This is a genomic window from Cypionkella sp., assembly GCF_034376685.1.
GTDB lineage: Bacteria > Pseudomonadota > Alphaproteobacteria > Rhodobacterales > Rhodobacteraceae > Cypionkella.
Window position 1 is genome coordinate 1 of the sequence record NZ_JAXMJJ010000106.1, and the last position, 41283, is coordinate 41283.

35 protein-coding genes and 1 pseudogene are annotated in these 41283 nt (G+C 61.0%); 12 read left to right on the forward strand and 24 right to left on the reverse strand.

All coding sequences use genetic code 11. From position 1 onward, the window contains the following. From U1A24_RS19845 to U1A24_RS19855, 3 genes are all read right to left on the reverse strand, one after another. Positions 1-1882 (reverse strand): PAS domain S-box protein (locus U1A24_RS19845; RefSeq protein WP_322323717.1); only part of this gene is annotated, 1882 nt, incomplete at its 3' end. A gap of 295 nt (positions 1883-2177) precedes the next feature. Then, positions 2178-2501 (reverse strand): DUF1330 domain-containing protein, encoded by a 324-nt coding sequence (locus U1A24_RS19850; protein WP_322323718.1) that lies wholly within the window; start codon positions 2499-2501, stop codon positions 2178-2180. Between the two features lie 5 nt (positions 2502-2506). Next, positions 2507-2917: a hypothetical protein gene (locus tag U1A24_RS19855; protein WP_322323719.1), complete on the reverse strand. Its 411-nt coding sequence runs from the start codon at positions 2915-2917 to the stop codon at positions 2507-2509. A gap of 127 nt (positions 2918-3044) precedes the next feature. On the opposite strand from U1A24_RS19855, the gene U1A24_RS19860 reads away from it, so the two are divergent. The 9 genes from U1A24_RS19860 (at position 3045) to U1A24_RS19900 (ending at position 12517) form a co-directional block, all read left to right on the forward strand. After that, a complete protein-coding gene (locus tag U1A24_RS19860; protein WP_322323720.1) occupies positions 3045-3851 on the forward strand; it encodes a helix-turn-helix transcriptional regulator in 807 nt (268 codons plus the stop codon). Between the two features lie 308 nt (positions 3852-4159). After that, complete coding sequence (locus U1A24_RS19865; protein WP_322323721.1) at positions 4160-4657, forward strand: Lrp/AsnC family transcriptional regulator; 498 nt, start codon at positions 4160-4162, stop codon at positions 4655-4657. Beyond that, positions 4657-6207: a hydantoinase/oxoprolinase family protein gene (locus tag U1A24_RS19870; RefSeq protein WP_322323722.1), complete on the forward strand. Its 1551-nt coding sequence runs from the start codon at positions 4657-4659 to the stop codon at positions 6205-6207. Before U1A24_RS19865 ends, U1A24_RS19870 begins: the two co-directional genes overlap by 1 nt. Then, positions 6204-7364 (forward strand): DUF917 domain-containing protein, encoded by a 1161-nt coding sequence (locus tag U1A24_RS19875; RefSeq protein WP_322323723.1) that lies wholly within the window; start codon positions 6204-6206, stop codon positions 7362-7364. Before U1A24_RS19870 ends, U1A24_RS19875 begins: the two co-directional genes overlap by 4 nt. Beyond that, the gene (locus tag U1A24_RS19880) at positions 7351-8919 is read left to right on the forward strand and encodes an ABC transporter substrate-binding protein (protein ID WP_322323724.1); all 1569 of its coding nucleotides are present in this window, start codon (positions 7351-7353) and stop codon (positions 8917-8919) included. The genes U1A24_RS19875 and U1A24_RS19880 overlap by 14 nt, the downstream gene beginning before the upstream one ends. A gap of 15 nt (positions 8920-8934) precedes the next feature. Beyond that, positions 8935-9957 carry an ABC transporter permease gene (locus U1A24_RS19885; RefSeq protein ID WP_322323725.1) on the forward strand — a complete coding sequence of 341 codons (1023 nt, stop codon included), beginning with the start codon at positions 8935-8937 and terminating at the stop codon, positions 9955-9957. Then, entirely contained in the window at positions 9954-10793 is an 840-nt protein-coding gene (locus U1A24_RS19890; protein ID WP_322323726.1) for an ABC transporter permease, read from the forward strand. Before U1A24_RS19885 ends, U1A24_RS19890 begins: the two co-directional genes overlap by 4 nt. Continuing rightward, positions 10780-11742, forward strand: a complete 963-nt coding sequence (locus tag U1A24_RS19895) for an ABC transporter ATP-binding protein (protein ID WP_322323727.1) — start codon at positions 10780-10782, stop codon at positions 11740-11742. Before U1A24_RS19890 ends, U1A24_RS19895 begins: the two co-directional genes overlap by 14 nt. Then, positions 11729-12517, forward strand: coding sequence for a dipeptide/oligopeptide/nickel ABC transporter ATP-binding protein (locus U1A24_RS19900; RefSeq protein ID WP_322323728.1), 789 nt, complete (start codon positions 11729-11731; stop codon positions 12515-12517). Before U1A24_RS19895 ends, U1A24_RS19900 begins: the two co-directional genes overlap by 14 nt. A 142-nt stretch (positions 12518-12659) precedes the next feature. Here U1A24_RS19900 and U1A24_RS19905 read toward each other — a convergent pair. The 12 genes and pseudogenes from U1A24_RS19905 to pip all read right to left on the reverse strand — a co-directional run. Next, positions 12660-12791: pseudogene (locus U1A24_RS19905) on the reverse strand (IS3 family transposase); the annotation flags it as partial. Positions 12792-12856: 65 nt separating this feature from the next. After that, positions 12857-14458 (reverse strand): GMC family oxidoreductase, encoded by a 1602-nt coding sequence (locus U1A24_RS19910; RefSeq protein ID WP_322323729.1) that lies wholly within the window; start codon positions 14456-14458, stop codon positions 12857-12859. Beyond that, positions 14455-15975 carry an FGGY-family carbohydrate kinase gene (locus U1A24_RS19915; protein WP_322323730.1) on the reverse strand — a complete coding sequence of 507 codons (1521 nt, stop codon included), beginning with the start codon at positions 15973-15975 and terminating at the stop codon, positions 14455-14457. Before U1A24_RS19915 ends, U1A24_RS19910 begins: the two co-directional genes overlap by 4 nt. Continuing rightward, complete coding sequence (locus tag U1A24_RS19920) at positions 15968-16813, reverse strand: aldolase (RefSeq protein ID WP_322323731.1); 846 nt, start codon at positions 16811-16813, stop codon at positions 15968-15970. The genes U1A24_RS19915 and U1A24_RS19920 overlap by 8 nt, the downstream gene beginning before the upstream one ends. After that, on the reverse strand, positions 16810-18498 hold the full coding sequence (locus U1A24_RS19925; RefSeq protein ID WP_322323732.1) for a glycerol-3-phosphate dehydrogenase/oxidase: 1689 nt from the start codon (positions 18496-18498) through the stop codon (positions 16810-16812). Before U1A24_RS19925 ends, U1A24_RS19920 begins: the two co-directional genes overlap by 4 nt. A gap of 59 nt (positions 18499-18557) precedes the next feature. After that, complete coding sequence (locus U1A24_RS19930) at positions 18558-19550, reverse strand: aldo/keto reductase (protein ID WP_322323733.1); 993 nt, start codon at positions 19548-19550, stop codon at positions 18558-18560. After that, on the reverse strand, positions 19547-20518 hold the full coding sequence (locus U1A24_RS19935) for a sugar-binding transcriptional regulator (RefSeq protein WP_322323734.1): 972 nt from the start codon (positions 20516-20518) through the stop codon (positions 19547-19549). The genes U1A24_RS19930 and U1A24_RS19935 overlap by 4 nt, the downstream gene beginning before the upstream one ends. Further along, positions 20515-21501: an ABC transporter permease gene (locus U1A24_RS19940; protein ID WP_322323735.1), complete on the reverse strand. Its 987-nt coding sequence runs from the start codon at positions 21499-21501 to the stop codon at positions 20515-20517. Before U1A24_RS19940 ends, U1A24_RS19935 begins: the two co-directional genes overlap by 4 nt. Then, positions 21498-23015: a sugar ABC transporter ATP-binding protein gene (locus U1A24_RS19945; RefSeq protein WP_322323736.1), complete on the reverse strand. Its 1518-nt coding sequence runs from the start codon at positions 23013-23015 to the stop codon at positions 21498-21500. Before U1A24_RS19945 ends, U1A24_RS19940 begins: the two co-directional genes overlap by 4 nt. Positions 23016-23077: 62 nt before the next feature. Continuing rightward, positions 23078-24091: a substrate-binding domain-containing protein gene (locus tag U1A24_RS19950; RefSeq protein ID WP_322323737.1), complete on the reverse strand. Its 1014-nt coding sequence runs from the start codon at positions 24089-24091 to the stop codon at positions 23078-23080. A 472-nt stretch (positions 24092-24563) separates the two neighbouring features. After that, entirely contained in the window at positions 24564-24917 is a 354-nt protein-coding gene (locus U1A24_RS19955; protein ID WP_322323738.1) for a cupin domain-containing protein, read from the reverse strand. 72 nt (positions 24918-24989) lie between these two features. Next, the gene (pip, locus tag U1A24_RS19960; protein ID WP_322323739.1) at positions 24990-25982 is read right to left on the reverse strand and encodes a prolyl aminopeptidase; all 993 of its coding nucleotides are present in this window, start codon (positions 25980-25982) and stop codon (positions 24990-24992) included. Positions 25983-26042: 60 nt separating this feature from the next. On the opposite strand from pip, the gene ubiG reads away from it, so the two are divergent. Continuing rightward, complete coding sequence (ubiG, locus tag U1A24_RS19965) at positions 26043-26786, forward strand: bifunctional 2-polyprenyl-6-hydroxyphenol methylase/3-demethylubiquinol 3-O-methyltransferase UbiG (RefSeq protein ID WP_322323740.1); 744 nt, start codon at positions 26043-26045, stop codon at positions 26784-26786. A gap of 29 nt (positions 26787-26815) precedes the next feature. On the opposite strand, the gene U1A24_RS19970 is transcribed toward ubiG, so the two are convergent. The 7 genes from U1A24_RS19970 to U1A24_RS20000 form a co-directional block, all read right to left on the reverse strand. Next, positions 26816-27418, reverse strand: coding sequence for a TetR family transcriptional regulator C-terminal domain-containing protein (locus U1A24_RS19970; protein WP_322323741.1), 603 nt, complete (start codon positions 27416-27418; stop codon positions 26816-26818). Between the two features lie 76 nt (positions 27419-27494). Beyond that, entirely contained in the window at positions 27495-29048 is a 1554-nt protein-coding gene (locus U1A24_RS19975; RefSeq protein WP_322323742.1) for an ABC transporter substrate-binding protein, read from the reverse strand. Beyond that, on the reverse strand, positions 29045-30025 hold the full coding sequence (locus U1A24_RS19980; RefSeq protein ID WP_322323743.1) for an ABC transporter ATP-binding protein: 981 nt from the start codon (positions 30023-30025) through the stop codon (positions 29045-29047). The genes U1A24_RS19975 and U1A24_RS19980 overlap by 4 nt, the downstream gene beginning before the upstream one ends. Continuing rightward, positions 30022-31002 (reverse strand): ABC transporter ATP-binding protein, encoded by a 981-nt coding sequence (locus tag U1A24_RS19985; RefSeq protein ID WP_322323744.1) that lies wholly within the window; start codon positions 31000-31002, stop codon positions 30022-30024. Before U1A24_RS19985 ends, U1A24_RS19980 begins: the two co-directional genes overlap by 4 nt. Further along, positions 30999-31856, reverse strand: coding sequence for an ABC transporter permease (locus U1A24_RS19990; protein ID WP_322323745.1), 858 nt, complete (start codon positions 31854-31856; stop codon positions 30999-31001). Before U1A24_RS19990 ends, U1A24_RS19985 begins: the two co-directional genes overlap by 4 nt. Further along, a complete protein-coding gene (locus U1A24_RS19995) occupies positions 31840-32790 on the reverse strand; it encodes an ABC transporter permease (protein WP_322323746.1) in 951 nt (316 codons plus the stop codon). Before U1A24_RS19995 ends, U1A24_RS19990 begins: the two co-directional genes overlap by 17 nt. A 3-nt stretch (positions 32791-32793) precedes the next feature. Next, the gene (locus U1A24_RS20000; RefSeq protein ID WP_322323747.1) at positions 32794-34818 is read right to left on the reverse strand and encodes a CocE/NonD family hydrolase; all 2025 of its coding nucleotides are present in this window, start codon (positions 34816-34818) and stop codon (positions 32794-32796) included. A gap of 120 nt (positions 34819-34938) precedes the next feature. Here U1A24_RS20000 and U1A24_RS20005 point away from each other — a divergent pair, with 120 nt between their 5' ends. Continuing rightward, positions 34939-36963, forward strand: a complete 2025-nt coding sequence (locus tag U1A24_RS20005) for an FAD-dependent oxidoreductase (RefSeq protein WP_322323748.1) — start codon at positions 34939-34941, stop codon at positions 36961-36963. After that, complete coding sequence (locus tag U1A24_RS20010; RefSeq protein WP_322323749.1) at positions 36960-38492, forward strand: trimethylamine methyltransferase family protein; 1533 nt, start codon at positions 36960-36962, stop codon at positions 38490-38492. Before U1A24_RS20005 ends, U1A24_RS20010 begins: the two co-directional genes overlap by 4 nt. A gap of 23 nt (positions 38493-38515) precedes the next feature. Here U1A24_RS20010 and dnaJ read toward each other — a convergent pair whose 3' ends face one another. Together dnaJ and dnaK are read right to left on the reverse strand one after the other, a co-directional pair. After that, on the reverse strand, positions 38516-39667 hold the full coding sequence (gene dnaJ / locus U1A24_RS20015) for a molecular chaperone DnaJ (protein WP_322323750.1): 1152 nt from the start codon (positions 39665-39667) through the stop codon (positions 38516-38518). A gap of 71 nt (positions 39668-39738) precedes the next feature. Continuing rightward, positions 39739-41283, reverse strand: a 1545-nt coding sequence (gene dnaK, locus U1A24_RS20020; protein ID WP_322323751.1) for a molecular chaperone DnaK, incomplete at its 5' end; no start/stop codon positions are given.

Consider the following 41283-nt stretch of genomic DNA (forward strand, 5'->3'; position numbering starts at 1 on the left):
ATTTCGCCCGGCTCATCTCTTCTGCGCGCATCAGCGCTTCTTTCAGTCGCTGGGTTGCGGTTAGATTTTCCGTCACATCCGAGAACGAGACGACTCCAAACTGCTGATCCCCCATATCCAGCAGGGCTGCGTTAAACGACAAAATCCTGCGCCCGCCATCGGGGTGCCGAAACGCGCATTGGATATTGCGAACCGGCTGAGACGCCCGCAGAGCAAGCTGGAACGGCGATTCATCGTCCGCAAGTGGTTCGCCATCAAGCCGTTCCAGCATCAGTGCGGAAATATCGAAACCCTGTCCCGGTTCAATCTCGCGGATCAGGCCCAGAGTGCGTTCAGCCTCTTGATTCACGTAGGAAATCCTTTGGGCGCCATCCAGAACAATGATCGCCGAGCTGCTGGCATCCATCACATCCAAAAGAAAGGAGCGGCTGGCAAAGACATCGTGTTCAAGTTGTTTTTGTTCGCTGATGTCGAGATGCACCCCAGATATCCGCAGCGGCGTCCCATCGGACGCACGCTCGGACACCCGGCTGCGGGACAGAATCCAGACCCAATGCCCGTCACGGTGGCGCATTCGGAACTCGGTGCCGAAAATCTGTGCGCCCGTGCCATCTGAGAAATCATCTGCATATAAAAGATTCGACGTATCGTCTGGATGTAGCATGGCGACAAAATCAGACACCGTGAGAGCACCCAGTTTCGATGTTTCAAGGCCCAGGATTTCCCCCCAACGCCCCCCGACATGAAGCTTATGGGTGGCAAGCTCCAACTCCCAGGTGCCAACGGCGGCCCCCTCGATGATGCTGCCAAGGCGCAGCTCGGCCCGATCCCGGTCGACAAGGACCTGGGTCAGATTCCGGTTGGCAGCATCCAGTGCCGCGATCTGGTTGCGCTTGGCGGTGATGTCGAAGCCCATCGCAATGACGCCGCCATCTGAGGTGCGGGTGCTGACGCGGTGCATCCAGCGGCCGTCTGGCAGCTGCACTTCATCGTCCCAATGCGGTTTGCGATATTGCAGCAGGCGCGTCTGTAGCCAGACCTCGCGCGCCTCGTCGGTTGCATCGCCCATGAAGGCGCCCTTCTCCAGGCCAATGCGCAGCAAATCGGCCAGCTTCACACCAACGACCGCATATGCAGCAAGGTCTGGAAAGGCTCGATGATAGGCTGCGTTGACGGCAACAAGCCGATCTTCAGCGTCGAAGATCACCACGCCATCTGGCAGCGCCTGAATGGCGTTTGTCAGCGTCAGGTGTGCGGCCTTGGCCACCGACGCCAGCGCGGTCATTGCGGTTTCCTGATCTTTCAGCTTGGAGACCACGGCTTCAATCGAGCTATAGCCTTGCAAGGCAGTCAAATGATCCAGCGGGGTTGCAAGAACGGATGCATGATTTCCATCGGCCTTGAGTGCCTTAGTCGCCCTGCCATCATGTGCCAAGGCACTCTGCAAGACACCCGTTAGTTCGCGCAACATCTCCACCACGGTTTCATTGCCTGACTGCCCTTTGCCCAAACCAGCGTAGCCGGTCACGCCGACGAACCTCTCGCCGCAAGCCATTGGAAACAATATGATACGCTCGGAATTACGCTGATCACCCTCGGGGTCATGGCCGTCGATATTCACCAAGAAATCAGCACCAGAAATCTGTATCGATCTGCGATCCGCTCCAGCTTTGCGCCAAGCCGTGATCATCTGGTTCGGTAGGGTTTTCGGCAAGCTGTCGATGCGTTCAGGCGCTGTTGCCGATGAACGGTAGGTCAGCTTGCAGGCCCCATCGTCAGTGCAGAGATATACAAAGGCTCTGCGAACTTTGATCGCCAGACAGAGCTGATCCAGTCCGGCCTCGATTTCAGCTACGGCCCCGCATTTGGACGCTTCTAGCATACCGCTCAGAATTGCAAGCAAGCGAACAATTTTGTGCAACGAAACTTCTCCGATAGGTTGCACCCTTGCTAGCTGTTTCTCGTCAATGATGACAGGTCGAACCGCAGTTTGCGCTCCATTTTCATGTGGCAATTATATAGGATTAAGCAATCCAGGGTTCAGGTGAATGGACCCCAGACCGCAAACCTGACACCGAAACGAGAGTATGCTGCCCACCAAGTGACCTTTGCGGCTGGTATAGGATGAGAAGGCCCCGGTTCGTCGCCTGTGGATTGGGTGCTCGGGCCTAGTCCGGTTAGCCTGCGAGGATATCTGTCGCGCGGTGGTTGGCATCCACCCCCTCGATTAGAAAAACCTCCCCTTCCGAGCCTTGCTGGCGCAGCGGAATCAGCGCTTTGTAAGCGGCTGAAGCATACCATTTCCGTGCGGCGGTAATCGTCGGAAAAGCGATGACGATCAGATCGCCGCCGGACTGGCCCTCAAGCTGTTCCCTGGGGCCGCCGTGGATGATGAAATGCCCCTCGAACGGCGCAAGCGTAGCGTCAATTCCGTGCAGGTAATCCAGTATCCCTTGGTTAACGGTTACATTGTGTAGATGTGCCACGGCATAAGCGGTCATCAGAGTTACTCCTGTTTCAATTCTGTTAGACGCCTGCGGCACGGGGGGGCTGCGCCGCGCTCAAGCAGGGTAAGGGCCACCACCGCGGCAGCCTGACCAAGCACGAACAGCCAGCCCAACGGGTTCGGCGATATCGCGCCTGAGAATAAAAGGACGATGCTTGTCAACGCCCAAAGGGTGTTGCCTAGGATGATGAGGTTGATCGCACCGCTATGGGCAGGAGCCCTCCACGCGACGATCGCGATAAAGCCCGCAATCGGCAGCAGCGCCATGCCTGCCCAATAAAGCAGCGGCGGTGGCATTTCGGTCAGCGCACCTGCCAGATCCGCGGCAGCAACAAGTGCCGCACCCATCGCGGCACAAGTCACGGCATCAATGGCCAGAACTCGGGGTAGGGTCAGAAACGGTTTGGTCATCTTAAGATCCTTTTGCGTCAGGGACGAACATCGTCGGTGATACGCAGATCATCGTTGAGATGCGTTCTTGCGTCGATTACCTCAGAGGTAATCGCAAAACTGTCGAGCATGGGGTGGACTGCGTGTCATGAAAGCCGAACGCCAACACCAGCAAGATGCAGCCGGCGCAATGCTGCGCGATTGGCGGCAGCGCCGTCGTTACAGCCAACTTGCGCTTGCCCTTGAGATCGAGATTTCTCAGCGCCACCTCAGCTTTCTGGAATCCGGGAGATCAATGCCAAGCCGCGACATGATCCTGCGGTTGACCGAATTTCTACAGGTGCCGCTGCGTGAGAGAAACGCGATCCTGATCGCTGCGGGTTTTGCGCCCGCCTATCGCGAGCGCGCGCTTGGGTCATCCGAGTTGCAACAGGCGCGCGCGGCCATCGCGCAGATCCTGACGGGGCACGAACCCCATCCAGCCCTTGCGGTTGATCGCAGTTGGACGATCCTGTCGGCCAACAGGGCCGTGTCGGTGCTGACCCAAGGCGCTCCGCCAGCACTGCTGAGTGGTGAGGTAAATGCCTTGCGCCTCAGCCTGCACCCCGATGGGTTGGCTCCTCGGATCCTCAATTTCAGAGAGTGGCGAAGCCATATCCTCGCGCGGCTGGCACATGACATAGACCTGTCAGCCGACCCGCGGCTCATCGCCCTGCTTGACGAGTTAAAAGCCTATCCAACGCCACCCAACGCAACGACGATGCGCAAGGTTACGGCAAACGCAATCGCAGTTCCGCTGATCCTCCAAAGCCGCGAAGGCCCGCTCACATTTCTAAGCACGACAACATTGTTCGGCACAGCCGTGGATGTGACACTGGCCGATATTGTCATCGAAAGCTTTTTCCCGGCAGACACCCAGACCGCTGCAGCGATGGTCAAACTAATGGCAGGCTAGTGGTTGCCCGCCGTAAACTGGCTACGCCCAGTATCTGTCTGATCCACGAGGTCTGCGGGCGGCCCAGTTCCATGCTCCGAGGATTGAGATCCTTCGCAAGGCGGCGATCTTCCACGTGGTTGGATGGATGCAGGATGAATTTCTGATTCGGAAGCTACATGTATAATTTACGGCTAAATTTGCCGTAATAATCAAATGAACAACAATATTCGGCACTAATTATCCGTAATGTCTTCCGTTTCGGAAAATACTGTTGACAGGGCGGGGCGGTGGCGGCAATGTCAACGTGCTTAGGGGAGGATGCCAGATTGCAGCGCTATGAACTTGATGACTTGGACCGGATGATCGTTGGCCTTTTGACAGACGATGGACGGCTTTCCGCCAGCGAGATCGCTTCGAAAATCGGATCGGTCACTGAACGGACAATCCGCAACCGCATCACGGCGCTGCTCCAAAGCAAGGCGATCACCATCGGGGCGATACCAGACCCCACTGCGATGGGCCGCGATGTTCAGGCGGATGTGATGATTGAAGTCGAGCCTGGGCGTGTCGAAGAGGTTGCCATCGTCCTCGGGGAATATGATGAGATCGGCTATCTCGCGGCGACAAGCGGACGCTTCAACCTGAGCGGCTCGATCTTTGTTGAGACCCATGCCGCACTTCTGGACTTCTGCGAAAACACCATTGGCCGCATTCCGGGGGTTCGCCGCGTCGAGCCTTGGGTGATCCTGCGGATGTACAAAGCGTTTGGAACCCGCACCACAGCATTGACAGAAGCCATCGAGCGGGCGGGAGGGCACGGCTGATGTCACGGCTCGTACGCATCGGAATCGATGTTGGCGGAACAAACACGGATGCGGCCTTGCTGCGTGGCGCCACGGTTCTCGCGACTGTAAAGACCTCAACCACGGCGGATGTGACCGGCGGGGTGGCGAACGCGGTCAGCGCCGTTCTGGTCGCCGCCAAACTGGACGCCAGCGCAGTCTCGGCCCTGATGATCGGTACAACGCATTTTCTGAATGCTGTCATCGAAGGTCGCCAGCTGGAAAAGGTTGGGACGCTGCGCTTGTGTGGTCGCGCAACCCGATCTCTACCGCCGATGATCGACTGGCCCGAGCATCTGCGTTTGCTGGTTGATGGTGGCGCCGCGCTGGTGGGGGGAGGCGTGCAGTTTGATGGCTCGCCCATCGTTCCGCTTGATGTGGCCGCGATCCGCGATGCCTGCCGGGACTGGTCTGCGCGCGGCATTGGGGCTGTTGCAATCGCTTCTGTCTTCGCTCTGATCGACGCCCGGATGGAGAACGAAGCTGCAGAGATCGTGGCCTCGGAAATGCCAGGCGTTTCAATCAGCCTGTCGCATCGTATCGGACGCAACGGCTTGCTGGCACGGGAGAGCGCGACGATCCTGAACGCCAGCCTCCACGCTCTTGGCCGCGAAACCGTGGCGGCATTCCGTGATGCCTTTGCACGGCTTGGCCTGTTCTGCCCGCTTTACCTGACGCAGAATGACGGCACGTTGATGGGCGCGGATTTTGCAGAGCGGCACCCCGTTTTCACTATCGCCTCGGGACCAACCAATTCGATGCGCGGCGCAGCTTTCCTGACCGGGCTGACGGATGCAGCAGTGATCGATGTCGGCGGCACGACGACCGATATCGGTATGTTGGTCGCGGGCTTCCCGCGCTCGCGCAGCGAGGGCGCAGAGATTGGCGGCATCCCGACCAACTTCCGAGTGCCCGATGTCTATTCCTTCGGGCTTGGTGGTGGCAGTTTGGTGCAAGCCTCTCCGTTAAGCGTCGGGCCGAAGTCGGTGGGTTTCCGTCTGCCCGAGAAGGCGCTTTGTTTTGGTGGCGACACCTTGACCGCCACTGATATCGCCGTCGCTGCGGGCCTTGTTACGTTGGGCGATCCTGCGCGCTTGCGCCATTTGGATGCGCGCCTTGTCCGCGACGCCATTGCCAAGATGAAAGCCGATGTGGAAGGCGTGCTCGACCGCATGAAGCCAAGTTCCGACCCGATACCTGCGGTGCTGGTCGGCGGCGGTTCGGTCCTGATTGACGGCCACCTCGAGGGAACTTCGGTATCGCTTCGCCCCGATCATTTTGGTTCAGCCAACGCCATCGGTGCTGCAATCGCCCAGGTTTCGGGCGAGGTGGATCGGGTGGTTTCACTGGAAGGCACCACGCGCGAAAAGGCGCTGGAACAGGTGGTCCAAGCTGCAAGGGCGCGTGCTGTCGAAGCTGGTGCCGAAGCCGGTAGCATCACTTTGGCCGAGTTGGAGGAAACGCCGCTCAGCTATTTGCCCGGTAATGCGATCCGGGTTGCAGCGAAAGTCGTAGGGGATCTTGCAGCATGACATATTGGTCCCTGAACGAGGCCGACATCGACCGCATAGCCATCGGTGTGGGTATCCTTGGCACCGGAGGTGGTGGCAGCCCCTATCTGCAAATGTTGATGGCCAAGGCCGTGCTGCGGCAGGGCAAGTCGATCCGAATGATCCGCCCCGCCGACCTGCCCGACGACGCTAACATCATCGGGCTTGGCGGTATTGGTGCGCCCACGGTGAGCATCGAGAAGATGGAGGAGGGCGAAGAGGGCGTGCGTGTTCTGCGCGCCATTGAGGCCCATACGGGCCGCCGGGTCGATGCCGTGCTTGGCGACGAAATCGGTGGCGGCAACGGCATATATCCGATGATCACTGCGGCGCGGCTTGGCTTGCCAGTCGTTGATGCCGACGGTATGGGCCGCGCTTTCCCTGAGGTGCAGATGACCTCATTCTTCGTCTACGGTCAGGCCAGTCAACCCGCCGCCCTTTCGGATGCCGAGGGAAATACGCTGATCATAACGCAGGCCAAGACGCCCGAGATGCTGGAGCGGCTGATGCGGACAGCAACAGTGGCAATGGGCTGCACCGCCTGCATGACGACCGCACCGATGACAGGAGCGTTTGTGCGCCAGTTTGGCATCGCCCACACGACCAGCCAGGCTTGGAAGCTGGGCGATGCCGTGATACGCGCACGCTCTGCGAAACACGATCCCGTTGCCGCGATCCTGCGGGAGTCGGGCGGCAAGCTGCTGATGCAGGGCAAGGTCACAGATATTGCCCGCCGTATTGCTGGCGGCTTTGTACGCGGTGCGCTGACGGTGGCCGGATTAGGCGATGATGCTGGACGGGTGCTGACCATCGATATTCAGAACGAATACCTGGTGGCAACGGAAGGTGATCGTCGCCTTGTCATGGTTCCGGATCTGATCTGTATCGTCGATTCCGAAACCGGCCGCCCGATTGGCACGGAAGAGCAGCGTTTTGGTCTGCGCGTCGCCGTCATCGGCATCCCCTGCGCGCCCCTGCTGCGCAAGCCCGAAGCGTTGGCCGTGATGGGGCCGCGCGCCTTTGGCTATGATTTCGATTTCGTCGCTTTTGGCACATCTGTCGCGGCGGAGCCCGTCGCTGCCTATGCCGAAGCCAAGCACAACTTGCCACATCGGGAGACCTGCCATGAACCGTCGTGACCTGCTGAAATCCGCTGGCATTGCCTCGCTGGCGCTTACAACCGCTTCGCTGTGGAGCGTAGCCGATGCTCAGGATGGAAGCCGTATCTTCACACTGGCCAACCCCACCGGTTTTCCGGATCTTGATCCGTCAACCTCCTTTTCGAACGACGGGCTGGTGATGGCCAATGTCTACGAAACACTGACCCGCTACATCCCCGGCAATGACAGCGCCGCCGCCAAGGTTGCGCCGCTACTCGCAGAAAGCTGGGAAACCTCGGCTGATGGGCTGACATGGACCTTCCGGCTGCGGCAAGGTGTCAAGTTCCACGATGGGGCCGATCTTACCGGCGAGGCAGTGAAAGCTTCGATCGAACGGACGATGAAGATCGGTGGCGGCGCGGCCTTCATTTGGGCACCGGTGATCGGAGTGGAGGCTAAAGACACCCATACCGTCGTCTTTAGCTTGTCCTCGGCCGAGCCGCTCGATCTGATCGCTTCATCGGGATTTGCGGCTTGGATCATCAGCCCTGCTGCAATGGACAAGGATAATGCCTGGTTCAACGCCGGCAATGACGCTGGCACCGGCCCTTTCCGCATAGACCGCTATGAGCCCGGCCAGCGTGTTGTGGCCAACCGCTTTGCCGATCACTGGGCGGATGCACCAGAGGGTGGTTTTGATACCGCTGTCTTCGAAGTGGTCGAAGATAGCGTGCTGGCGCAAAGCATGATTGAAAGCGCCAGTGCCGACTGGACCTACAGCTTGCCCTTCGACAATCTCGAAGCGTTGGACGCCAATCCCGATCTCAACGTGGTGGTCAACCCCTCGTTCGAGAACCTCATCGGCTTGCTCAACACCCGCCGCGCTCCACTGGATCGCCTGCCCGTCCGGCAAGCACTCGCTTTGGCTTTCCCCTATGACGACGTGATTACGGCGGGAACGGCGGGCCTTGGTAGCCGCTCGCGCGGGGTGATCCCGCAAGGTATCTGGGGACACGACGCCGAAGCCCCGCTGGTGATGACCGATCTGGAAGCCGCGCGGGCCTTGCTCGCCGCCGAGGGATTGGCGGATGGCGGACTAGAGTTGACGCTGACCTATGTGACTTCCGATGCGCTTGAGGCCCTGACGGCAGAACTGTGGAAGGCTAACCTCGAAACACTTGGCGTGACACTCACCCTTCAACCGATGTCGTGGGAGGCGATGTGGGAACTGGCCAAGGCCGACCCAAACGCAGCGCAAGACATCTTGCTGCTGTATTGGTGGCCGACCTATGTGACACCGCACGACTGTCTGCTGAATCTGTTTCGCAGCGAAGACAGACCCAACTTCAACCTCGGTTACTATTCTAATCCCGAATTTGACAAGACGCTCGACGAAGCCGCCGCGCTGTCAGGAACCGATCGCGTCCGCGCAGAAGCGATGTTCAAGGCGGCGCAGCGCATGATGCTGGCTGATGCGCCTGCGGTGTTCATTCTGGACAAGCCCAATGTCCACATCACCCGCGCGGATGTGAAGGGCTACGTCGACAATCCAGCTTACGGCCATGTCGTCTTCGTCAATGAGCTAAGCCGCTAGGGAAGGATCTGAACGATGGGACTGGGGCGCTACATTCTGCGGCGGGTTTTCCTGTCGGCCATTGTCGTGATTGGCGTGACCTTTCTGGTTTTCTTGGCGGCGCAAGTCGTGCCGTCAGATCCGGCGGCGCTGTACGCCGGGCCCCGCCCGAGTGCGGAACAGATCGCAAAAGCACGCGCCGAGCTTAACCTCGATGCGTCCTTGCCGGAACGCTTTGTCCATTTTGCCGCAAACATGGCCAGCGGCGATTTCGGCGTGTCCTACAAAACGCGGCGTCTGATCTCGCAGGACTTGGCCACATTCCTTCCCGCAACGCTGGAACTCGCCGCCTTTTCGACCTTGATTGCGATGCTGATCGGCATTCCAGCCGGTGCTATGGCTGCCGCCAGACAAGGGGGAGCATTGGACCGAATAGGCAGTCTGGCTTCAATCGCAGCGGTCGCCATGCCCACCTTCTTCCTTGCCATGCTGCTGCAATTCGTCTTCGCCAAATGGCTGGGTGTTCTGCCGCTGTCCGGCCGATTGTCGCGCGAAATCGGCATTTCAGCCCCGCTCACCAGCGTCACAGGCTTTGCTTTGATCGACGCTCTGCTGGCCTTGCGCTTTGATGCCTTCTTTGACGCACTGGCCCATCTGATCCTGCCCGCGCTGACTCTGGCCGCCTATCCGGCAGGCATCGCGATGCGACTCACCCGGTCAGCCATGGTGGAAATCCTTGAACGTCGCCACATCTTGGCTGCCCGCGCACTTGGGCTACCTGCCAGACGCATCCTTTTTGGCCATGCGCTGCCAAATGCGGTCGGCCCGGCGCTGACGGTCCTGGGGCTGAGTTTTGCCTTCGCCCTGACGGGTGCCGTGCTGGTCGAAATCATCTTTGCCTGGCCCGGCCTGGGTCGATATGTCTCCGAAGCGATCCTGTCCAAAGACTTCCCCGTCATCGCCGCAGCGACACTCGTGGTCACGTTGTGCTACGTTGCAATGAATCTCGTTCTCGATCTGGTGCAGGCCATGGTCGACCCGCGGGTGGCCTTGAAATGAGGGCGGTGATCTCGCGCCTTGGCTGGGCCGGCACGCTGTCTCTTTTGCTGATCCTGCTCATGCTGCTCGCGGCGCTGCTGGCGCCTTGGGTTTCACTCTTTCCGGATCAGGGCGCAGGCGCTCCGAACATCGCAACCAAATTCCTGCACCCCTCGGTCGAGCATCTGCTGGGCACCGACCATCTTGGTCGTGATATGGTCAGCCGGCTGATCTATGGCGCGCGCGTGTCGCTGATGTCGGGCCTTCTGATCGTGGGCTTCGCGCTGTTGATCGGCCTACCAGTCGGACTACTGGCTGGTTACTTTGGTGGGTGGCTGGACGAAGGTCTGATGCGCCTGACCGACATCTTCATGGCGTTCCCCGCCCTGCTTCTCGCCGTTTTGCTGGCAGCCGCCATGGGGCCCGGGTTGCTGAACAGTATCGTCGCAGTCGCAGTGACGTGGTGGCCTTGGTATGCACGCATGGCACGGGCAGAGGTGCTTTCTGTGCGGGGCCAACCCTATGTCGAGGCTGCACAACTGATGGGGGTTGGCCATGGCCGGATCATCCTGCGTCACATCCTGCCCACCGCCTTGAGGCCGTTGTCAGTGCAGGCGGCGCTTGATGTCGGCCCCGCCCTGCTCACCGCCTCTGCCCTGTCCTTCCTTGGGCTGGGCGTATTGCCGCCCACGGCGGACTGGGGCCAGATGGTGGACGCTGGCCGCAAGTTTTTTCCCGAACGCTGGTGGTACTCTGCCGCCCCCGGTGTTGCCATCTTCGTTCTGGCGCTGGCCTTCTCGATTCTTGGCGATTCACTGCGCAGCAAGGAAGGGGGGCGACGAAATGAATCTACTTGAGATCCGCAATTTGTCTGTCGATCTGCCACTGGAAGGCACGGCGATCCATGCGCTGCGGCGGGTAAATCTGTTGATCCAGCGCGGTACGATCCACGGTCTGATTGGCGAATCCGGATGCGGCAAGACGATGACAGCCATGTCGCTATTGGGCCTTCTGCCGCGCGGCGCACGGATAATGGCCGAGCAGTTCGTCTTCGATGGCATGGCACTATCTGATGTAGCGGGCAGCCTGCGGGGTCGGCGGATAGCGCTGATCTCGCAAGACCCTGCCGCTGCGCTGAATCCGGTGCTGACCATCCGAAGACAAATGGACGACGTATTGCGCGCGCATCACGCCCTACCGCGCCCTGCCCGCCACGCCCAAGCCGTCGAGTTTCTGGCCGCTACCGGTCTCGCTGATCCTGAGCGGGTATTGCGCAGTTATCCGCATCAACTCTCCGGTGGAATGCAGCAACGTGTGGTCATTGCTCAGGCCCTAGCCACCGGGGCCGACCTGTTGATCGCGGATGAGCCGACAACGGCACTTGATGTCACAGTGGGGGCGCAAGTGCTTGCCCTGCTCCGCCAGCTTGTCACCGAACGCGGCCTGACCATCCTGATGATCACCCACGATATGGATGTGGTGGCTGAGGTCTGCGACAGCGCGACGGTACTCTATGCCGGAACATCGGTGGAAGGCGGGGCAACGGCAGAGCTTCTGGCCAATCCGCGCCATCCCTACACCCGCGCGCTTCTTGCGGCTTTGCCGGACGCCGCGCCACGCGGCGGGCGACTTGCCGCAATTGAAGGCCGCATTCCCTCGCCGGTGGAAACCATCACCGGTTGCATCTTCGCGCCGCGCTGTATGCTGGCCCGCAGTGGCTGCACGTTGACATCGCCGCCCACCCATCTTGCAGGACTGCAAAGCTGGGATTGTGTGATCGGAGAGGAGGCGGATGTCGATGCTTGAGGTTCGCGATCTGGTAATCCGCTATGCGGGGCAGGGTCTGTTTGGTGGCCGCCCCGCGCCAACGGTGAACGGTATCAGCCTAAGGGTTCAGACCGGCACGACGCTGGGTGTGGTGGGCGAGTCCGGTTCGGGGAAAAGCACGCTGTTGCGAGCCATCCTCGGGTTGGTGCCGGTGGAAAGCGGGGCCATCACTTTGGATGGCCGCGACTGGCTGTCCCTTCCGCGCCGCGACCGGCACGAGGCCCGCCGAGCCATTGGTGTGGTGGCGCAGAACCCTTTTCTATCGCTTAGCCCTCGGCTCACCGTCGCGGAGATTCTTGCCGAGCCCTTGCTCGCGCGCGGCGATCGACCTGGACCCGCATTGCGCGACCGCACCGCAATGCTGCTGTTGCGTTGCGGCATGCCGCCCGACTTCCTGCCAAGGCGCGCCAGAGAGCTTTCTGGCGGGCAAGCGCAGCGCGTGGCCATTGCCCGATCTCTGGCTCTGGACCCAAAGCTGCTGATCCTCGACGAGCCGACATCCGCATTGGACATCTCTGTCCAAGCACAGATCCTTAACTTATTGGCAGACCTCAAAGAGGCCTCAAACCTGTCGATGCTGTTCGTGACACATAACCTGAAGGTGGTTGCCCACGTCTCTGACAATTTGGTGGTTATGCGACAAGGCAAGATCCTGGAAAGCGGACCAACCTCACGGGTGATCGATGCCCCGGAATGCGATTACACACTCAAGCTTCTGAGCCATGGCTTGGGCCGTAAAGCGCGGCAAATGTGAACAGGCATTGCGGATCGCTGTGACGGTCGTGGGGAGATACTTCTGCCTTTCAACTTGGCTACCCGTGAAGCGAACCCGGCGTCTATGCTATGATCCGCTCCCCAACGCTGGACCGCCCGACGGCAGCGTTTTCCGGCTTCGCTCAGGGTGACGGTCTGGTAACACCTCCACCCGATTTCATCAGCATTATTGCAACCTTATTCCCGATCGCGCCGTGTGGCCGGTCCTCGTGGCAGTATCTACGCCAAGCCTCCAACTTTTCGGCCGCATCTTCAAACGGTCCAGTTTGCGGGGATCAGATCAGCAGTGTCCGCCGTCTGATCTGTGCCGCCGCCCCTCTCAACCACGGCCAAGGATCAAATCGGCGGCACGTTCGGCGATCATCACCACAGGTGACGCGGTGTTGCCCGAGACGATGCGTGGCATCACCGAGGCATCGACGACGCGCAGCGCGCCGATCCCGTGCACCTTCAATGCGGGGTCAACCACCGCCATTGCATCAGCCCCCATCCGACAGGTGCCGACCGGATGAAAAATCGTCGTCGCAATGTCGCCTGCCTTCTCAGCCAGCGCGGCATCGCTGTCAAAACCGGGTCCGGGCAACCACTCCTCTGGACCGTAGCGGCGCAATGCCTCGGCGGTCATGATCTGCCGAGCCTGCCGGATCGAGGCCACGGCCACGCGGCGATCCTCCTCTGTCGACAGATAGTTCAGGCGGATATCCGGCTGAACCTCGGGCCGTGGGGTGGTTGCATGGACATGGCCAACCGAGGTCGGGCGCAAGTTGCAAACCGATACGGTGATCGCCGGAAAGGCATGCAAAGGGTCGCCCAAACGGTCGGTCGACAGCGGTTGCACATGATACTCCAGATCTGGCGTTTCCAGATCGGGGCTGGATTTCGTGAACATGCCAAACTGGCTTGGCGCCATCGACATCGGCCCACTTTGGGTCAGTGCATAGCGCAGCGCGATCCGCGCCTTGCCGACAAGACTGCCCGCCATGGTGTTCAGCGTGCGCGTGCCACGCACCTTGAATACCGTGCGGATTTGCAGATGGTCTTGCAGGTTTTCGCCGACACCCGGCAGATCATGCAGCGCCGCGATACCCAAGTCAGACAGACGATCCGGCTGGCCTATGCCGGAAAGCTCCAGTAGCTTCGGACTATTGATCGCCCCAGCGGCAAGCACCACCTCGGCCCCAGCCTGTGCGCGGAATAGTTGGTTGTCTATCGACCACTCCACCCCCGTCGTGCGCCTACCCTCAAGGATAATCCGGGTTACCAGCGCTTTGGTGATTACCCTCAAATTGCCGCGCCGCATCGCAGGGCGCAAAAAGCCCCGCGTGGTGTTCCAGCGCCTGCCGCCGGATTGGTTCACCTCGAAGAACCCCGATCCCTCGTTTGATCCATCGTTGAAATCAGCCCGTGGCAGGATGCCGAATTCCTTCGCGCCCTCTTGCACAGCCTGCAGAATCTCCCAACTCAGCCGCTGGCGCTGCACCCGCCATTCGCCGCCCGCGCCGTGCAGATCAGTTTCGCCGCCATGGTGATCTTCCGAGCGGCGGAAATACGGCAGCACGTCGTCCCAGCCCCAGCCGGTATTGCCCAACTGCCGCCAGTGATCATAATCCGCCGCCTGCCCGCGCATGTAGATCATGCCATTGACCGAGCTGCATCCGCCCAGAACCTTGCCGCGCGGGTAAGACAGGCTGCGCCCATTCAGCCCCGGTTCAGCGGCGGTTTTCATCATCCAGTCGGTGCGAGGATTGCCGATGCAGTAGAGATAGCCAACCGGGATCTGCACCCAATGATAGCGATCCGATCCCCCCGCCTCCAACAGCAGCACACGGTTGCTGGGATCGGCGCTCAGCCGATTGGCCAGCACACAGCCAGCGGTTCCGCCACCGATGATGATATAATCATAGGCACCTGCGTCGATCATGGCTGCCCCAGTTTCGCAAGGTCAGCCCAGAATGGCTCCATCGCCGCCGTCATGCGCTGCCACACCGCGAAGCGGCGATCATACAGGGCTTTGCGCTGCGGGTCAGGCAACAGATCGGCCCGTGGCCGGGTCATTCTGGCAACCGCGGCTTCTTCATCTGCGCACAGACCAACCCCAACCGCCGCCGCGATTGCCCCGCCCAAGGCACCGGTTTCTTCGGCGCTGCCAAGCCGGATCGGCAGACCCAGAATATCTGCCATCATCTGCGGCCAATGCGAAGACCGTGTGCCGCCCCCCGACAGCGCAACCTTGCTGATGCTGGCCCCGGCTGCGATCAACACATCGACATGGCGGCGATGTTCAAACCCCACGCCTTCGTACAGCGCGCGCAGCATGTGGCCTTCGTCATGCCAGCCCGCCAACCCATAGAAACCGCCACGCTGATGCGCACCATTGCGCCCGCCATAAAGGAAGGGGTGGAACATCGGATCATCAGGCGCAATCGCAGCCCGCCCCACCAGATCATTCACCTGCCCGAAGGGGTCGTCATGGTGGCCACCCCGTTCCAGCAGGGTGCGGACATACCACTCCAGATTGGCCGCCGAGGTGGCGCTATTATCCATATTGGCAAAGCGCCCCGGCCCGAAGGCCGTCACCATGAACACATTGGGGTCGCGCGCCGGGGTTTCGGCAAACACCTGATTGACCGACCAGCTTCCCAGTACGATCGACGCCGCCCCAGACCCGATAGCTCCTGATCCCAGCGCCGAGGCGACCACATCGAAATATCCGGCAACAACGGGCGTGCCGAGGCTAAGTCCCGTCGCCGCCGCTGCCTCTGCCGTAACATGCCCCACTACATCGGTCGGCTGCGCCAAAGGCGGCAGCAGCGGCAGGGCATCGGCAAGGCCGTAAAGCTCCAGCAGATCGGCGTCATAGCGGGCTTCGGGCAGCCGCAACAACCCAGCCCCCGACATATCAGACACCTCGGAAACCCGCTGCCCGGTCAACTGCCAAGTGATAATGTCCTTGGCAAAACAAAGCGTCCCGGCTTGGGCATAAATCTTGGGCTGATGCGCTTTCAGCCAAGCCAGCAACACCGGGGTTTGCGAGGGCCACGGCCGTTGCAGGCAAATCGCGTGCAAGGCCGCCCCGGCGCGCTGGTCAAGCGCGGCAGCAAGGGCGGCCGCCCGCGTATCAAGCGACTGGATGCCCAGCAGCGGCTGGCCTGCTTTGTCCAACAGATACAGCCCGTTGCCATGCCCCGCCAGACCAATGGCCGCGATCCGTGCGGCATCGACCTGCGCCTTGTCCAGACAGCCCGCAATCGCCGCTTGGGCATTCGCCCAAAGCTCGGCCACCGGGCGTTCGACCATGCCCGGCGCTGGCTTCAGACTGGTGCCATCAACGCCGTGCCGCGCAATCTGGCGGCCCTCCAGATCAAACAGCACGGCCTTGACGACGGTATTGCCGATGTCGATGCCGAGAATAAGGTCTTTCGAGATCACGTCACGCACCACGGTTATAGATCTCCCAAGCGGCGGCGCCGTCGGCACCTTGATGGATGATCGCCATCAGGGCTGCGACCACGGCCTTTGGATTGGCATGTTGATAGATGTTGCGGCCATAAACGAGACCCTTTGCCCCCTGCGCCACCAGCGCCGCCGATTTTTCCAGCACAAGGCGCAAATCCTCTTTGCCACCACCGCGCGCCAGCACCGGCACACGCGCAGCTTCAACGACGCGGTGGAAGTCGGCGGGGTTCGAGGTGGGGTCAGCCTTGATAATATCGGCCCCCATCTCGGTGGCCAGTCGCACCAGCGTGACGATCTTTTCCGCATCGCCATCCACCTGATAGCCACCGCGCACGTCATTGGGCAGCATCACCAAAGGCTCGATCATCAGGGGCATGCCGTAGCGCGAACAATCCGCCCGCACCCGCGCGATGTTTTGCACGCATTGGCGAAACAACTCCGGCTCTCCCGGCAGCATGAACAGGTTGACCACGACGCAGGCCGCGTCCATCTCGACCGCAGGCAACACCGGGTCGGCCGCATTCTGCAACTCGGCCCACATCACCCGATGGCGCGTGGCGTTGTAGGGGTTGCCCATATCCAGCCGCATCACCAGCGCGGGTTTGTCATGCTCGGGCCGCGCTTGCAGCAGATCGGCCTGCCCATAGGTCATCTGGATCGCATCTGGGCGGGCACCGACCAGCATGTCGATCACGCGGCCCATATCCTCCAGCCCATCCAGAAACGAAGGTTCATTGCAGACACCGTGATCGACGGCGACATCCAGACAGCCGCCGTTGCGAAACAGCCGGTTCATCCGGACCTTGGGGGTGATTTTCATGATTGGGTTCCTTCCGATTGGGTCAGCCTGACCCCGTGATAGATTTCAAGATCGCTGAGAAAGCGGGTGATTTCGGCCTTGGTCCGCGCCTCGGTCCAGCCACAGCTACGGGCCATCACGCGGGCGGTGGCGGAGATCAGATCGACTGATAACTCGCCCCGAATGGCCAGCGGACTGCGCCGCTGCAGCACATCGGCCAGACGCAGCGCCTGTTCCTGTTGGATGAACCAGACCACCTCTGCTTCGGTCAGCGCGCCACCGGGCAGGACTTGGTCCTCTTTTGCGGCGCAGAACGCAGCGACCGTCGCGGCCTTGCTGCCGTAAAGATCCACCAGATGCGCCGCGCGCGCAGGGGTCAGGTCAAGCCGCGACACCAGATCATCGGCCAACTGATCCGAGTAACCAGCCCCGCCACCGATCGGCAGATCCCGCGTGGTGCCTTGCCGCGCCCGTCCAAGATCCTGCAGCACAAGATCCACCGCTTCTTCAGCAAAGGCGCGGTAGGTTGTCCATTTGCCGCCGACCATGCCGATCTGTGGCACATCGCCTTGCAGGCGGCGCACTGCATGGCCGCGCGACATCCGCCCGGTGAAATTGGCCTCGCTGAACGGCAGGGGCCTTATCCCGGCATAACTGTAAACGATCTGATCCGAGGCAACCGGGATCGCCGGAAACAGTGCTTGCAGCGCGCCAAGGATATAGTCGCGCTCGTCATCGCTACAGGCCGTCCGCCCCGCCTCATTCACCCGCAAGTCGGTTGATCCGGCCAGAACCCGTCCCAGATAGGGGAACACAATGCAGACACGGCCATCGCTGTGTTCATAGTAAATCATGTGGCCATCCAACGCGGCCATCAGTGCCGGGTTGTTCAGGATCAGATGCGAGCCTTTCGTCCCCGAAACCAACCGCTCGCTCAGCTTCGCACCAAGTGAGGCCGCACTTTGGTCAATCCACGCCCCCGTTGCATTGACGATGACCTTGGCGCTGACAGCCAAGCGCTGATCGGCTTCGCCATCGGTCAGGGTCAGACCTTCCGGCGCATGGCTTAGCCGCGCATAGTTTAGCGCCACAGCTTCGGGATTGTGGGCGCAGGCATCGCCGATCAGCTCCATCCCCAATCGCTCTGGATGCGAAATCCAGGCATCGTGGTAGGTGGCCGAGCATCGCACATCGGAACGCAGCGCTGGCCAGGCCGCGCGCGTCGCCGCTTTGCCGCGAAAGCGGTGGCGGGGCAGCATCCGGTTGCGCCCGACGATGGCGTCATACAGCGCCAACCCCAACTTGATCGGCAATGCCCCGCGTGGCCGTGGCTTGCCGGTAAAGCCCAGAAAGCCCAAGGCCGCATTCGCCATCCCCGAGGCCAATCTGTCGATGGGAATCGTCGTCGGCAGCGGACGGACGAAATGCGGGGCATTGCGCAACAGCCTGTCGCGCTCGTTCAGGCTTTCGCGCACCAGCGATATCTCGCCGTTTTCCAGATAGCGCAGACCGCCGTGGATCATCCGCGACGGGGCCGCAGAACAGCCCGAGCAGAAGTCGTTCATCTCAACCAGAAGCACCCGCACACCTTGCTGGGCAAGGTCATGAAACACTCCGATGCCGTTGATGCCACCGCCCACGACGATCACATCAAACGCCCCGTTCGCGGCGATCCGGTCAATCCTTTCTTGCCGAGTGTCAGACATGACTTCTTCCTTCGCGGAGGGGCACTCCGCAGTTGTGATCTTGCAAGGATGGGACGCGTTTAGGCGGCGGCTGTATCGAGGTTGCGCGCGACGGCGCGGCTGATGTTGTCAAGTTCCGCGCTGGTCAGGCGCAGACAGCCGGCTTCGGCGTTTTCACGCGCCTGCGTCGGGTTGCGCGCGCCGCACAGCGCAAAAGTCAGCCCCGGTTGCGCCAGCGTCCAGGCGATGACGATCTGCGCTGGGCTGGCCGCGTGCTGGGCCGCAATCGGGCGGATGGTTTCCATCAGCCGATCAACCCGCATCCGGTTATCTGTGGAAAAGCGCGGGTCGTCCTTCCGCTGATCATCGCCCGCAAACACCCGATCCGCACCGATCCGTCCCGACAACAAGCCAAGCGCCAGCACCGAATAGCCCATCACCGAAATGCCCGCATCCCGGCATACAGGCAGATGGGTCTGTTCAATCCGCCGCGCGAGCATCGAGTATTCCTCTTGCACCGCCGCGATACCGCCCGCGGCGCGATAAGCTGCCAGATCATCCGGGCTGGTGTTCGACGCGGCGAAGGCCAGAATTTTGCCCTCGGCCTGCAAAGCCTTCAGCGCCTCAACCGTTTCGGCAATCGGCGTTGTCGCGTCTTGCCAATGCGTGATGTAAAGGTCGATCCGGTCGGTCCCGAGCCTCTGCAGGCTTTGCTCAACCTCATGCCGGATCGCAGCAGGGCTCAGGTCACGATGCACCGGCAACCCGCCTTGCGAGAAGAAGTAAGGCCCGCGCGTGCTGTGCCAGACCAGACCGCATTTGGTCGCCAGCACCACCTTGTCCCGCCGCCCTTTGATCGCCCGCCCGACAACTTCCTCGGCATGGCCAAGGCCATAGGCGGGGGCGGTGTCGATCAGGGTGATCCCTGCGTCCAGACCGGCGCGGATGGCATCTTCTGCCGCCGCATCATCGGTGCCGCCCCACATCCAGCCGCCAATCGCCCATGTCCCTAAACCCACCGCCGAGGCCTGAATGCCCGAGCCCGCAATTTCGCGCATCAACATCTGCGTCATGCGTCTTCTCCCTTCGTTTCAAGTATCGTGCTTGCCGTGTCTTCATCGGTCACCAGAACCGAGATGTAGCCGCCGCGCAGAACCGATCGGATCGGCCCCACCTTGTCCTCGCCCGAGGCCACCGCAACCACCCGACTGCAACGCCGGATCTCATCCGGGCGCAACGCCACAAGCCTCTGGTTCAGCGCAAAATTCGCCACCTGACCGCGATCATGCACCAGATGGCCGAGAAACTCTGCCATCACCCCAAGACCCGGCAGCATCGCGCGATCCGGCGCAGACAGCGGATGCAGGTCAAAATAGGATGACCCCGGCGTGGTGATCGAGCCGATGCCCACCAGGCAGGCGGTGGCGCGGCGACCAAGATCCAGCACTTCTTTCACTGCACCAAGATTCATCAGCATCTCGCGTTGATCCGCCCGTTCGGCAAACAGTGGCGCATGAAGTTGCAACGAACGCCCGCCCAACCGTTCCGCCATGCGCGAAGCCAGATGGTTAACATCGGTATGGTATTTTCCCTGCACGCCGCCGGTCAGCGGCACCACCTGCACGTCGATGGGCCGTTCCACCGACAGTGCATCGACCACCGCCGCCACCGCCTTGCCGCCCGAGATGCCCAGAATATCGCCGTCGCGCAGGGTTTCCGCCAAATGCGCCGCCGCCGCTTGACCGACCTGCGCCAGCCTCGTGCCGTCATGGTTGGAAACCGTTGGCGATACGATGGCCGATTTCACCAACCCCGAAGCTTCCAGCTTACGCTCTAGGTCCATCAGGCGTTGGAACGGCGTCTCGATACTGATCTTCACCATCCCCAAGCGTCGGGCCTGCGTGATGATGCGGTTCACCTTCGAGGTCGACAGGTTCATCTCATCGGCAATCTCTGACTGTTTGCGACCTTCGATGAAGTGGCGCACCAGCACTGCATGCACCTGCCGCATCGAAGTGAAATCGTCGCTGACATCGTTCATGTTCTGCCTCCTGCGGCCTGCCGCTTGACGAGGTAATGGTCGAAGGTGACCGCCGCGAGCAGGATCGAACCGCGAATAATGTCCTGCCAGTAGACCGACACGTTCAGCAGGGCGAGCGACGACGACACCAGCGACAGCAAGATCGCCCCAAGGATCGCCCCAAAGATCGAGCCTTTGCCGCCCGACAGGCTGGCCCCGCCAATCACCGCCGCCGCGATCACGTTCAGCTCCATCCCAACGCCAAAGGTAGGCTGGGCCGAACCGAACCGCGCCATGTAGATGATGCCCGCCACGCCGCACAGCGTAGAGCACAGTATGGTGGTCATGAAGATCACGCGCTTGGTGCGGATGCCGGAATAGGCGGCGGCCTTCTCGTTGCTGCCGGTGTAGTAGACCAGCCGGAACGCGGTTGTGCGGCGCAGCAGGAAATCAAAGGTCACAACGACAATCACAAAAATCACGATGGCCACCGGAATAACGCCAATCGAGCCAATCCCAATCCACTTGAAGCTTGCGGGCAGTTCGAACAATCCCAGCGGCCGCCCGCCGGTTCCCAGCAAACACAGACCCCGCGCAATCACCATCGCGGCCAGCGTGACGATGAAATGGTGCAGCCCGACATAGGTCACGAAAAACCCCATGATCGCGCCAATCCCGGCACAGACCGCGATGGCGATCAGCGCGGCGATCCAAGGATTGACCCCGTTCAGAAACAACAGCCCGGCCACCACCATCGCCAGCGCCGTCACCGATCCCACCGACAAATCAATCCCGCCAGAGATCAGCAGGATCGTCATGCCGACGACCACAATCGCCTCGACCGAAAACGCCATCGTCATCGCCCGCATGTTGGTCCAGCTCAGGAAATGCGGCGAGGCGAAGGACATCAGCAGGAACATCACCAGAATGATCAGCACCAATCCGGTTTCCCGCGCGCCAAACAGGCGCGACAGAAGGCTGCGGTTTTGCGTTGTGGCCGTCATGCTAAGGTCCTTGCGCCAGCCAGCGCACCGGGCGCGGCGAGTGTCATGATATTGGTTTCCGTCATCTCCGCGCCGGAAAGCTCTCCGGTCACACGGCCTTCGCTGACCACCAGAACCCGGTCGCACAGCCCGATCAATTCCGGCAATTCCGAGGAAATCACCGCGATGCCCACGCCACTTTCCGCCAGTCCGCGCAGGATGGCATGGATCTCGGCCTTGGCCCCCACATCGACGCCGCGTGTGGGCTCATCCAGAAAGATCACCTTTGGCTGCACCGCCAGAAGCTTGGCCAAAGCCACCTTCTGTTGATTGCCGCCCGACAGGCTGGAAACCCGGTGCGCCATGCTGGCGGCCTTCAGTCGTAGCGTCTCGCCCAAGCGCTGCGCCTGCGCCGTTTCCCGCGCTGGATCAATCAACCCAAAACGCCCGGCCACCTTCGACAGATCAAGCGCCGCAATATTTGCCGCAATGGACAGATCCAGAAAAACGCCATCGCCCTTGCGATCCTCGGACAGATAGACAATCCCGCGCGCAATGCAGTCCGCATAATCCCGCAGCACGATCTTTTCGCCGTTCAGCCAGGTCTCGCCGCTGGCTTTGCCTTCCAGCCGCGTCACCCCGCGTGCGATTTCGCTGCGCCCGGCACCAATCAAGCCGCCAATGCCCAAAATCTCGCCCCGATGCAGTGTGAACGACACATCGCGATACCGCCGGTCGCTCAGCCCCTCCACCCGCAGGATCTCCGGCCCCCGCACACCCTGCATCTTGGCCGGATAAAGCGTATCCAGCTTGCGCCCCACCATCGCATTCACCACGTCGGTGGGTGTTATGTCCGCGGTGCGGTCGGTGCGGATGTGCTGACCGTCCCGCATCACCGTCACCCGGTCACAATTCTCAAAAATCTCCGCCATCCGGTGCGAGATGTAGATAATGCCGATGCCACGCGCCGCCAGCCCGCGCATGATGCCAAACAGCTTTTGCGCCTCATGTTCAGTCAGCGCGGCGGTCGGCTCATCCAAGATCAAGATACGGCAATCCAACGTCAGCGCCTTGGCGATCTCAACCAACTGCTGCTGGGAAATCGACAACTGTCCGGCCAGAAGACGCGGATCAATATCGGCCAGCGGCGCAAGCACCTGCCGTGCCTTGTCGATCAGTTCTGCGCCCCCCATCAACCGACGCTGACTGCGCGCGGTCTGCGCCATGAAAATGTTTTCCGCGACCGAGATATCGGCACACAGCGCAATTTCCTGATGCACAAATCCGATCCCCAACCGTTGCGCGGTTGCCGGGCTGTCGATCTGAACCACCTCACCGTCGATACGGATTTCACCGCTATCCGGTCGCAATATCCCGTCGATGATGTTCATCAACGTCGATTTCCCCGCGCCATTCTCGCCAGCCAAGGCGTGAATTTCACCAGCCTGCAGGTCCAGTTGCGCCGAGCGCAGCGCCTTGATCGCCCCGAAGGACTTTTTCACATCGGTCAGTTGCAGAAGCGGGGGTGCGGTCATGGGGATCTGTCGTTCTGTTGGGAAGTTTGCCCCGCAGCCACTAAGCAGCGGGGCCTTTGACGTCAGTTACGGCCTTCCATGTATTTCTCCAGAACAAAGCTTTCGGCATTGTCCTTGGTGATCACCGCAAAGCCATTGTCGGTGAAGGGAATCTGCATCGGATTGTAGCCCGACACCTTATAGTCGTTGAACGGGTCGATCAGCGCAGGATGCGCACCAAGGAAGGTATTCATGAAGCCGACAAAGCCCTGAATGCCTTGGTTCGGGTTCAGCGCCATGTGGATGTTGCCCGCCTTGATTTCTTCAAGCGTGGTGGGCGAGATGTCGGCGTGAATGATCATCAGTTTGTCGCCCGCCGCCTTCACGGCAGCCACTGCGCCTTCGGCAGATCCAGATTCGGGGATCCACAGTGCGGCCAGATCGGGATTGGCTTGCAGCATCGCCGAAACCGCAGTGAAGGCCGCGTTCGGGTCTTGGTTGCTGGCCTGACGCCCGACCAGTTTCATGTTCGGGTAGTTCTTTTCCATGTAGGCGATCAGCGCCGTCACGCGCAGGTCGTGGTTCGATTGGCCGGGGTTCTCCAGCACGGCATATTCCGCACTGTCGCCCACCGTTTTGACGATCTCTTCTGCGGCGAATTTCGCCTCGGCCAGATTGTCAGAGGTGACATAAGCGGTGCGCTTGGATTTCGGAGAATCTGCCGCGAAAGTGGTGACAGAGACGCCCGCATCCACAGCGCGGTTGATCGGATCAATGAAAGGATCGGCCTGCATCGGATGCAGCAGGATGCCTTTCGGATTGGTCACAAGATCCTGCTCGAACGAGGCGATCTGCTTGGTGATGTCGTAATCCGGCGTGCCGGAAAACACCGCTTCACAACCCAAAGCCTCTGCCGCCTGTTTGAACCCCTCAAAGACTGGAACCCAATAGGGATGCCCCATCACCATCACGTTCATCACATAGGTTTCGCCCGGCTCGCAGCGCAAACCGCCCTCGGCCAATGCCGCAGCAGACGATCCCAAAAGCGCGACAGCAGATGCCCCGCTTAATATCAATGCCTTGACGTAGCTCCTCATGTTTTCCTCCCTTGACGACGGCGCCTTGCGCCATTCTTGAAATTTATTTCGCAAGTCGAATGACATTGCAGATGCGTTGGTAGGACTGCAAAATCGACGCGTCAACGAACTTCAGTATTTTTATCTTGATGTGAAATTTATTGCAAAGCAACTGATGTCAGCCCACGGCTCTCGGGGGCAGAGGCGTATTTTGGCATGCAAACTTGCGCGCCGCATGGCGCACTCGCTTTAATTTGGTTCTGGAACCGGTTGATGAGCTAGGCCTGCGCAATCTCTTCGCGACTGCAGGCCAGATCTGTCTGGCGCTGAACCTTGCGCCGATTGATGGCGTCGGTCTGGGAGAAAGTTGCCCGAGTTGTCCCGTTAAGCCCGCGCCGAAAGACTTTGCGGCGCGGTCGCAGCAGGCAGGGTCAGCACGGTCTGTTGAAGAACACGTTGGCAAGCAGACCACTCCCAACCCATCCGCATCGCCCTATGCCTGCATGATAACATACAGCTTGCGCACTTGCTCGATCACCCGCCATTCGCCCTTCCAGCCCAACGGCAGTGCAATCGCATCGCCTGCGCCAAGCTGGACTTTGCTGCCATCGGCATGGGTCATTTCGATGCGGCCCGAGATGAAATGGCAGAACTCGGACGACGCACTACGGTCGGCGGTAAAGCGGCCCGGAGTGCATTCCCAAACCCCGATTTCCACCCGACCATCTGCCGAAGTGAACAGCGCGACAGAGGATTCCTGCTGATCGCCCTCAAAGCTGGTAGGCTTGGGCGCGAAGGCATCCAGCGGGGTATTGGCAAGCGAAAGGAAGGCGGAAAAGTCGATCATAGCGGCCTCATCGGGGGAAAGTGTTAAAAGTGTCTTAACGCGGCAAGGTCAAGATCTTGATTTACAAGGGTTCTATTTGGTCCCGAGTTGGGACCGGCTCCGCAACGCATCCATCGCCGTCACCAAAGCCTCGGAAATCCCCGGCTCTGAAAGCGCATGCCCCGCCATCGGCACCACCCGCAACCGCGCCTTTTCCCAGCCATCCGCCAGCCGGCTGGCCGAGATCGGCGGGCAAATCATATCAAACCGCCCCTGCACAATATCCGCGCCGATATGGGCGATTTTGTGCCGATTTTGTAGGATCCAGCCGTCAGATTCCAGAAAGGCCGCGTTGACGAAATAATGGTTCTCCAGCCGCGCAAAGGCCCGCGCATATTCTGCCGGACCTTCCCCCCCCATGAAGCCTTCCGAGGCGACCGAGGCCAGCGCATTCTCCCACCCGGCCCAGATCCGCGCGGCCTGGGTTTCCTGAATCAGATCGCCCCCAAACAGCCGCCGATGATAGGCCGCGATCAGATCATCCCGCTCGGCCTCCGGGATCATCCGGGTGAACCGCTCCCACAGGTCGGGATAAAACGCCCCCGCCCCGCCACCATAGAACCAGTCCAACTCGGCCCGCGTCGCCAGAAACACCCCGCGCAGCACCAGATGCCGCACTCGGTCGGGATGCGAGATTGCATAGATCAGCGCCAAGGTCGCGCCCCAACTGCCGCCGAACAGGATGAATTGCTCCACCCCCATCGCCGCACGGATCACCTCGATATCGCGGACCAGATGCCAGGTGGTGTTGTTCTCGACCGAGGCATGTGGGCGCGACCGACCACATCCCCGCTGATCGAACAGGATCACCCGATACACCGCCGGATCAAAATACCGCCGCATCGCCGGGCTACAGCCACCTCCCGGTCCGCCATGCAGCACCAGCACCGGGATGCCATCAGGCCGCCCGCATTGCTCGACATAAATCCGGTGGCCATCGCCCATATCCAGCATCCGCTGATCGAACGGATCGACCGGCGGGTAAAGATACTCAGCCGCGCGCTTTTGCCCTGATCTGTGGTCCATATTCATCCTATATAGTGGCCCTAGACTGCGCCACCACCGCCCGGCGCGCAAGGAGTTCCGATGAGCCAGACCAACACGATTGACCCCGCCGAAGTCGCCAAGTTTGAAGCCATGGCCGCAGAATGGTGGGATGTTGAGGGCAAGTTCAAGCCGCTACATCTGATGAACCCGTGTCGGCTGGATTATATCACGTCACAGATCGCTGCGGAGTTTGATCGGGATTTGACGCAAGCCCTGCCCTTCAAAGGTCTGCGCATCCTTGATATCGGCTGCGGCGGTGGCCTGCTGTCGGAACCGATGGCGCGGCTGGGGGCGGATGTGGTGGGCGCGGATGCGGCACCCCGCAACATCCCGGTAGCGCAGGTTCACGCGGAACAATCGGGACTGGTCATTAATTATCGGCACACCACGGCGGAAGATCTGGCGGCTTCGGGTGAGCAGTTCGATGTGGTTCTGAACATGGAAGTGGTGGAGCATGTCGCTGACCCGCAGGGCTATATGACCGCCTGCCAGCAGTTGCTGAAACCCGGTGGGCTGATGATCTGCTCAACCCTGAACCGCAATCCGAAAAGCTTTGTGATGGCGATCATCGGGGCGGAATGGGTGATGCGCTGGCTGCCAAAGGGTACGCATGACTGGGCGAAGTTCATCACGCCGGACGAGCTTTATGACCTGATCCGCAAGGCCGGGCTGGAGCCTGTCGACCGCAAGGGGATGGTGTTCAATCCGATCAGTTGGAAATGGTCGATTTCGGTGCGGGATTTGTCCTGTAACTATGTGACCGCCAGCGTGAAGCGCGGGTAGCCGCAGGCAGCGGCTCTGCGGAAGCCGCGCTAAAGTGGCCCCAAAGCCAGTTCCAGCGTTGAGATGCAGATCTGTTTGGCGGCTTTGGGCGAGAGCAGTTTCGGCTCGATGCAGCGCTCTAACCCCAAGCCATCCACCAAGGCGATCAGCATTTGTGCCAGCGACTTCACATCAACAGTCAGCCCCCGTGCGGTAGCAATCTCGGCCAGCGCGGTTTCCAAATCGCGGCGGTAGCGGGTGTATTGGCGGCGGTGTTCGCGCTTCAGGGCGGGGTTGTTGACGATCTCGGACCACAGGGCGAGCCAGATGTTCAGCTCTTCCCGGCTAAAAAACTCGGGCGCGAACATGGCGTCGATGATCGACAGAAGGCGTGATTTTTTCGGATTGGGCGTTTCCAGCCCCGAATGCAGGCGTTCATACATGGTGCGGTAGACAGCGACCAGCAGGCCATCTTTCGACTTGAAATGATGGGTGATCAGACCGCGCGAAACACCGGCCTCGTTGCAGATGTTGTCGATGGTGAATTCAAGGATGCCGCCCCGCGCGAGGCAAGCCAGACTGGCCTGGATCAGGCTGGCTGATCGCTGGGCCGAGGTCAGGCGGGTGTATTTTGGGGCCGTGGCGGTTGTCATCGCTTGCCTGTTCGGTGAGGGTCGGGCCGAGGAACTCCCGGCCCGACCCTAGGTGTCGTTGATTAGATCGCTGTAATCAAGCCTTTGTAAACATGACCGGATCGGGGTGACCATCGGCAAGGATCACCGGCCTGATATTGCTGTCATGGATGGCGATGTAGGGCTCGAAGCAGATGAAGATGAAACAACCGGAGGCTTCCATCAGATCTTCCATCTGGTTGAAGATCGCTTTGCGCTTGGCTTCATCCTGTTCGGTCAGGCCCTGCTGATACAAAGCCTCAAACTCGGGGCTGTCAAAGAACGACCAGTTGTAGATGCCGATCTGATCAGGGCGGAACCATACAAGGTTTTCGGTGGGATCAATGCCGCCCGCGAAATTCATCAGCGCCAGCTCCAGCGATTTGTAGCCATCGCCGGCAGTCTTGTCGCCTTCAGACCAATAGGCGGCGTCTTCGGTGGGCTGGATTTCGATGGTGATGCCTGCCTCGGCCATGCTGGCCTGGAAGATCTGCGCAATGGCCTGTGTGGTGCTGTCGGTCAGTGCGACCAGTTTCAGGGTCAGATCCGACACACCGGCTTCGGCCAGCAATGCCTTGGCCTTTTCGACGTCACGGGTGGGGATCAGGTTAGAGGCGCGGGCGAACGGGCTGGTGGGGGGAACCACGCCCGTCGAGCGGGTCGCCAGCCCGTCATAAGCCCCTATCAGCACGGCATCGCCGTCATAGGCGTATTGGATGGCTTGCCGGACGCGAACGTCTTTCAGTGGCTCCGCGTTCATATTGATGGTCAGCCAGGCATAGCGCGCCGATTGCGCCTGAATCAGCGTGGCACCTTCGGGCATGGCAGCCTTGATCTGTGCGGTGGAACTGACCGCAAGCTTGGTGAAATCGAAGGCGTCAGCCTCGTAAGCCAGTTGGGCGGCTTGGTCATCACCGACGATGTAGATCTCAACGGTCGAGAATGCGGGTTTTGGGCCGGGCCAATCCGGGTTGGCGGTGAGGGTGACTTTCTGGTTCTGCTCCCACGCGGCAAAGTGGTAGGGGCCACATTCGGCGGGGGCTTCGGTGGTGTAACTGCCGCCGACTTTCTCGGTGGCGGCTTTGCAGATGATATTGCCGCCGTAATAGGGCAGCGCGATCACCATGAAGGGGGCGAAGGCTTCTTTCAGGTGGATGATGCCAGAGCGGGCGTCGATCACCTCGACATAGTCAAGTTTTTCAAACTGATAGGCCCAAGCGGAATCACTGCCTGCGATGCGTTCGAAGGAAAACTTCACGTCTTCGGGGGTGACGGGGCCGAAACCATTCGACCAGACAAGGCCCTCGCGCAGGGTGAAGCCGATTTTGGTGGGGTCGATCCAGTCGATTTTCTCGGCACCCCACGGCTGCCATTTGTTACCATCGCGCATGTCGCCCAAGCGCACGAGGGCGACTTGGGTGCAGCGCGGGATGATCTCATCCAGCTCACCGATGATGCCTTTCGGGTCGATCACCTGAAAATCTGCGCCGACGCGAAGGCGCAGGGTATCGCCCTCGGCGGCCCAGGCGAATTTTGCGGGCAGGGTGAGGGCTGCGAGGGCAGCGCCTGCGGTTTGCAGGAAGCCGCGACGGTCGATGCGCCATTGGGTCATGTAAATGCTCCTGTCGGGGGTTGGGCGAAATGGCAGCGCACGAAGCGGGCGGGGCTGATTTCGCGAAGCTGTGGGGGGTCGGTGCGGCAGATGGGTTGGACATGGGGGCAGCGGCTTTGGAAGACGCAGGCCTTTGGGCGATTGAGCAAGCTGGGGATTTCCCCGTTGATCGCAAGATCTCGACGGCGTTTGCGCGGGTCTGGCAGCGGTTCGGCGGCGATCAGGCTTTGGGAATAGGGGTGCAGCGGCTGCGCGAAGGTTTGCCGCGTGGGGCCGATCTCGACCAGTCGGCCCAGATACATCACCGCGATACGATCCGAGACATGGCGGACCATCGCAAGGTTGTGACTGATGATCAGATAGCTGAGGCCGAGGCGGGTCTTGAGGTCGGTCATCAGGTTGAGGATTTCACCTTGGACTGACACATCAAGGCCTGCGGTGGGCTCATCCGCGATGACGAGTTTGGGGTTCAGCACCAGCGCGCGGGCGACACCGACGCGGCGGGCTTGGCCACCGGAAAGCTCATGCGGGTAGCGGGTGGCAAAATCGGGGGGGAGGCCTACGAGGGCCAGCATTTCGGCGATTTTGGTTTTGGGCACGGGATGGCGGTGGATGATCAGCGGTTCGGCCAGAAGTGCTCCGATGGTCATGCGGGGGGAAAGCGAGGCGATGGCGTCCTGGAACATCATCGCGGTGGCGCGGCGCATGGCGGTGAAATCGGCTTTGGTGGTGCGCTGGGCTTGGTCGAAATGGATGGTGCCGTGGGTGGTGGGGGAAAGGCCAAGCAGAGCGCGGGCGAGGGTGGTTTTGCCGGAGCCGGACTCGCCGACAAGACCAAGGGTTTCGCCGGGGTTCAGGGTGAAGGAGACGTCGGCGAAGATTTGCAGGCTGCGTCTGGATTTGGGGTTCAAGGCCGACAGCAGACCATCCCTTAACGGCAGGTCTAGGGCGAGATTATTGACGGAGAGCAGCGTCATGGTTGCGCCCCGATGCCGTGCGCCTTGTGGCAGAGCGCGGATTGCGTGGCCGAAATTTGCACGCGCGGGGGCGGGGTGGCACAGATGGCGCTAGCGCGGGGGCAGCGCGGGGCGAAGCTGCATCCGGTGGGGGGATTGCGCAGATCTGGCAGGCGGCCTGGGATGGTGGGCAGGATCGGGGTTGGGTCATCAAAATGGCCCGGATCGCAGGCGATCAACGCGCGGGTGTAGGGGTGGCGGGGGGCGTGGAACAGGTCATCGACAAGGGCTTCTTCCACCACCTCGCCCGCATACATCACATAGACGCGGTCGCAGAGTTCGGCGACCACACCAAGATGATGCGTGATCACAAGGATCGCGCCCTGATAATCGCGGCGCAGGCCGCGCAGCAGGTGGATGATCTGCGCCTCCATCGTCACATCAAGTGCTGTGGTGGGTTCATCGGCGACGAGGATCGTGGGGTTCATCAGCAAGGCGGCGGCGATGGCGACGCGTTGGCGCATCCCGCCGGAGAGTTGATGCGGATAGCGGCGCAGAGTGAGATCGGGGTCGGGCATACCCACGCGGGCGAGCAAAGCGCGGGCGCGGGAGAGCTTCTCCGCACGCGGGATTTGGGCGGCATGTTGGAAATCCACCAATTGCGCGCCCATCGTCAGCACCGGGTTGAAGGCAGTCATCGGGTCTTGGAAGATCATCGCGATGTCTTGGCCGCGCAGGGCGCGCTGGGCCTCGGGTGGCAGGGTCAGGATGTCTTGGCCCTTGTAGCGGACCGCGCCGCCTGTCACCTGCGCGGCGGGTGGCAGCAGGTTGATCACGCTTGCTGCCAGAGTGGATTTGCCGCAACCGCTTTCGCCGACGATGCCGATCACTTCGCCCGCGCGCGCCACCAGACTTGCCCCGCGCAGGGCCGAAAGGCGTCCGTGGTCGGTGTGGTAGGCGATGCTGAGGGCGTCGATTTCCAGCAGGGGCGGATTCATCGCGGCCTCGCGGTGGCAAAGCGTGGGTCGAGGGCATCGCGCAAGCCTTCGCCGAGAAAGGTAAAGCCAAGGGTGGCCAGCACAAGCGGCGCACCTGCCGCAATGACCAAAGTGCTGGAGCTGCGGATAGAGGTGTAGCCGTCATAAAGCAGATTGCCCCAAGATGGGGTGGGCGGCTTGACCCCCAGATTGAGATAGCTCAGCCCCGCTTCGAGCATGATCACCACCGGAATATCCATCGACAGCACGATGCACAGCGGGCCGAACACGTTGGGCAGCAGGTGGCGCAACAGGATGCGGGGCGTGCTGGCCCCGATCGCCTGTTCGGCCACGATGAAATCTGCGCTGCGCAGCGCCAGAGTTTGCGCGCGGATCAGCCGCGCATAGCCGGGGATCGAGACAAGCACGACGACCAGGATCAATGTGCCGGTGCCGGGGCCAATCGCGGTGATGATCGCCAGTGCAAACATCATCATCGGCAGCGAGTTCAGCGCATCGAACACCAGCACCAACATGGCATCCAGCCAGCGCGGGCCGTAGCCTGCGATCAGTCCCAGCAGCATGCCGACGCTTCCGGCAATGGCGGTGGCCGTCAGCGCGATGGAAAGCGCGGTGCGTGCGCCGTAGATGATGCGCGACAGCGTGTCCCGGCCCAGCTGATCGGTGCCCAGCCAATGCGCAAAGCTGGGGGCTTGCAGCTTGGCGCGCACATCCAGCGCCAACGGATCATAGGGTGCAAGCAAGGGGGCAGCCACGGCCATCAGGATAAACAGGCTGACAAGGATCAGGCCCATCAGCCCCATCGGATCGCGGATCAGCGCCCGCAGCGCGCGGGTGTCAGCGGGCCAGCGCATCGCGCACCCGTGGGTCGAGCTTGGCGATCAGCAGATCAGCGGCGGTGATCACCATCAGATAAAACGCCGTGGTCACCAATACTGTGCCCATCACCACCGGGTAGTTGCGCTTGAACACAGCCCCAGTGATCAGGGTGCCAATGCCGGGGCGCGAGAACACGGTTTCGACAAAGACGGCGCTGGACAGGATACCGCCAAGCCCCACAGCGATCACCGAAATCGTCGGCACGATGGCCAAGCGCAGGGCGTAGCGGGTGACAACTTTGCGCTCGGGGATGCCAAAGGCGCGGGCGGTGCGGATGTGGTTGGCGGCCATGATCTCCAGCATCGAGGCGCGCACCATGCGGGCCAGATAGCCAACCCAGCCAAGCCCGACTGCAAGGGATGGCAGGATCAAGGCTTTGATTTGCGACGAAATATCACCTGTCTTCCCCGCGCCAATCGCAGGCAACCATTGCAGCCAGACGGCGAAGATCAACAACAGGTAAATGGCGACGACAAAAGACGGCACCGAGATGAAGCTGACCGAAACAAGACCCAGCGCGCGGTCGATGAATGTCCCCCGATAGACCACGGCAAGGACGCCGAGCGTGATGCCAAGGGTAAGCGCCCAGCTGAGGGCTGTGACCCCGAGCAGCAAGGTTTGCGGGAAGGCCTCAAGTATTTGGTCAAGCACCGGGCGCTTTGACCAGACATCAATGCCCAGATCACCTTGCGCCGCATTGGAAAAGAAGCGCCAGATTTGCACCAGAACCGGCTGATCCAGCCCCATGCGTTCCGTCAGCAGCGCCTTCAAGGCAGGTGTGGCGCGCGGGCCGAGCGCGACGCTGGCGGGATCGCCGGGGACAAGGAAAACCATGCCATACATCGCCAGCATGACCACAAACAGGATCAGCACGGCCAGTGCGATGCGTTTGATGGCATAGCTCAGCATGGGTCAGACCATGTCACGCGCGATCTCCTCATCCCATTGGCGTTCAAAGATCAGGGTTTCGGCTTCGTGGATCTTCAGGGTCTGCTCAACGCGGAAATGTGTGGCGGTGCAGGACATGCGGCCTGTGGAGTGGTGGTGGATGGTGGTTTGCGGGAACTGCATGGTGACGCGGTAATCGGTGGTGGTGACGGCAGAGAGCGGGTCACCGTCGATGATTTCGTGGCTGATGATGCCGGTGGCGGTTTGGGTCTGGCCAATGTCGGGCATGGTTTTGCTGTAGGTCCAGCGCGGGAAATCCACGGTCATTTTGCCCGAAAGCAGGTCTCGGCTGACGCGGCGCAGCGGCGGGTTTTCGACCGGGTGGTAGGTGTGCGGGGTTTGTGGGGCGCGGATCGGCGGGGCGAAGGCGGGAAGGCTGGCATCTTCGGGGCGGCTTGGGCGGACGGGCAGGTCGAGCCAGCTTTCACCCAAGTGGATGTTGAGGGTCGCCAGGTCCGGCGAAGGCCAGGCGATCGGGTAATAGGTGGTCGAGATCGACACGGCGATGCGGTGGCCGGGCGGGAAAGCATGGGCGATATCATCCAGATCGACGGTCGCGGTGTGGCTTTGGCCGGGCGTCAACGCGATGGCGTGTTCGTGGCTGTCGCGGTGAGTGAGGTTCAGCAGACCCACAGCGACGCGGGTAGAGCGGCCATCGGGGGCGACGTTATTCAGGCGGACGGCAACTAGGGCTTGGGGTTTGTCGCTGGAAAAGCTCAGGTGCAATTGCGCAGCGCCGAGGATCTCTTTGGTTTCCGTCAGGGGCGCGGTGATGAACACCAGCGAGCCGCCATCATCCTCGCGTTGATCGGTGGGCCAGTCGGCATCGTTGCCATAGCGACCGACTTCTCCGGCGGTCAGGCCGACCCACAGGGGGGAGCAGATTTGCGCGATGCCGTCGCCAGTGCCGCCCAAAACACCGTTTGCGCCCAAGGCCATGCGCTCGGGTTGGATGCGGGGGGAAGGCCAAGACTCTTCAGCCACCCAGCGTCCGGGACGTTCCAGATAGCAGGTTTGCGGCGGCACATGTTCCTGCATCCAGACCCGATACATCGGCTGATCCATCATGCCGGTGTCGATGCCCTTGGTCCAGTGATCCAGCCAGCGCACCAGTTCTTGCAGCCAGCCGATGGCGGGCTCTACCGTCACCTCATGCGGGTAGCTGTGCGCCCACGGGCCAACGAGGCCAAGGCGCGGGCCGGAAAGGTTGGCCAGCAGGCGCGGCACGGCTTCGGAATAGTTGTCGGCCCAGCCGCTGATGGCATAGACCGGGATGGTGACGGCAGAGAAATCCTCGCAGATCGAGCCCTGCTTCCAGTAGTCATCGCGGCGCTGATGGTGCAGCCATTCGATGATCCAGGGCTGGTTGGCGTGAATGCGATCCATCCACATCGCGCGCCATGCTTCACCGACCACTTGCGGATCGGGCGGCAGATCGTTGCCCGAGAACATCGTGGCCGACCAGTCGAAATTATCCTTGGAAAGACAGCCGCCGACCCAATGAATATCGGTGGCATAGCGATCATCGGTGGATCCCACCGTGATGATGCTCTTCAACGCCGGGGGCTGACGCGCGGCGATTTGCAAGCCGTTGAAGCCGCCCCATGAAATGCCGATCATCGACACCTGACCATCGCACCACGGCTGTTGCGCAAGCCATTCAATCGCGGCCACGCCATCCAGCTGTTCCTGCTCGGTATATTCGCCAGTGATGACGCCATCACTCTCGCCCGTGCCGCGAATGTCCAGCCGGATACAGGCGTAGCCATGCCCTGCCACATACATATGCAGTCCCTGATCGCGGGTGCGGGTGCCGTCGCGCAGGCGGTAGGGGAGATATTCCAGCAAGACCGGAACGGGGGTTGTTCCCGTCAGCGCCGTCTCGGGCAGCCACAGCTTTGCAGCCAGCCGCGTGCCGTCTGGCAGCGGCACCCAGAGGGCTTCGATGACTTCAACCTTATGCGGAAACTCAGTCTGGATTTGTGGCATGTGATCCCCTTGTTGAACGATCATGTAACAAGAGATCACCACTTGGCAACATAAATTTAAGGGCATTGACGCATAGAGAAATTGATACTTACTATACAGTCATTCAACACAGAGGCGATGATGGACCCTAGCCACGCGATCTTGTTCCAGTCTGTCCGCATCGGGCCAGTCACTGCGCCGAACCGATTCTATCAGACGCCACATGCGACCGGCCTGGGCTGGCAGCGCCCGCAGGCGGGGGCGGCTTTGCGCGGGATCAAGGCAGAGGGCGGTTGGGGGGTGGTGTGCACCGAGTATTGCTCGATCCATCCAACCTCAGACGACAGCCCGCACGGGTTTCTGACCCTGTGGGACGATGGCGACATTCCGGCGCTGGCGCTGACGGCGGATGCCATTCACGCGCATGGCAGTCTGGCGGGGATTGAGTTGTGGCATGGTGGGGCCCACGCATCGAACCGGATGACGCGGCTGCCGGGGATCGCACCGGACATCCAGCCTGCGATGTTCCATCTGCCGACCACGGCGCGGGCGATGGATGCCAGTGACATCAAGGCGTTCCGGGGCTGGCAACGCGACGCAGCTTTGCGGGCCAAGCGGGCCGGGTTTGACATTGTCTATGTCTATGCGGGCCATGATTACCTGCCGTTTCAGTTCCTGTCGGGCCGCAGCAACACGCGCGGCGATGCTTACGGCGGCAGTTTAGAGAACCGCGCGCGGCTCTTGCGTGAGATGATCGAGGATACCAAAGAGGCTGTCGGCGACACCTGCGCCGTGGCTGTGCGGCTGGCGGTGGATGAGTTGCACGGGCCACGCGGCATCACCAGTGAGGGTGAGGGGCGCGAGGTGATTGAGATGCTCGCTGAACTGCCAGACCTGTGGGATGTGAACATTGCGGGCGCGCTGGGCAATGACAGTAAATCGGCGCGGTTTAGTGCCGAGGGGTTTCAGGACCGCTATGTGTCCTTCGTGAAAAGCCTGACCACAAAGCCGGTGGTGGCTGTGGGGCGGTTTACCTCACCCGAGACGATGGTGGCGCAGATCAAGCGCGGCGTGCAGGATTTCATCGGGGCGGCGCGGCCCTCGATTGCCGATCCGTTTTTACCGTTGAAGATTCGCGAAGGCCGGGCGGATGAAATTCGCGAGTGTATTGGCTGCAACATGTGCCGCGCCGCGAATAATGAGGCGGTGCATTTGCGCTGCACGCAGAACCCGACGATTGCTGAAGAATGGCGGCAGGGCTGGCATCCTGAGCGGATTGCCATGCTGCCGAAGCGGGACAAGGTGTTGGTCGTGGGCGCGGGGCCCGCAGGGCTGGAGGCGGCGCTGGCTTTGGGGCGGCGTGGGGCCGAGGTGACTTTGGCCGAGCGGGGCGGGGCTTTGGGCGGGCGGATCCTGCGCGAATCGACCTTGCCGGGGCTTTCGACGTGGATCCGGGTGCGCGATTGGCGGGCGCATATGATCGGCAAGCTGGACACTGTGCAGGTCTATCCGGGCAGCGAGATGACGGTTGGCGACATTGCCGATTTCGGCGCGGATCATGTGGTGCTGGCGACGGGGTCGCGCTGGCGGCGGGACGGCATTGGTGTGTCAGGAATGCAGGCATTAGATTTGCCCAAAGCGTTGACTCCAGATGATATTTTTTCCGGGGCTGCGGTGAATGGCCCGGTGGTGATCTATGATGACGAGCACTACTTCATGGCCGGTGCTTTGGCGGAACGGCTGCGTGGGCTGGGGCATGCGGTTTGCTATGTGACGTCCCACGCGACCGCGTCAAGCTGGACAGCGCTGACAGATGAGCAGGGCTTTGTGCAGGCGAAACTGTTGCAGGCGGGGGTCGAGATCGTGGCCTCGCACCTGCTGGTCGGGCATGAGGTGGGCGCTGTGCGACTGGCCTGCGGCTATACCGGGCGTGAGGTGGAGCGGGCTTGCGGCACGTTGATCACAGTGACGGGGCGGCTGCCCGTAGATGATCTTTATGCGCCGCTGCTGGCCAGTGGGGTTGCGGTTTCGCGTGTTGGCGATTGTCTGCAACCGTCCTCGATCGCCGATGCGGTCTATTCGGCGCATCGCTTTGTGCGGGGATTTGGCGGGCCAATTGAGCCTGTGTTGCGGCGCGAAAAACCGCCGCTAAAGGGGATGCTATGACTGATTCCGCTCCACGCAAACGCAGCGCGACCCGTGGCCCCCGCGTGCTGGGGGCCTTGCATCAATCTCCGTTCGGGCAAGTGCCGCGGCCCTATGCGCCGACCGAAGTGCTGTCAGCGGATCATGTCATGGCGATCCACAACGCGGCTTTGCGGGTGCTGGCAGAGATTGGCATGGCGGTGTTAGAGCCGCAGGCGCGGGCGCTGTTCGCGCAGGCGGGCGCGCAGGTTACGGGCGAAACCGTGCGGCTGGACCCGGATTTGCTGACCGCTCTGCTGTCAACAGTGCCCCGCAGCTTTGGGCTAGAGGCGCGTAATCCAGCGCGGAACCTGCAGTTTGGCGGGGCGGATTGCGTGTTCGCCTCGGTCGGTGGGCCAGCCTATGTGATGGACAATGAGGGCGGGCGCAGGAATGGCAGCTTTGCCGAGATGCAGGATTATCTGAAGCTTATCCAAAGCCTGAATGTGATTCACCAAAGCGGCGGCAATCCGTTCGAGCCGATGGACCTGCCCGCTCACACCCGCTATCTCGACTGCTTTCACGCGCAAATCCGGCTGCTGGACAAGAACTGGCAGACCGAAACCTTGGGGCGGCAGCGGACCCTGGACGGGATTGAGATGGCCGCGATCAGCCTTGGCACCACGCCGGAAGGGCTGCGGGACAGGCCTTGTTTGCTGGGGATCATCAACACCAACTCGCCGTTGCAGCTGGATATTCCGATGGCCGAGGGGCTGATCACCATGGCGGAATATGGTCAGGTGGTGGTGATCACGCCGTTCACCTTAGCGGGCGCGATGAGCCCGGTGACGCTGGCCGGCGCGTTGGTGATGCAGCATGCCGAAGCGATGGTGGGCATTGCTTTGACCCAGATCGTGCGGCCGGGGGTGGCGGTGATGTACGGTGGATTTACTTCAAACGTCGATATGCGCTCGGGCGCGCCTGCGTTTGGCACGCCGGAATATACCAAGGCGGCGCAGGCCTCGGGGCAGTTGGCGCGGCTGATCGGGGTGCCGTTTCGGTCGTCCAATGTCAACGCTGCGAATGAGGTCGATGCACAGGCGGCGTATGAGTCGCAGATGTCGCTGTGGGGGGCAATGATGGGCGGCGCGCATTTGATCGAACATGCGGCGGGTTGGCTACATGGCGGTCTGACGGCGAGTTTTGAGAAGCTGATCGTTGACGCTGAAATGCTGCAAATGATGCAGGAGTATTTCACGCCGCTGGTGGTGGATGAGGCGACTCTGGCATTCGATGCAATCCGCGAAGTGGGGTCAGGCGGGCATTTCTTTGGCTCTGATCATACGATGAGCCGCTATGAGCAGGCGTTCTATACGCCGCTGCTCTCAAACTGGGATAACCACACGACCTGGCTTGGCAAGGGCGGCATCAAGACGCGTGAGCGAGCGAATTTGGTCTGGAAGCAGATGCTGGCAGAATATGAACAACCGCCACTGGACCCCGCGATTGATGAGGCACTAGGGGCGTTTGTGGCAAAGCGAAAGGCGGAAGGCGGCGCGCCAATGAATTAGGCGGGCATCGCTGCCCGCCTAATTCAGCTTTTCATACCGTCCCAAAAGCCTTTGACTTTTGAGAAGAACGACGATCCTTCCGGGTTGTTATCCGTCGCCAGCGTGTCGAATTCCCGCAGGATTTCTTTCTGACGCGCGGTCAGGTTGACCGGAGTTTCCACCGCCAGCTCGATCACCATATCGCCGGACCCACCACCGCGCAGGGCGGGCATGCCCTTGGCGCGCAAGCGCATTTGCTTGCCGGTTTGCGCGCCCGCAGGCACTTTGACGCGGGATTTACCGCCGTCAATCGTCGGCACTTCCACCTCGCCGCCCAAGGCTGCGGTGGCCAGAGTGATCGGCACACGGCAGAACAGATGCACGCCATCGCGTTGGAAAATCGCGTGCTCTTTCATCTCGATGAAGATGTAAAGATCACCTGACGGCCCGCCGCGCATGCCAGCTTCGCCTTCGCCTGCAAGACGGATGCGCGTGCCCGTTTCCACCCCTGCCGGGATGTTGACGGACAGCGAGCGATCTTTCTCAACCCGGCCATGCCCTGCGCAGTTCTTGCAGGGGTTTTTCACCATCTGTCCGGCGCCGTTACAGGTGGGGCAGGTGCGTTCAACGGTGAAGAAACCCTGCTGCGCCCGCACCTTGCCCATGCCCGAGCAGGTCGGGCAGGTCACAGGCTCTGCACCGCCCTCGGCACCAGTGCCGTGACAGATATCGCAGGTGACCGAGGTCGGCACATTGATGGTTTTCTGAACCCCTGCAAAGGCTTCTTCCATGCTGACGCGCAGGTTATAGCGCAGGTCAGACCCACGTTGCGCGCGCGAACGCCCGCCACCGCCACGGCCACCGGTGAAGTTGCCAAACAGATCTTCGAACACATCCGAGAAAGCGGAAGCGAAATCGCCATTGCCGCCGGCATAGCCGCGCTGACCCGCGCCGCCGCCCCCCATGCCGCCTTCAAAGGCCGCATGACCATAACGGTCATAGGCCGCCTTTTTATCGGCGTCTTTCATCACCTCATAAGCTTCGTTCAGCTCTTTGAACTGCGCTTCGGCGTTGGGATTGTCGGAATTGCGGTCGGGGTGAAGCTCTTTCGCCTTCACCCGGTAGGCCTTCTTCAAATCCTCTGCGGAAGCACCCTTGGAGGCACCGAGAATGTCGTAGTAATCGCGCTTTGCCATTGCAAAACCCCTTCACGGGAACGCGGCAGGGCGGCCCCTGTCTGGGCCGCCCTGTTTTCGTTCCTGGCGGCTTACTTCCGCTTGTTGTTCCCGAGATCTTCGAAGTCAGCGTCGATGATGTCTTCATCCACGCCGCGCTGATCATCCTCATCCTTGCCTTCGGCTTGGTCTGCCGAGGCTTTGTAGATCGCCTCGCCCAGCTTCATCGCCGCTTCGGTCAGGTTCTGGATGCCGCCTTTGATCTTGCCAGCGTTTTCGGTTGCCAGCGCATCTTCCAGCGCCGACATCGCCAGCTCGATCACTTCAACGGTCGAGGGATCAACCTTGTCAGAGTGTTCGGTCAAAGAACGTTTGGTCGAGTGCAGCAGGCTTTCGGCCTGATTCTTCGATTCCACCAGCTCTTTGCGCTCTTTATCCGACTCGGCATTGGCTTCGGCGTCGCGGACCATTTTCTCGATATCCTCGTCGGACAGACCGCCCGAGGCTTGAATGGTGATCGCTTGCTCTTTGTTGGTGCCTTTGTCCTTGGCCTTCACCGAAACGATGCCGTTGGCGTCGATGTCGAAGGTGACCTCGATCTGCGGCAGACCACGCGGTGCTGGCGGGATGTGTTCAAGGTTGAACTGGCCCAGCATCTTGTTGTCGGCAGCCATTTCGCGCTCGCCTTGGAACACCCGGATCGTCACAGCGTTCTGGTTGTCTTCGGCGGTCGAGAACACTTGGCTTTTCTTCGTCGGGATCGTGGTGTTGCGATCGATCAGACGGGTGAACACGCCACCGAGGGTTTCAATGCCCAAGGACAGCGGGGTCACGTCCAGCAGAACCACGTCTTTGACGTCGCCTTGCAACACGCCAGCCTGAATAGCGGCACCAGCGGCCACAACCTCATCCGGGTTCACACCCTTGTGCGGCTCTTTGCCGAAGAACTTGGTGACTTCTTCCAGCACGCGCGGCATGCGGGTCATCCCGCCGACCAGAACCACTTCGTCAATGTCGCTGATCGAGATGCCAGCGTCTTTCAACGCAGCAGCGCAGGGCTTCATCGACTTTTTAACCAGATCATCCACCAGCGATTCCAGCTTGGCACGGGTCAGTTTGACCACAAGGTGCAACGGCTGGCCGGTGTTTTTGTCCATCGAGATGAACGGCTGGTTGATTTCGGTCTGCTGGCTGGAGGAAAGCTCGATCTTGGCTTTTTCCGCCGCTTCTTTCAGACGCTGCAACGCCATCTTGTCCAAGGACAGATCAACGCCGTGCTCTTTCTTGAACTCATCCGCCAGGTAGTTGACGATGCGCATGTCAAAGTCTTCACCACCAAGGAAGGTGTCGCCGTTGGTGGATTTCACCTCGAACAAACCGTCGTCGATTTCCAGAATGGTGATATCGAAAGTACCGCCGCCAAGGTCATAGACCGCGATGGTGCGGGCTTCTTTCTTGTCCAGACCGTAGGCCAAAGCGGCTGCGGTCGGTTCGTTGATGATACGCAGCACTTCCAGACCGGCGATTTTGCCTGCGTCTTTGGTGGCCTGACGCTGGGCGTCGTTGAAATAGGCGGGCACGGTGATGACAGCCTGGGTGACGGTTTCACCCAAGTATGCCTCGGCGGTTTCTTTCAT

What these genes read in the sequence shown, in the direction of transcription:
- U1A24_RS19850 (WP_322323718.1), bottom strand. Translation starts at nt 2,501, where the DNA reads ATGACCGCTTATGCCGTGGCACATCTACACAATGTAACCGTTAACCAA.
- U1A24_RS19855 (WP_322323719.1), bottom strand. Translation starts at nt 2,917, where the DNA reads ATGACCAAACCGTTTCTGACCCTACCCCGAGTTCTGGCCATTGATGCC.
- U1A24_RS19860 (WP_322323720.1), top strand. Translation starts at nt 3,045, where the DNA reads ATGAAAGCCGAACGCCAACACCAGCAAGATGCAGCCGGCGCAATGCTG.
- U1A24_RS19870 (WP_322323722.1), top strand. Translation starts at nt 4,657, where the DNA reads ATGTCACGGCTCGTACGCATCGGAATCGATGTTGGCGGAACAAACACG.
- U1A24_RS19875 (WP_322323723.1), top strand. Translation starts at nt 6,204, where the DNA reads ATGACATATTGGTCCCTGAACGAGGCCGACATCGACCGCATAGCCATC.
- U1A24_RS19880 (WP_322323724.1), top strand. Translation starts at nt 7,351, where the DNA reads ATGAACCGTCGTGACCTGCTGAAATCCGCTGGCATTGCCTCGCTGGCG.
- U1A24_RS19885 (WP_322323725.1), top strand. Translation starts at nt 8,935, where the DNA reads ATGGGACTGGGGCGCTACATTCTGCGGCGGGTTTTCCTGTCGGCCATT.
- U1A24_RS19890 (WP_322323726.1), top strand. Translation starts at nt 9,954, where the DNA reads ATGAGGGCGGTGATCTCGCGCCTTGGCTGGGCCGGCACGCTGTCTCTT.
- U1A24_RS19895 (WP_322323727.1), top strand. Translation starts at nt 10,780, where the DNA reads ATGAATCTACTTGAGATCCGCAATTTGTCTGTCGATCTGCCACTGGAA.
- U1A24_RS19900 (WP_322323728.1), top strand. Translation starts at nt 11,729, where the DNA reads ATGTCGATGCTTGAGGTTCGCGATCTGGTAATCCGCTATGCGGGGCAG.
- U1A24_RS19910 (WP_322323729.1), bottom strand. Translation starts at nt 14,458, where the DNA reads ATGATCGACGCAGGTGCCTATGATTATATCATCATCGGTGGCGGAACC.
- U1A24_RS19920 (WP_322323731.1), bottom strand. Translation starts at nt 16,813, where the DNA reads ATGAAAATCACCCCCAAGGTCCGGATGAACCGGCTGTTTCGCAACGGC.
- U1A24_RS19925 (WP_322323732.1), bottom strand. Translation starts at nt 18,498, where the DNA reads ATGTCTGACACTCGGCAAGAAAGGATTGACCGGATCGCCGCGAACGGG.
- U1A24_RS19930 (WP_322323733.1), bottom strand. Translation starts at nt 19,550, where the DNA reads ATGACGCAGATGTTGATGCGCGAAATTGCGGGCTCGGGCATTCAGGCC.
- U1A24_RS19935 (WP_322323734.1), bottom strand. Translation starts at nt 20,518, where the DNA reads ATGAACGATGTCAGCGACGATTTCACTTCGATGCGGCAGGTGCATGCA.
- U1A24_RS19940 (WP_322323735.1), bottom strand. Translation starts at nt 21,501, where the DNA reads ATGACGGCCACAACGCAAAACCGCAGCCTTCTGTCGCGCCTGTTTGGC.
- U1A24_RS19945 (WP_322323736.1), bottom strand. Translation starts at nt 23,015, where the DNA reads ATGACCGCACCCCCGCTTCTGCAACTGACCGATGTGAAAAAGTCCTTC.
- U1A24_RS19950 (WP_322323737.1), bottom strand. Translation starts at nt 24,091, where the DNA reads ATGAGGAGCTACGTCAAGGCATTGATATTAAGCGGGGCATCTGCTGTC.
- U1A24_RS19955 (WP_322323738.1), bottom strand. Translation starts at nt 24,917, where the DNA reads ATGATCGACTTTTCCGCCTTCCTTTCGCTTGCCAATACCCCGCTGGAT.
- pip (WP_322323739.1), bottom strand. Translation starts at nt 25,982, where the DNA reads ATGGACCACAGATCAGGGCAAAAGCGCGCGGCTGAGTATCTTTACCCG.
- ubiG (WP_322323740.1), top strand. Translation starts at nt 26,043, where the DNA reads ATGAGCCAGACCAACACGATTGACCCCGCCGAAGTCGCCAAGTTTGAA.
- U1A24_RS19970 (WP_322323741.1), bottom strand. Translation starts at nt 27,418, where the DNA reads ATGACAACCGCCACGGCCCCAAAATACACCCGCCTGACCTCGGCCCAG.
- U1A24_RS19975 (WP_322323742.1), bottom strand. Translation starts at nt 29,048, where the DNA reads ATGACCCAATGGCGCATCGACCGTCGCGGCTTCCTGCAAACCGCAGGC.
- U1A24_RS19980 (WP_322323743.1), bottom strand. Translation starts at nt 30,025, where the DNA reads ATGACGCTGCTCTCCGTCAATAATCTCGCCCTAGACCTGCCGTTAAGG.
- U1A24_RS19985 (WP_322323744.1), bottom strand. Translation starts at nt 31,002, where the DNA reads ATGAATCCGCCCCTGCTGGAAATCGACGCCCTCAGCATCGCCTACCAC.
- U1A24_RS19990 (WP_322323745.1), bottom strand. Translation starts at nt 31,856, where the DNA reads ATGCGCTGGCCCGCTGACACCCGCGCGCTGCGGGCGCTGATCCGCGAT.
- U1A24_RS19995 (WP_322323746.1), bottom strand. Translation starts at nt 32,790, where the DNA reads ATGCTGAGCTATGCCATCAAACGCATCGCACTGGCCGTGCTGATCCTG.
- U1A24_RS20000 (WP_322323747.1), bottom strand. Translation starts at nt 34,818, where the DNA reads ATGCCACAAATCCAGACTGAGTTTCCGCATAAGGTTGAAGTCATCGAA.
- U1A24_RS20005 (WP_322323748.1), top strand. Translation starts at nt 34,939, where the DNA reads ATGGACCCTAGCCACGCGATCTTGTTCCAGTCTGTCCGCATCGGGCCA.
- U1A24_RS20010 (WP_322323749.1), top strand. Translation starts at nt 36,960, where the DNA reads ATGACTGATTCCGCTCCACGCAAACGCAGCGCGACCCGTGGCCCCCGC.
- dnaJ (WP_322323750.1), bottom strand. Translation starts at nt 39,667, where the DNA reads ATGGCAAAGCGCGATTACTACGACATTCTCGGTGCCTCCAAGGGTGCT.